46 protein-coding genes (2 of these 46 cut by a window edge) are annotated in these 56843 nt (G+C 66.8%); 25 read left to right on the top strand and 21 right to left on the bottom strand.

The window, feature by feature from the left end; all coding sequences use genetic code 11:
- From ACSQ3O_RS06015 to ACSQ3O_RS06030, 4 genes are all read left to right on the top strand, one after another.
- Nucleotides 1-658, top strand: partial view of a BMP family ABC transporter substrate-binding protein gene (locus ACSQ3O_RS06015; RefSeq protein WP_436138200.1) — the 3' portion only. 443 nt of this gene lie to the left of the window's left edge; 658 of the gene's 1101 nt are visible here — the last part of the coding sequence; its start codon lies off the left edge, out of view; the stop codon is at nt 656-658.
- Between the two features lie 114 nt (nt 659-772).
- Complete coding sequence (gene guaD / locus ACSQ3O_RS06020; protein ID WP_436138201.1) at nt 773-2071, top strand: guanine deaminase; 1299 nt, start codon at nt 773-775, stop codon at nt 2069-2071.
- An 85-nt stretch (nt 2072-2156) separates the two neighbouring features.
- Nucleotides 2157-2729 (top strand): dCTP deaminase, encoded by a 573-nt coding sequence (gene dcd, locus ACSQ3O_RS06025; protein ID WP_124515740.1) that lies wholly within the window; start codon nt 2157-2159, stop codon nt 2727-2729.
- Between the two features lie 149 nt (nt 2730-2878).
- Nucleotides 2879-3175, top strand: coding sequence for a hypothetical protein (locus tag ACSQ3O_RS06030; RefSeq protein ID WP_436138202.1), 297 nt, complete (start codon nt 2879-2881; stop codon nt 3173-3175).
- Nucleotides 3176-3222: 47 nt separating this feature from the next.
- Here ACSQ3O_RS06030 and ACSQ3O_RS06035 read toward each other — a convergent pair whose 3' ends face one another.
- The 3 genes from ACSQ3O_RS06035 to pcp form a co-directional block, all read right to left on the bottom strand.
- Entirely contained in the window at nt 3223-4923 is a 1701-nt protein-coding gene (locus ACSQ3O_RS06035; protein ID WP_137746606.1) for a sensor domain-containing diguanylate cyclase, read from the bottom strand.
- Nucleotides 4924-4933: 10 nt separating this feature from the next.
- A complete protein-coding gene (locus ACSQ3O_RS06040) occupies nt 4934-5893 on the bottom strand; it encodes a delta(1)-pyrroline-2-carboxylate reductase family protein (RefSeq protein ID WP_436138203.1) in 960 nt (319 codons plus the stop codon).
- Nucleotides 5894-5990: 97 nt separating this feature from the next.
- Nucleotides 5991-6665: a pyroglutamyl-peptidase I gene (pcp, locus tag ACSQ3O_RS06045; protein WP_436138204.1), complete on the bottom strand. Its 675-nt coding sequence runs from the start codon at nt 6663-6665 to the stop codon at nt 5991-5993.
- A 118-nt stretch (nt 6666-6783) separates the two neighbouring features.
- Here pcp and ypfJ point away from each other — a divergent pair, with 118 nt between their 5' ends.
- From ypfJ to ACSQ3O_RS06060, 3 genes are all read left to right on the top strand, one after another.
- The gene (gene ypfJ, locus ACSQ3O_RS06050; protein ID WP_436138205.1) at nt 6784-7671 is read left to right on the top strand and encodes a KPN_02809 family neutral zinc metallopeptidase; all 888 of its coding nucleotides are present in this window, start codon (nt 6784-6786) and stop codon (nt 7669-7671) included.
- 38 nt (nt 7672-7709) lie between these two features.
- On the top strand, nt 7710-9872 hold the full coding sequence (locus ACSQ3O_RS06055) for a SulP family inorganic anion transporter (protein ID WP_436138206.1): 2163 nt from the start codon (nt 7710-7712) through the stop codon (nt 9870-9872).
- Between the two features lie 404 nt (nt 9873-10276).
- On the top strand, nt 10277-11788 hold the full coding sequence (locus tag ACSQ3O_RS06060) for a DEAD/DEAH box helicase (protein ID WP_436138207.1): 1512 nt from the start codon (nt 10277-10279) through the stop codon (nt 11786-11788).
- 118 nt (nt 11789-11906) lie between these two features.
- On the opposite strand, the gene ACSQ3O_RS06065 is transcribed toward ACSQ3O_RS06060, so the two are convergent.
- The 8 genes from ACSQ3O_RS06065 to ACSQ3O_RS06100 form a co-directional block, all read right to left on the bottom strand.
- The gene (locus tag ACSQ3O_RS06065) at nt 11907-12587 is read right to left on the bottom strand and encodes a nitrous oxide reductase accessory protein NosL (RefSeq protein ID WP_436138208.1); all 681 of its coding nucleotides are present in this window, start codon (nt 12585-12587) and stop codon (nt 11907-11909) included.
- Nucleotides 12588-12594: 7 nt separating this feature from the next.
- Nucleotides 12595-13155 (bottom strand): nitrous oxide reductase accessory protein NosL, encoded by a 561-nt coding sequence (locus ACSQ3O_RS06070; protein ID WP_436138209.1) that lies wholly within the window; start codon nt 13153-13155, stop codon nt 12595-12597.
- Nucleotides 13152-13967, bottom strand: coding sequence for an ABC transporter permease (locus ACSQ3O_RS06075; protein WP_436138210.1), 816 nt, complete (start codon nt 13965-13967; stop codon nt 13152-13154). Before ACSQ3O_RS06075 ends, ACSQ3O_RS06070 begins: the two co-directional genes overlap by 4 nt.
- 2 nt (nt 13968-13969) lie before the next feature.
- A complete protein-coding gene (locus ACSQ3O_RS06080) occupies nt 13970-14914 on the bottom strand; it encodes an ABC transporter ATP-binding protein (RefSeq protein WP_436138211.1) in 945 nt (314 codons plus the stop codon).
- Entirely contained in the window at nt 14889-16187 is a 1299-nt protein-coding gene (locus tag ACSQ3O_RS06085; RefSeq protein ID WP_436138212.1) for a nitrous oxide reductase family maturation protein NosD, read from the bottom strand. Before ACSQ3O_RS06085 ends, ACSQ3O_RS06080 begins: the two co-directional genes overlap by 26 nt.
- Nucleotides 16187-18790, bottom strand: coding sequence for a 4Fe-4S binding protein (locus ACSQ3O_RS06090; protein ID WP_436138213.1), 2604 nt, complete (start codon nt 18788-18790; stop codon nt 16187-16189). The genes ACSQ3O_RS06085 and ACSQ3O_RS06090 overlap by 1 nt, the downstream gene beginning before the upstream one ends.
- A gap of 220 nt (nt 18791-19010) precedes the next feature.
- Nucleotides 19011-20936, bottom strand: a complete 1926-nt coding sequence (gene nosZ, locus ACSQ3O_RS06095) for a TAT-dependent nitrous-oxide reductase (RefSeq protein WP_436138214.1) — start codon at nt 20934-20936, stop codon at nt 19011-19013.
- Nucleotides 20937-20960: 24 nt separating this feature from the next.
- Complete coding sequence (locus tag ACSQ3O_RS06100; protein WP_298449827.1) at nt 20961-21323, bottom strand: DUF2946 family protein; 363 nt, start codon at nt 21321-21323, stop codon at nt 20961-20963.
- A gap of 184 nt (nt 21324-21507) precedes the next feature.
- Between ACSQ3O_RS06100 and ACSQ3O_RS06105 the strand changes: the two genes are divergently transcribed.
- The gene (locus tag ACSQ3O_RS06105; RefSeq protein WP_298449825.1) at nt 21508-21930 is read left to right on the top strand and encodes a c-type cytochrome; all 423 of its coding nucleotides are present in this window, start codon (nt 21508-21510) and stop codon (nt 21928-21930) included.
- An 11-nt stretch (nt 21931-21941) separates the two neighbouring features.
- Nucleotides 21942-22991, top strand: a complete 1050-nt coding sequence (locus tag ACSQ3O_RS06110; protein ID WP_436138215.1) for an FAD:protein FMN transferase — start codon at nt 21942-21944, stop codon at nt 22989-22991.
- 11 nt (nt 22992-23002) lie between these two features.
- On the opposite strand, the gene ACSQ3O_RS06115 is transcribed toward ACSQ3O_RS06110, so the two are convergent.
- A complete protein-coding gene (locus ACSQ3O_RS06115; RefSeq protein ID WP_436138216.1) occupies nt 23003-23845 on the bottom strand; it encodes a symmetrical bis(5'-nucleosyl)-tetraphosphatase in 843 nt (280 codons plus the stop codon).
- A gap of 357 nt (nt 23846-24202) precedes the next feature.
- On the opposite strand from ACSQ3O_RS06115, the gene ACSQ3O_RS06120 reads away from it, so the two are divergent.
- On the top strand, nt 24203-24505 hold the full coding sequence (locus ACSQ3O_RS06120; protein WP_137746592.1) for an H-NS histone family protein: 303 nt from the start codon (nt 24203-24205) through the stop codon (nt 24503-24505).
- A 160-nt stretch (nt 24506-24665) separates the two neighbouring features.
- On the opposite strand, the gene ACSQ3O_RS06125 is transcribed toward ACSQ3O_RS06120, so the two are convergent.
- Nucleotides 24666-25541 (bottom strand): helix-turn-helix domain-containing protein, encoded by an 876-nt coding sequence (locus tag ACSQ3O_RS06125; RefSeq protein WP_436138217.1) that lies wholly within the window; start codon nt 25539-25541, stop codon nt 24666-24668.
- 123 nt (nt 25542-25664) lie between these two features.
- On the opposite strand from ACSQ3O_RS06125, the gene ACSQ3O_RS06130 reads away from it, so the two are divergent.
- The 8 genes from ACSQ3O_RS06130 (at nt 25665) to ACSQ3O_RS06165 (ending at nt 41912) form a co-directional block, all read left to right on the top strand.
- Nucleotides 25665-26072: a hypothetical protein gene (locus ACSQ3O_RS06130; RefSeq protein WP_436138218.1), complete on the top strand. Its 408-nt coding sequence runs from the start codon at nt 25665-25667 to the stop codon at nt 26070-26072.
- A gap of 194 nt (nt 26073-26266) precedes the next feature.
- Nucleotides 26267-29209, top strand: a complete 2943-nt coding sequence (locus ACSQ3O_RS06135; RefSeq protein ID WP_436138219.1) for an aconitate hydratase — start codon at nt 26267-26269, stop codon at nt 29207-29209.
- A gap of 299 nt (nt 29210-29508) precedes the next feature.
- Nucleotides 29509-32838 carry a sensor domain-containing protein gene (locus ACSQ3O_RS06140; protein ID WP_436138220.1) on the top strand — a complete coding sequence of 1110 codons (3330 nt, stop codon included), beginning with the start codon at nt 29509-29511 and terminating at the stop codon, nt 32836-32838.
- Entirely contained in the window at nt 32835-35348 is a 2514-nt protein-coding gene (locus ACSQ3O_RS06145; RefSeq protein WP_137745356.1) for an EAL domain-containing protein, read from the top strand. The genes ACSQ3O_RS06140 and ACSQ3O_RS06145 overlap by 4 nt, the downstream gene beginning before the upstream one ends.
- Before the next feature lie 120 nt (nt 35349-35468).
- Nucleotides 35469-36680, top strand: a complete 1212-nt coding sequence (locus tag ACSQ3O_RS06150) for an FAD-dependent monooxygenase (RefSeq protein ID WP_436138221.1) — start codon at nt 35469-35471, stop codon at nt 36678-36680.
- A gap of 348 nt (nt 36681-37028) precedes the next feature.
- Nucleotides 37029-38951: a PrkA family serine protein kinase gene (locus ACSQ3O_RS06155; RefSeq protein WP_436138222.1), complete on the top strand. Its 1923-nt coding sequence runs from the start codon at nt 37029-37031 to the stop codon at nt 38949-38951.
- 61 nt (nt 38952-39012) lie between these two features.
- On the top strand, nt 39013-40278 hold the full coding sequence (locus ACSQ3O_RS06160; protein ID WP_436138223.1) for a YeaH/YhbH family protein: 1266 nt from the start codon (nt 39013-39015) through the stop codon (nt 40276-40278).
- Nucleotides 40275-41912, top strand: a complete 1638-nt coding sequence (locus ACSQ3O_RS06165; RefSeq protein WP_436138224.1) for a SpoVR family protein — start codon at nt 40275-40277, stop codon at nt 41910-41912. Before ACSQ3O_RS06160 ends, ACSQ3O_RS06165 begins: the two co-directional genes overlap by 4 nt.
- Nucleotides 41913-41999: 87 nt before the next feature.
- On the opposite strand, the gene ACSQ3O_RS06170 is transcribed toward ACSQ3O_RS06165, so the two are convergent.
- Nucleotides 42000-42374, bottom strand: a complete 375-nt coding sequence (locus ACSQ3O_RS06170) for a MerR family transcriptional regulator (RefSeq protein WP_137745351.1) — start codon at nt 42372-42374, stop codon at nt 42000-42002.
- Nucleotides 42375-42467: 93 nt separating this feature from the next.
- Here ACSQ3O_RS06170 and ACSQ3O_RS06175 point away from each other — a divergent pair, with 93 nt between their 5' ends.
- Nucleotides 42468-42938: a hypothetical protein gene (locus tag ACSQ3O_RS06175; RefSeq protein WP_137745350.1), complete on the top strand. Its 471-nt coding sequence runs from the start codon at nt 42468-42470 to the stop codon at nt 42936-42938.
- Here the strand turns inward: ACSQ3O_RS06175 and ACSQ3O_RS06180 are convergent.
- Together ACSQ3O_RS06180 and ACSQ3O_RS06185 are read right to left on the bottom strand one after the other, a co-directional pair.
- Complete coding sequence (locus ACSQ3O_RS06180; protein ID WP_436138225.1) at nt 42903-44630, bottom strand: AraC family transcriptional regulator ligand-binding domain-containing protein; 1728 nt, start codon at nt 44628-44630, stop codon at nt 42903-42905. The two genes, ACSQ3O_RS06175 and ACSQ3O_RS06180, sit on opposite strands and share 36 nt — an antisense overlap.
- Nucleotides 44631-45111: 481 nt before the next feature.
- Nucleotides 45112-45279 (bottom strand): hypothetical protein, encoded by a 168-nt coding sequence (locus ACSQ3O_RS06185; RefSeq protein WP_436138226.1) that lies wholly within the window; start codon nt 45277-45279, stop codon nt 45112-45114.
- Between the two features lie 23 nt (nt 45280-45302).
- Here ACSQ3O_RS06185 and ACSQ3O_RS06190 point away from each other — a divergent pair, with 23 nt between their 5' ends.
- Entirely contained in the window at nt 45303-47879 is a 2577-nt protein-coding gene (locus tag ACSQ3O_RS06190; protein ID WP_436138227.1) for an ImpA family metalloprotease, read from the top strand.
- A gap of 40 nt (nt 47880-47919) precedes the next feature.
- Nucleotides 47920-48726: a hypothetical protein gene (locus tag ACSQ3O_RS06195; RefSeq protein ID WP_436138228.1), complete on the top strand. Its 807-nt coding sequence runs from the start codon at nt 47920-47922 to the stop codon at nt 48724-48726.
- Nucleotides 48727-48758: 32 nt separating this feature from the next.
- Here the strand turns inward: ACSQ3O_RS06195 and ACSQ3O_RS06200 are convergent, their stop codons facing one another.
- Nucleotides 48759-49973, bottom strand: a complete 1215-nt coding sequence (locus tag ACSQ3O_RS06200) for an AraC family transcriptional regulator ligand-binding domain-containing protein (RefSeq protein ID WP_436138229.1) — start codon at nt 49971-49973, stop codon at nt 48759-48761.
- A gap of 170 nt (nt 49974-50143) precedes the next feature.
- Nucleotides 50144-51328: an MFS transporter gene (locus ACSQ3O_RS06205; protein WP_436141083.1), complete on the bottom strand. Its 1185-nt coding sequence runs from the start codon at nt 51326-51328 to the stop codon at nt 50144-50146.
- Nucleotides 51329-52037: 709 nt separating this feature from the next.
- Between ACSQ3O_RS06205 and ACSQ3O_RS06210 the strand changes: the two genes are divergently transcribed.
- Both ACSQ3O_RS06210 and ACSQ3O_RS06215 read left to right on the top strand, forming a co-directional pair.
- Entirely contained in the window at nt 52038-52400 is a 363-nt protein-coding gene (locus ACSQ3O_RS06210) for an MliC family protein (RefSeq protein WP_137745346.1), read from the top strand.
- Nucleotides 52401-52617: 217 nt separating this feature from the next.
- Nucleotides 52618-52797 (top strand): hypothetical protein, encoded by a 180-nt coding sequence (locus ACSQ3O_RS06215; RefSeq protein WP_436138230.1) that lies wholly within the window; start codon nt 52618-52620, stop codon nt 52795-52797.
- Nucleotides 52798-52882: 85 nt separating this feature from the next.
- On the opposite strand, the gene ACSQ3O_RS06220 is transcribed toward ACSQ3O_RS06215, so the two are convergent.
- Nucleotides 52883-53629 (bottom strand): Smr/MutS family protein, encoded by a 747-nt coding sequence (locus ACSQ3O_RS06220; RefSeq protein ID WP_436141084.1) that lies wholly within the window; start codon nt 53627-53629, stop codon nt 52883-52885.
- A gap of 194 nt (nt 53630-53823) precedes the next feature.
- Nucleotides 53824-54537, bottom strand: a complete 714-nt coding sequence (gene radC / locus ACSQ3O_RS06225) for a RadC family protein (protein ID WP_436138231.1) — start codon at nt 54535-54537, stop codon at nt 53824-53826.
- Nucleotides 54538-54626: 89 nt separating this feature from the next.
- On the opposite strand from radC, the gene ACSQ3O_RS06230 reads away from it, so the two are divergent.
- Together ACSQ3O_RS06230 and ispH are read left to right on the top strand one after the other, a co-directional pair.
- Nucleotides 54627-55091, top strand: coding sequence for an FKBP-type peptidyl-prolyl cis-trans isomerase (locus tag ACSQ3O_RS06230; protein ID WP_436138232.1), 465 nt, complete (start codon nt 54627-54629; stop codon nt 55089-55091).
- Entirely contained in the window at nt 55091-56086 is a 996-nt protein-coding gene (gene ispH / locus ACSQ3O_RS06235) for a 4-hydroxy-3-methylbut-2-enyl diphosphate reductase (RefSeq protein WP_137749140.1), read from the top strand. The genes ACSQ3O_RS06230 and ispH overlap by 1 nt, the downstream gene beginning before the upstream one ends.
- Nucleotides 56087-56209: 123 nt before the next feature.
- Here ispH and ACSQ3O_RS06240 read toward each other — a convergent pair whose 3' ends face one another.
- Nucleotides 56210-56843: the 3' portion of a CBS domain-containing protein gene (locus ACSQ3O_RS06240; RefSeq protein WP_436138233.1), read on the bottom strand. Its footprint extends 80 nt past the window's final position; 634 of the gene's 714 nt are visible here — the last part of the coding sequence; the start codon falls outside the window, past its right edge; the stop codon is at nt 56210-56212.

Raw genomic sequence — 56843 nt, forward strand, 5'->3', positions numbered from 1 at the left:
GGCGGGCCGCATGAGCAAGACCGGCGTGGCCGGTTTTGTGGCGGGCTTCCCCATCCCCGAGGTGCTGCAGGGCATCAATGCCTTCACGCTGGGCATGCGCTCGGTCAACCCCCAGGCCATGGTCAAGGTGGTGTGGCTCAACGTGTGGTTCGACCCGCCCAAGGAGCGTGATGCGGCCATGGCATTGTTCAACCAGGACGTAGACGTGATCGCGTTCCACACCGGCTCCACCGCCGTCATGGCGGCCGCACAGGAGCGCGGCAAGATGGCCGTGGCCTACCACTCCGACATGCGCAAGACCGGGCCGGACGCCCAGATCGTGGCCGTGACGCACCAGTGGGGCGCCTACTACACCGAGCGCGTGCGGGCCGTGCAGAACGGCCGCTGGAAAAGCGCCAACGTCTGGGGCGGCGTGCGCGAGGGCATGATCCGCGTCGGCGATTTCGGCACCAAGGTGCCCGCCGCGGTGCAGCAGGAGGTGCTCAAGGCGCAGAAAGCCGTTGGGGCGGGCAAGCTCCAGCCCTTCCGCGCAGGCAAGGCGCCAGTGCGCGACAACGAAGGGCAGGAGCGCATTGCCCCCGGCCAGGCGCTGACGGATGCACAAATCCTGCAGATGAACTGGCTGGTCGAGGGCGTGGTGGGCAAGCTGGCCCGCTGAACGCCGGCGGGCGGTGGCCCTGCCTTCCGCCCCTGCCGAGCCTTCCCCCTGTCCCATAGCCACTATGGGGCGTGCCGTATACAAGCGGCGCCCCCTGCCGCTAAGCTTGCCCCCATGCCTGTATACCGATCTGCCCTTTTGCGCTTTGCCGACGACGGCACAGCCCTGTATGACCAAGATGGCCTGCTGGCCGTGGGACCCGACGCCGAGGGCCGCCAGCGGGTGCTGGCGGCAGGGGCGTGGCAGTCGCTGGCGCCGCAGTTTGCAGGCGAGCCCGTGGTGCACCTGCCGGGGCGCATCCTGGCGCCGGGGTTTGTGGACCTGCACATCCACTTTCCACAGACCGATGTGATCGGCTCCCCAGCCGACGGCCTGCTGCCCTGGCTGGAGAACTACACCTTCCCCCACGAGTCGCGCTTTGTGGACCCGGGCTACAGCGCGCAGGTGGCCGAATTTTTTGTGGCCGAGCTGCTGCGCAACGGCGTGACGACGGCGCTGGCGTTTGCCACCTCGCACCCGGCATCCGTGGATGCCTTGTTTGCCGAGGCGCAGCGCCAGCAGATGCGACTGATCACCGGCAAGGTGCTGCAGGACCGCCACTCGCCCGATGGCGTGCGCGACGACACCGTACAAAGCCTGATCGACACCGAGGCACTGATCCGGCGCTGGCATGGCGTGGACCGCCTGGGTTATGCTATCACCCCGCGTTTTGCGCCCACCAGCACGCCCGAGCAGCTGCGCGGCGCCGGCGAACTGGCCGCGCGTTACCCGGACGTGTGGATCCAGTCGCATGTGGCCGAAAACCTGGATGAAATCCGCTGGGCGTGCGAGTTGTTCCCGGCCTCGCGCAGCTACCTGGCCGTGTACGACGACTTTGGCCTGATGCGCGAGCGCGCGGTGTACGCCCACTGCATCCACTTTGACGACGACGACCGCGCATTGATGCGCGACACGGGCGCCACGGCGGCGGTCAGCCCCACCAGCAACCTGTTTTTGGGCAGCGGATTTTTTGACTACGCCGGGGCCGACCGCGTGGGCTTTGGCTATGGCCTGGCGAGTGATGTGGGCGGCGGCACCAGCTTCAGCCCCTTCAAAACCATGATGGCCGCCTATTACGTGGGCCGTGAGGGCCAGACCAAGCAGGGCCTGAGCCTGTCGCCCCAGCAGCTGTGGTGGCAGCACACGGCGGGCGCTGCCCGGGCGCTGGGCCTGGAGGGGGTGGTGGGTAATCTGCAGCCCGGCTGCGAGGCGGACTTTGTGGTGCTCAACCCGGCAGCCACGCCACTGCTGGCGCGCAAGACACAGCAGGCACGCAACCTGGAAGAGCTGCTCTTTGCGCTGATCGTGCTCGGCGACGACCGGGTGGTGGAGCAAACCGTGATTTCTCAAGCAAAATACGGCTCCCGCGCCTGATCATCAAGCGCTGTCAGCTACACATTTAATAGCGCCCGGCAGTTTTCATGAAAAGCAGCCAGGCGATTGCGCAGGGAGTTCTGCTATGAGCATCAAGAGCGACAAATGGATCCGCCGCATGGCGGCCGAGCACGGCATGATCGAGCCCTTCGAGCCCGGCCAGGTGCGCGAGGCCGAGGGCCGCAGGATCATCAGCTACGGCACCAGCAGCTACGGCTATGACATCCGCTGCGCGCCCGAATTCAAGGTATTCACCAACATCCACAGCACGGTGGTGGACCCGAAGAACTTCGACGAAAAGAGTTTTGTCGATTTCGAGGGCGACAGCTGCATCATCCCGCCCAACAGCTTCGCGCTGGCCCGCACGGTCGAATACTTCCGCATTCCGCGCAACGTGCTCACCGTCTGCCTGGGCAAAAGCACCTATGCCCGCTGCGGCATCATCGTCAACGTGACCCCGTTCGAGCCCGAGTGGGAGGGCTATGTGACGCTCGAGTTCAGCAACACCACGCCGCTGCCCGCACGCATCTACGCAGGCGAGGGCTGCGCCCAGGTGCTGTTCTTCGAGAGCGACAAGGACGATGTCTGCGAGGTCAGCTACCGCGACCGGGGCGGCAAGTACCAGGGCCAGGTGGGCGTGACGCTGCCCAAGGCCTGATCCGACTCGGGTGGAGGCGGGGGCGCAACAGGTTTTCTGGGGTTTCGTCCTACGTGGCCTCAGCTCTTTGGCCGAATGGCAGGCTGCAGCGGTTTTTTTAGCATGACCCCATGCCGCCGCGTGGACTGGCGGCCTGATGGAGTCTTGCCATGCTGAGCTTTGCTGCACTTTCTGTGCCCGCTGCACCCGCCAAGGCCTTGGGCCCGGGGCTGGCTGCCGGGGGCTCTGCCAGTGGTTCGCTGGCCACCTACTGGCCTTGCGAGTTGCTCAATGCGTTTGCGCTGAAGATGGCTGCCAGTGGCCACTGCGTGAACATGTCTATGATGCTGGGCCACCGCCCCTACGCGCTGGAGCAGCTGGCGCTGGCGCGCTCAGAGGCAGACGGGGATCTTCACCACCTGGCAGCCCAGCTGCAGGCCTACTTCGACGCCCCCCAGCCGGGATAGCAGAAAGCAGACGCTGCGCACCGCTGCCCACCGGCAGAAGGCAAGCCTCAGTCCTCCACACAGACCCGGTTACGGCCCTGGCCCTTGGCCTCGTAGAGCGCGATGTCGCCGCGCCGCAGGATGGCGTCGCCGGTGTCATCGGCGCCCCGCATACTGGCCACGCCTGCACTCACGGTGATGGTGCCGACCACCGGGTCCTGCTGCTGTGCCATGGCGGTGACCAGGGTCTGCGCAATCGCACGAGCGCCTTCCAGGTCGGTGTCGGGCAGCAGCGCCACAAACTCCTCGCCACCGAGCCGCGCGATCACGTCCGAGCCACGCAGCCGTGTTTCGAGCGTGCGCGCCAGCCGACGCAGGACCTCGTCCCCGGCCTCGTGGCCATAGGTGTCGTTCACGCGCTTGAAATGGTCCACATCCACCGCAATCAGGCTCAGGGGCCGGGTGCTGCGCCGGGCGAGCGCCAGCGCAAACGCCATCTGCGTTTCAAAGCCGCGCCGGTTCAGCAGCCCGGTGAGGGCGTCGGTGCGGGCCTGCAGATCGAGGGCTCGATTGGCGGCCTCCAGCTCCAGGGTGCGCAGGCGCACCTTTTCTTCCATGGCCTCGCGGGCGGCCAGCAACCGGTGGGTCATGCGGCCCAGCGCCTGGGAGAGCTGGCGTACCTCGCGGTTGCTGTCCATGGCTGGGATGTTGCTGCCGGGGTGGCCCGCCTCCACGGCGCTGGCGGCGTCGGCCAGCGCGTACAGGGCATCGCTCAGGCGGCGTGCGGCCATCCAGGCCAGGGCCGATGCCATGAGCGCTGCTGTCAGGCCGATGGCGAGGGCCATGCGCACGGTACGGTCGGCCTCGGCAAACGCCAGCTCGACCGGCTGGCGCGCCACGATGCGCCAGCCCAGGTCGCTGGCGGCATTGCGGGGTTGCAGCTGCGTGGCGGCCGTGAGGTAGCGATTGCCATCGAGCCAGGGCACCACCGCCGTCTGCAGGCTTCCGCCATCGCGGTTGTTGTTGATGTGAATACCCTCGGGCAGGCGCTGGCCAGCGGCTTGCAGCATGGTGCCGTGCCGCCGGGGCGCCAGGATCATCTGGCCCTGGCGGTCGAAGATGAAGAGCTCCACCGCGTCTTCAGCCGAAGTGGACGGCGTGAGGCCTTCCAGCACCTCGCGCGACCATTCCCAGCTGCCGTGGATGCCCAGCACGCCCACGGTGGTCGGGCCGATGCGGATGGGGGCTGCGAAATCGACAAACCGGTGCGGCTCGCCCGAGGCCGTGGGGGGCAGCAAGCTCTCCAGCAGCTGGGCGGGGTGCACGTCGCCCACATGCACCTCTTGCAGGCCGCGCTGGAACCAGGGGCGCTGGGCCACACTGTGGCCCAGCAGCAGGCCGCCCGTGGCGTTGCGCACCACCCCTTGCGCATCGGCCACACCAATCCAGAGGTTGCTGGGCTGCATCGCCTGGCTGCGGGCCAGCATGTGCTGGGCCTCGGGCGAATCCAGCCCTGCGGACCAGACCATGGCGGCACTGGCCAGCACCTCGGCCTCCAGGCTGCGCTGCATCAGGCCGGTGGCCAGCAGCTTGCCTGCGTTGTCGGCCACGGCCTGCAGCGAATCCCCTGCGTCGCGCTGGATGCGGTGTTTGAGCAGCTCGCCAAAACCCAGTGACAGCAGCACGGCCAGCGCGATGACCAAGGTGCCGAACACCAGCGCAATCTGCATGCGCAGGCTGTGGTCGGAAAAGCGCACGAGCAGTGCCATGGGAGACCTGTCAGGTGGCAGGGCGCTGCGCAGCGCCCTGGCGCAGGGCCAGCCGTGCGGCGGCCAGGTCCCAGCCAGCCCAGCCACAGCTCTTGAACAGCACGGGCCCGGCGGGTGTGCGGGGCGCCCACGGGCCGCACACCACGTCCCGCAGCACGGGCAGGGCGGCCACGTCCAGCCCGGCTTGCAGCAAATCGCCCGCCTCGTGGCTGGCGTCGGCCGTGTCCACCACGATGCTGCCATGCTGCGCCACGTGCAGGCACAGCGCGGGCGCCAGCTCGGCCATGGTGGGGGTGAAGGCGCCCACTGCGGTGATGAATGCATCGGGCCGGGGCGTGGCATGCAGTACCAGGTTGCTGGCTGTGGTGCAGGCGGCCACCAGGGGGCAGTGCGCCAGGGCCGCATCGGCATCGGCCACCACCCGCACCTGGGCGCCCAGTGCACGCACCTGCGTGGCCAGGGTTTCGGCGCTGGCGGCGCTGCGCGAGGTGATCCAGACCTCCTTCACGCCCAGCCCGAGCACAAAGGCTTCGGCGTGGGCCAGGCCCTGCACCCCCGCGCCCACGATGAGCAAGGGGCCTTGCGGCGCCGGTGCCAGGTGCCGCGCTGCCAGCAGCGAGACAGCAGCCGTGCGCCGGGCCGTGACTGTGGGGCCGTCCAGCACCAGCTGGCGCGCACCGGTGGCGATGTCGAACACCACCACATCGCCCTGGATCGAGGGGCGCCCCGTGCCTGCGTTGGCGGGGGTGAAGGTGATGAGCTTGGTCATGGCCACGCTGCGGTCGGTGGCGGGCATAAGGAACAGGCTGCCGCCCTGGGCCAGGGGCAGCACGCTGCGCGGAGGGACTGAGACGGTGCTGTCGTGCAGCAACTCGGCGATTTCGTCGGCCAGGGCTGACCAAGGCAGCCGCTGCGCGGTGGCGGCGGCATCCAGCGTGCCTGTGGCCAGGGTGGAGGGGGCAAAAGACATGGCCTGACTGTACACAGCGGCCAGCGTTTTGGGACTGCCGGGTGGAGGCAACCCCCTGTTTTTCAGGGCATCTTCGGTGTGCTGCCCACAGGCGGTCTCAGTGTGTGGCTCCGGCCTGCAGCGTGATGTCTTGCGGGGCCAGCGCGGCCGCCCACAGCGCGGTGTGGATGCCGCGCACCATGTCGCGCAGCGGCAGGTGGGGCGCCCCCTGCCCGGTGAGCCAGGGCACATGCACAAAGCCGCCCCGCGCCCCGGCGGGGCCTGCGCCCTGCGCCAGCAGGTGCAACAGGCCATACAGCACATGGTTGCAGACAAAGGTACCCGCCGTCTGCGATACCTCGCAGGGCAAGCCCGCGCGCTGCACGGCGCGCAGCATGGCCTTGATCGGCAGGCTGGCAAAGTAGGCGGCGGGCCCGTCGGCGGCCACGGGGGTGTCGATGGGCTGGGCGCCAGTGTTGTCGGGGATGCGGGCGTCGTTGATGTTGATGCCGATGCGCTCCAGCGACAGCGCACTGCGCCCGCCCGCCAGGCCCAGGCATACCGTCAGCGCGGGCTGGTGTGTGTGCACCAGCGCTGCCAGCCGCTGCAGCGACTGACCGAACACCGTGGGCAGCTGCGCCGCCACCACCCGGTGGCCGCCTATGTGCTGGCCCTGCAGCGCCTGGGCAATCAGCCAACTGGGGTTGAGTGGATCGCCGCCGAAGGGGTCGAAGCCGGTGAGCAGGATCACCTTGTCGGGCGGGGGTGTGAGGTGGCGGGTGTCGTTGATCATGGGAACGGTGCGGCGGGCCTGTGGCAGGCATGCATCGTAGTTCGCCCTGGCTGCACCTGCACGGCGCGTAATATCCAGCATTGGCCTTCCAACCGCAGGAGGGCGCAGGAGATCTGGCATGAAATGGGAAGGCAATCGCGAATCCGACAACGTGGAAGACCGCCGTGGCGATGATGGCGGCGGCGGGGGCGGTTCGCCGGTATTCGGCGGGCGCAGCATTGGCATCGGCACCATCGTGATCGCCCTGCTGGGGGGCTGGGTGCTGGGTATCAATCCGTTGACGATTCTGGGGCTGCTCAGTGGTGGCGGGGCGCCCGCGCAGGTGCAGCAGCACCCGGGCCCTGCACGCCGCCCGCCAGCGGACGACACCATGGCCCGCTTTGTGGGCACGGTGCTGGCCGACACCGAGGATGTGTGGGGCCAGGTGTTCAGCCAGGGGGGCGGCCGCTACCAGGAGCCACGCCTGGTGCTGTTCCGGGGCGCCACGCCCACGGCCTGCGGCACCGGCCAGGCGGCCATGGGCCCGTTCTACTGCCCGGCCGACCAGAAGGTCTACATCGACCTGGGCTTTTATGAAACCCTCAAGAACCGCCTGGGCGCCCCGGGCGACTTTGCCCAGGCCTATGTGATCGCCCACGAGGTGGGCCACCATGTGCAGAACCAGCTGGGCATCAGCGGCAAGGTGGACCAGATGCGTGGCCGGGTGAGCAAGGCCGAATACAACGCCCTGTCGGTGCGGCTGGAGCTGCAGGCCGACTGTTTTGCCGGCGTGTGGGCGCACCATGCGCAGAACGCCCGCCAGATCCTGGAGCAGGGCGATGTGGAAGAGGCCATGAATGCAGCTGCCAAGATCGGCGACGACGCGCTGCAGCGTTCCAGCGGCGGTGCGGTGGTGCCCGAGAGCTTCACCCACGGCACCAGTGCCCAGCGCCAGCGCTGGTTCCACAACGGCCTGCAGAACGGCAGCGTGAAGGCCTGCGACACCTTTGCTGCGCGCAGCCTGTAGGCCGCCGCAGCCCGCACGGGTTTTGAAGACCACGGCCCATGTCCTCCGCAGCGCCCCTGGCGGCGCCATCCCACCGGGCGCCTGACCCCGCAACGCAGCCCTCGGGCGCGGCGGCGGCCTGGTCTGCGGCGGCGGTCACCGTGCCCCATGCCGTGGGCCTGGGGTTGCTGGCGTTTGCGCCCCTGGCGGGCGACTATTCATTGGCGGCGCTGGCCCTGTGGTCGGCCGCGCTGCCGGGCCTGCTGCTCACGCTGCTGGCGCCCCGTGCGGGTGTGGTGTATGCGCCCACCACGGTGGTGGCGCTGCTGTTTGCGGCCGTGCTGGCCACGGCCCACGGCGCGGCGCCCGCGCTGGGGCTGAATGCGCGGCAGGTGCTGGCCGTGAGCGGGGCCACAGTGGCGCTGGCGTTTGTCTTTCAGTGGCTGCTGGGCGTGCTGCGGCTGGCGTCGGTGGCGCGGTTCTTGCCGATTTCGGTCACCCACGGGTTTGCTGCGGGCGTGGGCCTGTCGATGGTGCTGGGCCAGGTGCGCAACGGCTTTGGCGCTGGGGCGGCTGCAGCCTGGGATGCCCAGCTTGGCTGGCATGCGCTGGCGGCCGGGGCCGTGGCGGGGCTGGCTTGGTGGCTGCGAGGCCGCTGGCCGCGCATGCCTGGCCTGCTGACGGCAGTGGCCGTGGTGGCGCTGGCTGTGGCGGCGGCAGGGTGGTGGAGCGGCGGGCCCGGGGCCGTGCTGGTGCCTGCCGTGCAGCCGAGTGTGTTTGCCTGGCCGCCGCTGCCCGACTGGAGTGGCATCCCCTGGATGGCCCTGGCGCAGCAGCAGGGCGCGGCCCTGGTGGTGCTGGCCCTCTTGATGGCGCTGGTCAACAGCCTCGAAATTCTGGTCTTCAACCAGGAACTGGAGTTGGACCACGGCCTGCGTGGCGACGCCAACCTGGCCCTGCGCCGCGAAAGCCTGCTGGGCGCGCTGTGTGGACTGGCGGGCATGATCCCGGCGTCCACCAGCGCGTCGCGCTCGCGCATCGTGCTGGCGCAGGCGGGCGCATCGCGCGATGCGCCGCGCTGGCACGCCGCCATCATGCTGGGCGTGGCCCTCACGGGGCCGTGGTGGCTGCACTGGGTGCCCATGGCCTGTCTGGCGGGTGGGCTGGTGTTGGCCGGGCTGATGCAGGTGCCGGGGCTGATGTGGTCGCTGGGTTATGCGCGCCGCTCGCGCGTGACCTGGGCACAGAGCTGGCTGGTGGCCCTGGTGTTTGCCGTGATGGGCGGCGTGGGCGCGCTGGTGGCGGGCCTCGTGGTGGCCACCTTTGTGCTGCTGCACGACTCGGCCGCCACGGTGCTGCGCCATGTGCGGCTGGATGGCGAGCTGCGCTCGCGGCGCCTGCGCCGCGCGGGCTCGGACACCTGGCTCGCGCCCCGCATGAACCAGGTGGCGGTGTTCGAGCTGCAGGGCGTGATGTCGTTTGGCGTGGCGGCCCACCTGGCCGAGCAGGTGCGCATGCTGCTGCAGCCGCGCCACCGTTGGGTGATTCTGGACGCGGGCCGCGTGCCCGCCTGGGACAGCACGGCGCTGGCCCAGCTGCGCGCGCTGGTGCGCGACCTGGGCCAGCAGGGCATTGCGGCCGCCGTGGCAGCGCTCGACCCCCTGGCCGCCGACCACGCAGGCGAACATGTGCGCGCCTTTGCCGACCTGGACCGCGCGCTGGAATGGGCCGAGGCCGGCATCCTTGCGCAGCGCCCCATCGAGCAGCGTCCTGCGCGCCCCGAGCGTGACCTGCTGGGCGAAATCGGCGAAGGTGTGCCCCGTGCCGCCGCCGACGCGCTCATGGCCCTGCTGGAGCCGCTGGACGTGCCCGCCCACGGCGTCGTCTTCCGCGCGGGCGACACCGACCACGACCTGCTGGTGGTCAAGTCGGGCCACATCACCTTGGTGACCCTGTGGCCGCCCGACAAGGGCCTGCGCCTGGCCACCGTGGGGCCGGGCATGGCGTTTGGCGAGATGGCATTCCTCAACGGTGCGGCCCGCAGCGCCTGTGCCGGGGCCGAGCGTGGGCCTGCGCACCTGGTGCGGCTGTCGCGCGCACATTTCGACGCCTGGGCCCGGCAATACCCCGAGGCTGCGCTCACGGTGATGAATAACCTCGCACAGATCGGGGCGAGGCGGCTGGCGGTCACCACGCGCCAGCTGCGGGCCGTGTTGGAGTGAATTTCACAAGCAAAAATTGGCCTCTGCGCGCAATGGTCGTGCTTTTTAAGCTATCAAAATAGTAGTAAATGGGCGCCTCGCGCCACCCGCTGGCCTGTGCTGCGCGCTACTCCGTAGCGCAAAAAATCGCTTTTTGGGCCACCGGTGCGACAATAGAGGGCTGCGAGCCTGTTCATGACCTCGCGCGGCCCCCGGTGCCGCGGGAGATCGTGAGCAGGTTCTAGCGCAACGCCCCAACAGTCCCCGGCGCACGGCACATTGCCCGCTGGGGCCCTCTCTGCGGCGTTGCACTCCTCGCCGGGCCACCAGCCCGGCTGCGGTTTGCGCCTTGCAGCCAGCCCCCTCCCAAGGGCGTGCCACATTGCTCAGACATAAATTCAGCGTCGCCTACAAACACGCTTTTAATGACTAGTTCCTTTTCCAATCTATCGCTGGCCGAGCCGCTGGCACGTGCCGTGGCCGAAATGGGCTACGAGTCCATGACGCCCATCCAGGAGCAGGCCATTCCGGTCGTGCTCACCGGCCAGGACGTGATGGGTGCCGCCCAGACCGGCACCGGCAAGACCGCCGCCTTCTCGCTGCCCCTGCTGCAGCGCCTGCTCAAGCACGAAAACAGCTCCACCTCGCCCGCCCGCCACCCCGTGCGCGCCCTGGTGCTGCTGCCCACGCGCGAGCTGGCCGACCAGGTCGCGCAGCAGATCGCGCTGTACGCCAAGCACACCAAGCTGCGCAGCACCGTGGTGTTTGGCGGCATGGACATGAAGCCCCAGACCATCGAGCTGAAAAAAGGCGTCGAGGTGCTGGTGGCCACGCCAGGCCGCCTGCTGGACCACATCGAGGCCAAGAACGCGGTGCTCAACCAGGTCGAGTACGTGGTGCTCGACGAGGCCGACCGCATGCTGGACATCGGCTTTCTGCCCGACCTGCAGCGCATCCTGAGCTACCTGCCCAAGCAGCGCACCACGCTGCTGTTCAGTGCCACCTTCTCGCCCGAGATCAAGCGCCTGGCCAGCAGCTATCTGCAAAACCCCATCACCATCGAGGTGGCCCGCCCGAATGAAACGGCCTCCACCGTGGAGCAGCGCTTCTACAGCGCGGGTGACGACGACAAGCGCCGCGCCATCCACCAGGTGCTCAAGACGCGCGGCATCAAGCAGGCCTTCATCTTCGTGAACAGCAAACTCGGCTGCGCGCGCCTGGCACGGAGCCTGGAGCGCGAGGGCCTCAAGACGGCTGCCCTGCATGGCGACAAGAGCCAGGACGAGCGCCTCAAGGCGCTGGAAGCCTTCAAGAAGGGCGAAGTGGACCTGCTGGTGTGTACCGATGTGGCCGCGCGCGGCCTGGACATCAAGGACGTGCCCGCCGTGTTCAACTTCGACGTGCCCTTCAACGCCGAAGACTATGTGCACCGCATTGGCCGCACGGGCCGTGCGGGCGCGTCCGGCCTGGCGGTCACGCTGGTGTCGGGCAGCGATGCGCGCCTGGTGGCCGACATCGAGAAGCTGATCAAGAAGAAGATCGACCTCGAAGCCGTCGAATACGAAGAAGACCAGCCCCGGGGCCGCATCAACGACGGCCGCCGTGCCTGGCGCGAAGCGGGCGAGACCGGCGACGGCCGCGATGCCCTGGGCAGCGCGGGCCCGCGCCGTGAACGGGATCGCGACTACCGGGGAGGACGTGAGTCCCGCGAATCCCGCGAGCCACGCGACCAGCACCGGGGCTTCCGCCCCGCAGCAGTCTCGCGTGACCCGTTCTTCGAGAAACCTTACGAGGCCAGCCCAGCCTCGGACGCCGCCCCCGCCTGGGAGGCCGCGACCAAGGCCGCGCCGCGCAGCAGCATCTCGGCCAACATCAAGCCCAAGCGCAAGGTGGCTGCACTGTTCAAAGCCGTCCAGCCCGAAACCTCGGCGCAGTGAGCGCTGGTTTGAAGGTTTTTTGGCCTCTACCGCGCGGCCAGTAAGCACTGATAGCTATATTTTTGATAGCTAGAGCGCAGCGGGCCCCTGCCATGGGGCCTGCACCATGTGGCCCGCTTCATGGGGCCTCCCTGTGTGGGTGGTGGTCGGCCCGCAGGTGGGGCGCCAGTCCGCGCAGCAGGGGCGCGTCGATGGCGCTGAATGCGCGCAGGCTGCCGCCCTGCACCTGCACAAACCGCTGCGCTGCCGCAGCCCCCGCAAACGCTGGCAGATTGCCTGCCCGCATGGGCCCCAGGGCCGACGAACCTGTCACATACACCGCCTGGCGTGCGTCCACCCAGGCGCCGGTGTCGGCATCGCTCACATAGCGGGCCACGATGGCCTCGGGCACGCGGCCCCGCGTGTAGTGCGCCACATTGCCCAGGTACAGCATCAGGCTCAGCGGCGAGTCGAAAAAATACGCATCCCCATCCGCAAAGATCACTTGGGCCGCCCAGGCGCGTGCGCGCGCCGGGTACATGCCACACACGGGGCAGCGGGCGTCCTGGGGCACTTCGCGCGCAGCCGCCAGCGGCTGGCCGGATGCCGGGTTGTATGGCGTGGGCGGCGCGACGATGCACACGTCGTCGCCCGGCCCGAAAGGAGCGGTGGACGATGTGTTGCCGCTGCCCCGCCGCCATGGCCACGCCGCCCCACCGGCCGCGATCGCGCCTGTGCCCAGCACCAGCAGGGCTGCCAGCGCAGCCCGCCGGGTGGGCAGGCGGGTGTGGCCGGGGGCTGGGTGGGGCAGCAGGCGCATGGCTGGCTCACATGCGGGTGTCGTGCAGCGCGCCGCCGCTCAGGTCCACCATGGCGGGCCGGATCTCGGCAAACCGCAGCACCTTGCCGCCGTATTCGGCCGCGAACTTCAGCGCATCGGCCTCTTGCGAAAAGCTGCCGATGGTGGGGCCCATGGAGCCGTGGCGCTTGCCACCCACCACGTAGAGGGCGGTCTTGCCGTCGATCCAGTGGCCTTGCGGGGCGTTCCAGTCGGCCTTGCCCATGTCCTGCACGTACACGGCCTGCGCAGCGCGCACCTGCTCGCCCGCGAGCAGCGTGCTGAACAGCTCCACGGTGTCGCAGAAGAACGAAGGCTTGCTCTGCCCTGCAAAGTGCACCTGGGCCTTGGGGCCGGGGTAGTCGGCCAGCAGCATGCCGTCCAGCTCGCAGCTGGTGGTGCGGTCGATTTCCACTGGGGCGAGGGATTGCGCACCGGTGTCTGCCTGGCTGCAGCCAGCGATGCCGGTGAGCGCGCCCAGCGATGCGAGCGCCGCCCAGCCCAGCAGTTGGCGCCGCGTGGCGCAGGTGCATTGGTATTGGTGTGTCATGGTTTGAATCTCCAGCCCGCCAGCGCCAGCGGCACCACGATCCAGCCGCCCATCACCGCGCCCATGAGCCATGGCTTGGCCAGGGCTGGGGGCACGATGCTGGTCAGGCCGTACAGGGTGCGCACGTCTTCCAGTGAGAACACGTTGAGGATGCGGAACACGTCCGCGGGGTTGAGCAGCAGCAGGTAGGCTATGGCCTCGCCGCCGTGGCTGCCGCCCGTGGCCACCAGGGCGCCGAGCAGCAGCAGGTCGAACACCAGCACGAAGAAGAACCACGCGGCAATCGCCAGCCCCGAGGCACGCGTGCGCTCGCGCACCACCACCGACAGCAGCAGGGCCAGGCTCAGGAACGCCAGGCCCAGCAGCACGGCGCTGGCCATGAAACCGCCGTAGTGAAACAGCCCGCCCCAGCCGAACTGGCGGTACAGCAACACGGCCACCAGCGCGAAACCCGCGAGCGTGGACACCGTGAGCGCCCCCGCCAGCCCCAGGTACTTGCCCAGCAGCAGCTCCAGCCGCGTGAGTGGCAGCGACAGCAGCAGGTCGAGCGAGCCGCGCTCGCGTTCGCCCACGATGGCATCGAAGCCCAGCAGCAGGGCGATCAGCGGGATCAGGTAGATCACCAGGCTGACCAGGCTCGCGATGGTGAATTCGATGGAGCGCAGGCCCACCGTGCCCTGCTGCGCACCGCCGAAGTAGGTGATAGCCAGAGAGAACACGGTGAACACGAGGGCCACCGCCAGCACCCAGCGGTTGCGCATGCGGTCGCGGAATTCCTTGGCGGCGATGGTGAGGATCTGGGTCAGTTCCATGGTCAGGCCTTGCGCAGGTCGAAGTACAGGTCTTCGAGGGAGGGTTCGTGGATCTGCACGTCCAGGAGCCGTGTGCCGAGTGGCGCCAGGGCCGCGAGCGCGGCGACCTTCAGCTCGCGGGGGCAGGTCAGGCACAGCCCCTCGGGCGTCGGCAGCGCGGTGATATCGGGCAGCAAGGCCACTGCCTGCTGCGCGGCCGGAACGTCGGTGGGGGCGAGCACGAGGTCGATGGCCAGCGGCATGTGGGCCCGCTCGCGCAGCGCCTGCACGCTGCCCAGGGCCTGCAGCCGGCCGGACGCGAGGATGGCCAGGCGGTCCACGCGCTCCTGCAGCTCGGCCAGGATGTGGGAGGTGATGACGATGGTCACGCCCCGGGCCTGCAGGCCCCGCAGCGTGGCGTAGAAGTCGCGGATGGCCTGCGGGTCCAGGCCGTTGGTGGGCTCGTCCAGCAGCAGCACCTGGGGGCTGCCCAGCAGCGCCTGCGCGAAGCCCAGGCGCTGGCGCATGCCTTTGGAGTATTCGCGCACCGGGCGGTTGCCGGCCGAGGCCAGGCCCACCTGGTCGAGCAGCGCATCGCATTGGGCCGGCGGCGCGGCCTTGAGGCGGGCGAAGAAGCGCAGCGTCTCCAGCCCGCTCAGGTTGTCGTAAAGCACCACGTTCTCGGGCAGGTAGCCCAGGTGGCGCCGCGCGGTGCGGAAGTCGCGGCCCGACACGCTGGTGCCGCCCACGCAGATCTCGCCGGAGGTGGCGGGCGTGAGGCCCAGGATCATCTTGAACAGCGTGCTCTTGCCCGCGCCGTTGTGGCCGATGAGGCCCAGGATTTCGCCGCGCTCGATGCGCAGGTCGATGCCGTCCACGGCGTGGTGCGTGCCGTAGTGCTTGTGGGCGTCCAGCACCTCGATGGCGGGGCCGGCGCGCGGGTCAATGGGAGGAGGGTTGCGGGTCACGCTGAAGATTCCGTTCGGGTGTGTTGGGCTGCACAGGCGATTGCGCAAGCGGCTGCATGCGGGGCCTCGGGTCCACCACGGTGGGCACGCGCAACACGGGAAACTGCTGGCCCACCAGGCGCAGGGCCTGTACGGCGGGGCTGGCCAGCAGCAGCTTGATGGCGGGGTGGCGCCAGGTGAGGCGGTCCACCATGTCGTTGGCCTCGTAGGGCACGTCGCCCACGCCGTTGCCGTCGCGGTCCCAGCCCAGGTAGTTGCTCCAGTAGTTGCCCAGCGGGCCGCCCCAACGCTCGTCGCGGGCGCCCACGTAGCGCACCTGCTCGCGGTTGCCGATGAAGTCGTTGCCGTCCACCACGTTGCGGGTGGAGCCGGCCGAAAGGTGCACGCCCACGGTGTTGCGCACCACCCGGTTGCCGCGCAGCGTGGCGTACTCCACGTCGTAGATGAAGAAGCCGCGCTGGTTGTCTGCCACCAGGTTGTTCTCGATGACCGAGTCCTGCAGCGTGCGCAGCATGATGCCGTGGTCGCTGTTGCCCCATGCCCGGTTGTTGCGCACCACCTGGTCGCGCACTTCCATCAGCGCGAGGCCCCCCCGGTTGTTGTAGGTGTCGTTGTCCTCCCACAGGTTGTAGTGGGAGTTCATGTAGTGCGTGCCGTAGCGGCTGTGGTGCAGCTTGTTGCCGCGAAAGATGGCGTGGTGCGAGACGTCCACATACAGCGCGTCGCGCACGAAGCTGATGTGGTTGCCCTCGATGCGGGCGCCCTGGGTGTTGTACAGCTGCACGCCGTTTCCGCGCTGCGAGGAGTTCACGTCGCGCAGACCGGTGATGGTGTTGTGCAGCACCTGCACGCCGTCGGCCTTCTCGATCCACAGGCCGAACAGGTTGTAGGTGAGGTCGCTTTTACGCACCACCGCGCGGTGCGCGCCGGGCTGGATGTAGATGCCCGCGTTCTGGTCCTTGAGGCTGGTGCCGGAGTCGCGCACGATCAGGCCCTCGATCACCACGTCGGGCGCGGCCACGCGGATGGTGTCGCCCTGCTGGCCGCCGCTCACCGTGGGGCGGCCGATGCCGCGCAGGGTCAGCGCCTTGCCGATGCGCAGCGTGTTCACGCGGTAGAAGCCGCGTTGCACCTCCACCGTGTCGCCCGGCGCGGCGGCGTTGACGGCGGCCTGCAGGTCCTGCCCGGGGGTGACCTGCACCGTGGCGGCGCTGGCGGGCAGGGCCAGCATCAGCGCCAGCGCTGCGACGGCAAGAGCAAGGGGTGGTTTCATCACGCCAGCCCCACCACGGCCTTGATGGCGAGGAACAGCGCCGCGCCGATGAGCAGGTTCTTGAAGCCCACATAGCTCAGCATGTCCATCACGCCCGCCACGCGGTAGCGGCCATGCCACCAGGGTCCGTCCTTCACGTAGCGCTTGCCCGACAGGCGGATCAGCACCTCGTACACGCTCCAGCCGAACCACCAGCCGATGATGGCGCCCGAGGACAGCGTGCCCAGGGCCGCCATCACCCAGGCCACGCTGGCGGCCACACCCAGCGAGAACCCGGCGATGTGCAGCGCGCGCCGCGATGCCCAGCCTTCGCGGCTCCAGGGCCACAGGTGGTCCACCAGTTCTGCCCAGATCCAGCGCAGGCCATGGACATCGGCCTTGTGCGCAGGCTGTGCCTGTGCGGTGGGCATGCGCGGGTCCGGGCCCTGCGCGGCCTTGGCCGAAATCTGATCGCCCACGGTGGCGGGGTGGATGGGGATGAAGTAGCCGTTGGCGCCGATGGGCGTGACTTCCAGGCCATCCTTCTCGCGGCGCTTGCGCTCCTTGGCCAGCGGCGGGCAGCCCTTGGTGTCGGTGTAAAGCACCATGCAATCGAGGCAGTGCAGGCACTCGCGGTGGTCGATGCGGCCGTTGGCGTCGATGGCCTGGGCGCCGCAGCCCACGGCGCAGGCCTTGCAGCTGTTGCAGTCCTGCTTGCGCTTGAGGCCGAACCAGCGGAACGTGCTGGGCATGGCCAGCGACGCGCCCAGCGGGCAGATGTACTTGCAATAGGGCCGCTCGATGAAGATCGACACGCCCAGAATGGCCGCCACGAACAGGCCGTAGGGCCAGGCGCGGTTGAGCACGCCCACCAGGAAGGTGGTCTTGAACGGCTCCACCTCGGCCAGCTTTTCGGCCAGGCCCATGGAGAACATCGACACTGCGAGCAGCCCGAAGAACACGGCGTACTTGGCCCACTTGAGCCGGTCGTGCCACTTTTGCGGCAGCTGGGTCTGAAAGCGCTTGAGGCCCAGGACGCGAGCGACCTTGTAGATGCCCTCCTGGAGCGAGCCGAACGGGCACATCCAGCCGCAGAACAGCCCGCGCCCGAACAGGAACACCGTGGCGATGATGAAGATCCAGAACAGGAAGATGAACGGGTCGGACAGGAACAGCGACCAGGTCCACTGGAACAGCAGCGCGTGGCACCAGGTCAGCACCTGCGTGATGGAGGGCTGCGCCATCTGGCCGAAGCCGATCCAGCCGATGCTGATGGCCCAGAAGCTGTACTTGAAGGCGTTCACCGGCCATTTGTTCTTGTGGGTGGAGCGGCGCGTGAGCCTTTCGCGCAGCGCATAGACCACCGTGACACCCACCAGCAGCAGCGCGAACAGCGCGATGGGCAGCGCCTGCGATGTCCAGATGCGCACCCAGGGCGCATCGGGCTCCTTGACCTCGGGGCGGCCGCCGTCGAGCAGCGCGGCGGGCAGCCAGTATTTGGATTCGAACACCGCAAAGCTGCGGTGGCCGGTGGCGCGGTCCACACGGTTGCCCAGGAAGGCGAACTTCCAGGGGTACGCGGCCGAGAAGGCCTGCGAGCGGATGATGAAGATGGCCGATTCGTTGTAGCCGGGCGCGCCAGCAGCCTCCAGCCCGTAGAGGTTGAGCGCATCCAGGTCGCGGAAGGTGAAGGAGTCCGCCCCCTGCTTGACCTGCACCCGGTCAAAGATGCCGCCGCGCACGAAGCCCGAGCCCTTGAACGACTCCTGCCCGGCTGTCTTGATGACAAACAGCGCGTTCTCGCCGTCCTTCAGGCGCGAGCGCAGGTTCTCGAAGCCGTTTTTGCCCAGCAGGCTCTGGCCCACATCGGGGTGGTTCAGGTCGCCGAACCACAGTTCGATGAAGGGCTCGGGGCCCCGAGGCAGGCCCACCTGCTCGGACTTGACGAGCAGCTGCTGCACGGCGCCCATCTGCACCAGCTGGGCCCAGCTGTAGGCCTGGCTGGTGTGGGCAAAACGCGCGGCCTCGCGCACCGTCGGCGCGATGATGCCGGTCTGCCGTGCCACGGCCGAGCCCGAGGCCATGACCACCTGGTTCTGCGCGACCACGGTGACAGTGGCGCCGGAGATGGCATCGACGCCGATCACGTTCTCATCGGGGCGCGAGGGGCCGACCTCGATGGTGTCCGTGACCGACTTGCCCAGGTACTGGTTGTTGAAGTTCGTCAGCGCCGACTCCGGAATGCCCAAGAGCAGGATGGGCTCGGAATGTTTGAGCACCTTGATGCCCACGAAGCGGCCCTGCGCATCCATGCCGATGAGCGTGACCACCGGCTTGCCCGAGTACGCGGGCGTGTCGGTGATGTCGGTGGACAGCATCACATAGCCCAGCAGCTTGCCGCCATCGCCATAGGCCTCGACATACGGCGGCTGACCCTTGCGCTCGGAGAACCGTACGGCGCCCGGGAATGCATCGGCGCACGGCAGCAGCGCGCACAGGTCGCTTGCCGTGGCCAGGTTGGCGGGCAGCTCGGCCTCGTACGCGCCCGCCTGGGCGCGGGGCGCGAGCAGCACCAGCAGCAGGGCCATGCAGCAGGCAGCGATCCGTGGAGCGAGGGACATCATGGGACTATTGTTTTGATAGCTGCTAGCGCATGCTGGATGCGCGGCAGGGGCTCATTTGATTCAAAGAAGGGGCGCAATCTGCGCAACTGGCGCGCCCCAAAAGACCAGGGCAGCCAAGCAAGGGCCGCCCCGCAGCGAGGGCTGCGTCCCCCTTCCCGAATGGCGCAGCCATTCGAGAGAAGGGGTGAAGGCGCGCAGCGCCTCAGGGGGATGCTCCGAATCAAGCCTCCACAATCATCCGCGTGCGCATTTCCAGGTGGAGTGCATGGCAGAAGTGCGTGCAGTAGCACCAGAACACGCCGGGCTTGTCGGCCACGAAGCTCACCGACTTGGTCTCCAGCGGGTTCACGATGAAGTTCACGTTGTAGTTCGGGATGGCGAAGCCGTGCGTCAGGTCCTCGATCTTGTCCAGATTGGTCAGGATCAGCGTGACCTCGTCGCCCTTCTTGAGCTTGAACTCGCGCAGGCTGAAGGCTGGGGCTTGCGAGGTCATCTTCACCGTGACCTTCTTGCCGTTTCGGAACACGCCGGATTCCTTCGGGTCCTTCACGGCCAGCGGGAATTCGTCGAGCGTGTAGACCTGCTTGGGCTTGACCAGGTCGCGCTTGAAGATGATGAAGTCATGGGGCTCGCCGCGCACGGGGTGGTCGGCCAGCAGCACCATCTTCTCGCCCGAGATGTCGATGAGCTGCTCGTTCTCGGGGTGCAGCGGGCCCACGGGCAGGAAGCGGTCCTTGGAGAACTTGCAACCCACGGCCAGGAACTTGCCGTCGGCGGCCTTGGTCTCGGACTGCGAGGCGTTCAAGTGGCCAGGCTGGTATTGCACGTCCAGGCGGTCCACCACGTACTTGGCGGTCTTGTCGCCCGCGTGGAACTTGATGGCGGCCTCCACGTTCCACTTCACGACCTGGCTGTCCAGGAACAGGGTGGTGTAGGCGTTGCCACGGCCGTCAAACGCAGTGTGCAGTGGGCCCAGGCCCAGTTCCACTTCGGCCACGATGGCGGAGTCCAGCTTTTCAAGCTTGCCCTCGAAGTAGTCGAGCACCTTGGCCAGTTCGATCACGGTGCCAGTGGGCGAGAGCTTGCCCGCGCAGATGAAGTACTTGCCATCGGGGCTGGCGTTGACGCCGTGGGGGTTCTTGGGCACCGACACGTAGGCCGTCAGGGCGGTCTTTGGGTCCTTGTTGGCTTCGTGCGTGCCGTCCACCACGGGCACCTTGCTGGTGCCGATGGTCTTGAACTTGCCAGCCTTCACTGCGGCTTCGATGCGGGCCACGTTGAAGAACAGGCAGGCGTCGCGTTCGGCGGACATCATGTCTTCGTACTTCGCGCCCATCTCGGTGTTGTACTGGTTGGTGGCGGCCAGCTTGCCGTCGTAGGACGTGGCCACCAGGTCGCAGTTGCCGTCGATCAGCACCTGCCAGCGCACTTCCATGGTTTCTGCATCGACGCAGCTGAACATGGAGCGGTATTTGCTGGCGTCTTCGGTGCCCGTGTTGGGCATGGGGATGGCGAACTCACCGCCGCAGAACACGCGCGTGGTGTAGTTGATGGCCGGGTCCACCGGATCGGCCTTGTCCGGGAAGATGCCGTGAAAGCCTTGCACGTTGGGCAGCTTGGTGATCTTGTCGCACACGAAGTAGTCGAGGCGGATGCGGGCGACGCGGCTGTTGATCTTGTCGTTGATCCAGGCGTAGCGGCCGTCGTAGTTGCCGTCCTTGTACGAGGCGTGGGTGTGGTGGGTGTCTGCCACCGTGTATTCGAGGTGACCGTCGGCCTTGGTGCCCATCACGGCCTTGGACTCATTGGTGATGCCCCAGCCCACCAGGGCGTCGGGTACGAAGCAAGGGATGCGGGTGATTTCGCGGCCGGAGGGCAGGCCCAGCACGCGCATGTCGCCCGTGTGGCCGCCGCTCCAGAGGCCGTAGTAGGTGTCCAGCTCGCCGGGCTTGAGGTGCACGCTGGCGCCTGCGCTGGCATGGCCGCCCGCAGGGGCTGCGGGGGCTGGAGCTGCGGGCGTAGCAGCGCCGGGCTTTTCGGTGCAGGCGGCGACGCCTGCGGTCAATCCCACCAGCGCAGCGGTGTTGATGAAACTGCGTCGGCCCATGCCGGCGGTGGGGTGGGAGGTTTCTTTTCTGTCGTTCATGGTTGGTTCCTCTAGGGGATGGGCTCAGTTGAAAAGCGGGGGCGCACGCGCAGGGGGGCTTCGCGCCGCGCCACGCTGTGCGAAAAGGGGTGTGTGAAAGCGGGGCTCGTATGCCGGTGCTTGCGCCGTGGGCTGTGCTGCGTCTGGGGATGAGGGCGGTGTGTCGGCCGCCAGGCACAGGGGGCAGTCCAGGGTGGATGCATGCGGCGCTGCGAGGCCATCGGGGGCCTGAACGACCAGGCGTTTGCCACCGGTGCCTGCACCCGAGCAGACCAGCTCCATGCGGGGAGGCGACACCAGCGGGGCGGCCATCGCCACCCCCAGTGCCAACACAAACCACGCCAATACCCACAGGCGCAGGGTTTGCAGGGTGTGATGGCTTTGCATGGTCCGAATAATAGATTCACGTAATATGAATCTAATTGATCTGGATCATCCTTTGGCACTGCGCCCTTGTGCTCCAAAGCGCCCTCAGCGCCTACAGTTCTTCCACCTCTCCAGAGGAGGCTCTGCACCATCTGCCAGGCCCTTCTGGATGGCTGTTTCAACCCCCAAGAACAGGATGTATGCGATGCAAAAGAACACCGTGATGGTCGCCGCGGCGATCGTGGCCGCGCTGCTGGCGGGCTGTGGCGACAAGAAGCCGGAGCCCGCTGCGGCTGCGGCACCTGCCGCTGTCAGTGCACCAGCCCCTGCGCCCGCACCAGCGGCTGCACCGGCCCCCGCAGCAGCGGCAGAGAACGAGTTGGGCAAGAGCGTGTTTGGCAAGACCTGCGCCATGTGCCATGCCGCTGGTGTGGCCGGCGCCCCCAAGCCGGGTGACAAGGCCGACTGGGGCCCGCGCATTGCCCAGGGCAAGGACACCTTGTACAAGCACGCCATCGAGGGCTTTACCGGTGCCAAGGGCATGATGCCCGCCAAGGGCGGTGCCGCCAACCTGAGCGATGCCGACGTGAAGGCGGCTGTGGACTACATGGCCGACAAGTCGCTCTGAGCGGAGGCGCCATGCTGCAAGCTTCTTTGCGCCCCCGTGGCCTGTCACGCCGCCGCGTGGCCATGGCGTTGCCCTTGCTGGGCAGCGCACTTTGGCACACAGGGGCGGCAGCGGTGGCCGGGCGGGCAGGGTCCTGCCGCACCACGCGGGTCCTGATGGGCACGCAGGTGGACATGGTGGCCGAGGGCCCTGACGGCCCGCTGCTGCGCCACGCCATGGACCGCGCCTATGCAGAGATGCAGCGGCTGGAGGCCTTGATGAGCCGCTACCAGCCACAGAGCGTGGTCCGCCGCATCCAGCTGGTGGCAGGCATCACGCCCGTGGCCGTGCCGCCCGAAGTCATGGCCGTGCTGCAGAGTGCGCAGCGTGTGTGGGCCCAGAGCGGGGGCGCTTTTGATGTAACCGTGGGCGCCTTCACATCGTGGAACTTCGGTCCGGGCGCGAAGGTGGTGCCGGAGGCCGCCGAGCTGGCGCGGCAGCGGCCGCTGGTGGGCGCGCAGGGCCTGGTGCTCGATAACCAGGCGGGCACCGCCTTTCTGGTTCGCCAGGGCATGGCGCTGGACCTGGGCGGGATTGCCAAGCTCCCGATCCTCGAAGCAGGCATGAAGGTGCTGCGCTCGGAGGGGGTCGAGAACGCCATGCTCAATGGCGGTGGCGATGTGCTGACCCAGGGGCTGTGGCAAGGCAGGCCCTGGCGTGTGGGCCTGCGTGACCCGCGCTCCCCCGAGCGTTTGCTGGGTGTGGTGGCTGTGGCGGGCAGCGGCGTGGTGGCGTCATCGGGCGACTATGAGCGTTTCTTCTTCCATGCAGGCCAGCGCCAGCACCATGTGCTCAACCCGCGCACGGGCCGCCCCACGTCGGGGGTGCATGGCGTGAGCCTGGTGGCGCGCGATGTGGCCGCCGTCAACGGCCTGGGCGCGGCGCTGATGGTGCAGGGCGCGCAGGCGGGCCGGGCGCTGGTGCAGCGTGCACCAGGGTTGGCGGTGCTGGTGGCAGGGCAGGACGGCAGTGTCTGGCAGTCTCCCGCCATGGAGGCGCTGCTGGAGCCGGTGGCGTCCTGACGCTTGGGGGCTCAGCCTGGCCCCTGGGCCTGTTCGCAGTGCACCTGCAGCAGTTCGCGGTCGGCCAGCGTGGCGCCAAAACGCACGGCGCTCAGGCAGCCGCCCCATACGCAGCCGGTGTCCAGCCCCAGCAGATCGCTGCGGTTCAGCCAGCCCAGTGTGGACCAGTGCCCAAAGGCCATCACGGTGCCCGCCGTGCGGCGCCCTGGCACATCGAACCAGGGCATGAGCCCGGGCGGCGCGGCGCTGGCGCTTTCGGTGCTTTCAAAATCCATCACCCCGTCGGCCGAGCAAAAGCGCAGCCGGGTGAGGGCATTCACGATCACGCGCAGCCGGTCTGTGCCGGTGAGGTGGTCGCTCCAGCGGTCGGGTGTGTTTCCATACATGGCCTGCAAGAAGGCGGGCAGCTCGGGGCTGCGCAAGACGGCCTGCACCTCGTCGGCATAGGCCAGCGTGTCGGTTGCCGACCAGGTGGGCAACACACCGGCATGCACCATCAGCAGGGTCTGCCCGGCGTGCGTGTGAGCGCGGGCCAGGGGCTGCTGGCGTACCCAGGCAAGCAGGGCCTCGCGGTCCGGCGCGTCCAGCACCGCGCCCAGCGTGTCGCGCCGCGAAGGCTTGCGGGCCCCTGCGGCGGCGGCCAGCAGGTGCAGGTCGTGGTTGCCCAACAGGCAGCGGATGGCGTCGCCATGGCGCATGCAGCGGCGCAGCAAGGCGGCCGATTCAGGGCCCCGGTTGACCAGGTCGCCCAGCAGGTAAACGGTGTCGCGGCTGGCAGAAAAGCCGATGGTGTCCAGCAGGCGGCCCAAGGCGCTGTCGCAGCCCTGGACATCGCCGATGCAATAAATGGCCATGGTGTGTGGTGGGAGGGAAGGAGCGTGGATTTTCTGCCAAGGCCGCAGGGGATTACACCGGGGCGGCGGTGCAGAGTTAAACCAGCTATTCTTGCACTCCAGCCACCCTTGCCTGGCCGCCGCGGGCCAGTGGTTTGCGCGGGGAGATATTGACTCACGAATGGCGACAGAAGTACCTCTTGGGCCTTGAAAATTGCGCAGATAGGCCCAATGCGGAGCCTTGGTATTGGCCCTGAATGAATATAGGCCTGTGTTATTTGTGGTTTTCTCGGAGAAAATTTGCCGGCCGGGCTTCCGCGACCGGGATTATTCCTATAATCGAGTCGTCACCAACCTCACACCTTTTATCCAGACACCATGACCAGCTACAAAGAACTTTTGAAGCAGCGTGAAGCCCTTGAGCAACAAATCAGCGAAGCACGGCGCCGCGAGTTGTCGGATGCTGTGTCCCAGGTTCGTGCACTGGTCGCTGAATATGGTTTGACCGCTCAGGACGTGTTCCCTGCTGGCAAGGCCGCAGGCAAGACCGGCCGCAGTTCGACAGCTGGCTCCAAGGTGGCCCCCAAGTACCGTGACCCCGCTACCGGCCAGACCTGGACCGGCCGTGGCAAGGCACCCCGCTGGATTCAAAACGAGAACCGCGAGAAGTTCGCCATTTGATGGGGGACCGCCGCCACAACCGAAAAGCCCGCTGAAGCGGGCTTTTTTATTGGCTGCGCGAAGAATGGGGCGTAAAGGATTAAAGGACTAACGGGGCTTCGGTAGGCCCCTTTGCCATCTGCCGTGGTGGGCTGGTGTGAGCCCGGCGGGTTTGTGGGGCTCAACCTTGGGTATTTTGCTGCTGCGCCAGTTCACGCAATGCCTGGGCGGTGAATTCATCGGCTGGAAAGAACGACTCCACGGCCAACTCCTGCAATGTCACATCGACCGGTGTGCCGAATATCGTGGTGGTGCTGATAAGCGACAGCATGCCGTGCACACTCTCGAAACAAAACGGCATGACCACGCCCAGCATTTCACCGGCCAAAACCAGCGGCGTGGTTTCTTCGGGGGCGGGGTATTCCAGCAGCTCGGCCTGCAAAGCGATCAGGGTGGGGTCGGCCGTGGCCTGGATTTGCTGGCGCAGGCGCTCGAACAAATGCGCGCGCCATTGCGCCAGGTTGGCAATGCGGGGCGCCAGGCCCTGGGGGTGCAGGCTCAGGCGGAACACATTGATGGGCGGTGCCAGCAGTTCGGGACTGACGTGCGCAGACAGCAGGGCCAGTGCTGCGCGGTTGGTGGCCACCACGTTCCAGCAGCGGTCGAGCGCAATGGCAGGGCAGGGCTCGTGGCCCTTGAGCACCAGCTCCACCGCCTGGCGGGCGGCGGCCAGTGCGGGGTCATCCAGCGCGCGTTCGCGGTACATGGGCGCATAGCCCGCCGCCACCAGCAGCGCGTTGCGCTCGCGCAGCGGGATGGCCAGGCGCTCGCACAGGCGCAGCACCATGTCGCGGCTGGGGTTGGTGCGGCCGGTTTCCATGAAGCTCACATGGCGGGTGGAGATGTCGGCCTCGTCCGCCAGCTCCAGCTGGCTCAGGTGGCGCTGCTGGCGCCAGGTGCGCAGGTGGTCTCCGAACGACGCGGGCCCGGCCGGTGCCGGGCGGTGGGGCAGGGCGGGGCGCGGATTGCGGTGCGAGGGGGCGGATGCGGAGGTCATGGGCCACATCCTAGGTTCAAACAGTCCACTGGCCATTACCTGCCATGTCATCGACGGTGTGCGCGATGCCGGGAACGATGCTGGCCTGTTCTTCGTTTTCTTCAACCCGCCTAGGAGCCTTTCATGTTCAATCTGATGCCTTCCCCCCGATTCCTGCGTGCCGTGGTCTGGTTCGATGCCTCCACGGGGGTCTTGCTGGGTGCCCTGCACCTGCTGCTCACGGCGCCGCTGGCCGAATGGCTCGGCCTGCCTGCGGGGCTGTTGCAGGTGACCGGCGTGATGCTGCTAGGGTACGCCGCACTGGCGATAGCGATTGCCCGGTCCGAGCCCATGCCCCGGGGCTGGTTGTGGGTGCTGATTGCGGGCAACCTGGCCTGGGCGGCGGCCAGCCTGGTGCTGCTGCTGGGTTCCACGCTCACGCCCACCCTGCTGGGCCAGGCGTATCTGCTGGTGCATGTGGTGTCGGTGGCGTTGCTGGCCGAGCTGCAGTGGTGGGGCGTGCGCCGCCTGCGTGTGTGGGCCGTCGCATGATGCTGTTCTTGCTATACAAAACATAGCTAACTTTGCTTTCCTATCAGGCGCAAGCGGCTATTTTTGTTTGATAGATACCGCCCGCCCAGGGGCGGGGGCCAGCCGCTCAGCCCCGTGGGGCGGTAAGGCCCCACGATTGCACCGCCATACAGGACTGCCAGAATAGGTCGTGTTGCCTTTCACAGGAGTCCGCCATGGCCGTCTCGCGCAAGTCGTCGCCCCAGCCCACCCGCCACGCGTTTGCCAACACCCTCAAGAGCTTCAAGACAGCGTCTGGCAAGGAGGGACAGTTCTACTCCCTGCCCGCGCTGGCCAGGAAGTTTCCCGAAATCAAGCGCTTGCCCGTCTCGATCCGCATCGTGCTCGAATCGGTGCTGCGCAACTGCGATGGCCGCAAGGTGACGCCTGAGCATGTGGCGCAACTGGCCCGCTGGGTGCCGAACGCCGAGCGCAAGGACGAGATTCCCTTCGTTGTCTCTCGCGTAGTCCTGCAGGACTTCACCGGCGTGCCGCTGCTGGCCGACCTGGCCGCCATGCGCAGCGTGGCCGCCAAGCTGGGCAAGAACCCCAAGAAGATCGAACCCCTGGTGCCGGTGGACCTGGTGGTGGACCACTCCATCATGATCGACCACTACGGCAAGAAGAATTCGCTCGACCTGAACATGAAGCTTGAATTCCAGCGCAACCGCGAGCGCTACGAGTTCATGAAGTGGGGCATGCAGGCCTTTGACACCTTTGGCGTGGTGCCACCGGGCTTTGGCATCGTGCACCAGGTCAACCTCGAATACCTGGCGCGTGGCGTGCACAAGCGCAAAGATGGCGTCTACTACCCCGACACCCTGGTGGGCACCGACAGCCACACCACCATGATCAATGGCATCGGCGTGGTGGGCTGGGGCGTGGGCGGCATCGAGGCCGAGGCCGCCATGCTGGGTCAGCCCGTGTACTTCCTCACCCCCGATGTGGTGGGCTTCGAGATGACCGGGCGGCTGCGCGAGGGTGTGACGGCCACCGACCTCGTGCTCACGGTGACCGAGCTGCTGCGCAAACACAAGGTGGTGGGCAAGTTTGTGGAGTTCTTTGGCGAAGGCACGCGCACCCTGGCGCTGCCCGACCGCGCCACCATCGGCAACATGGCGCCCGAGTACGGCGCGACCATGGGCTTCTTCCCGGTCGATGAAAAGACCATCGACTACTTCCAGGGCACGGGCCGCACCAAGGCGGAGATCGAAGCCTTCGAGGCCTACTTCAAGGCCCAGGGCCTGTTCGGCGTGCCGCTGGCGGGCGAGGTGGACTACTCGCAGGTCGTGACGCTCGACCTGGGCAGCGTCACCCCCAGCCTGGCGGGCCCCAAGCGCCCGCAGGACCGCATCGAGCTGGGCCAAGTCAGCCGCCAGTTTGCCGACCTGTTCAGCAAGCCCAATGCGCAAAACGGCTTCAACCGCCCGGCCGAGCTGTTGCACACGCGCTTCCACATCCACCGCGCTGCAGAAGTGGTGGCCGATGTGGCACCCGACGGCAAGCCCACGCCCGCCGGTGCGCCGCGCTCGGTGGTGGAGATGGAGGCCAACAAACCCGCCCGGGCCACGGCCCATGCCGAAGCCCGCAGCGCCACGCTGCCCGCCAAGGGGGCAGACCCCACCGTGGGCAATGGTGACGTGCTCATTGCCGCCATCACCAGCTGCACCAACACCAGCAACCCCAGCGTGCTGCTGGCGGCGGGCCTCCTGGCCAAGAAGGCGGTGGAGGCGGGGCTCAAGGTGCAGCCGCACATCAAGACCTCGCTGGCCCCCGGCTCACGCATCGTGACCGAGTACCTCACCGAAACCGGCCTGCTGCCCTACCTGGAAAAGCTGGGTTTTTCGATTGCGGGCTATGGCTGCACCACCTGCATCGGCAATGCGGGCGACCTCACGCCCGAGCTGAATGAGGCCATCACTGGCAACGACCTGGTGTGCGCGGCCGTGCTCTCGGGCAACCGCAACTTCGAGGCGCGCATCCACCCCAACCTCAAGGCCAATTTTCTGGCCAGCCCGCCGCTGGTGGTGGCCTACGCGATTGCGGGCACGGTGCTCAAGGACCTGATGACCGAGCCGGTGGGTAAAGGCAAGGGGGGCAAAGACATCTACCTGGGCGATATCTGGCCCACCAGCGACGAGGTGCATGCGCTGCTCAAGTACGCCATGAAGGGCAAGGCCTTCCGCGAGAACTACGCCAAGGTGGCCGCCGACCCCGGCAAGCTGTGGGAGAAGATCAAGGGTGTGAGTGGCACGGCCTACACCTGGCCCGCCAGCACCTATATTGCCGAGCCACCGTTTTTTGCTAATTTTGCTCTCGAAAAAGGAGCTGAAAAGGCAAGTGGGACGGGCGGAGAAGGCCAAAAAAATGCCCAACTTCCGTCGGTGCTGGGCGCGCGCGTCATGGCGCTGTTCGGCGACTCCATCACCACCGACCATATCTCGCCCGCAGGCTCCATCAAGGAGAGTTCGCCCGCAGGCCAGTGGCTACTGCAGCATGGCGTGCAAAAGGCCGACTTCAACAGCTACGGCGCGCGGCGCGGCAACCACGACGTGATGGTGCGCGGCACCTTTGCCAACGTGCGCATCAAGAACCTGATGATTCCGCCCACAGCCGACGGCTCGCGCGAAGAGGGCGGGGTCACGGTGTTTCAGAACGAGGGCGCGTTGCAGGGCGAGAAGATGTTCATCTTCGACGCTGCTATGCAGTACATGGCCCAGGGCACGCCCACCGTGATTTTTGCGGGTGAGGAGTACGGCACCGGCTCCAGCCGCGACTGGGCGGCCAAGGGCACGCAGCTCTTGGGCATCAAGGCCGTGGTGGCGCGCAGCTTCGAGCGCATCCACCGTTCCAACCTGGTGGGCATGGGGGTGCTGCCGCTGCAGTTCAAGGCGGGCGACTCGTGGGAGACACTGGGCCTGGTGGGCAACGAAGTCATCGACGTGGTGCCCGACGCCGCGCTCACCCCCCAGAGCGACGCCCGGCTGGTCATCCGCCGTGCCGATGGCAGCCTGCGGGAGGTGGTGGTCACGCTGCGCATCGACACCCCCATCGAGGTGGACTACTACCGCGCCGGGGGCATCCTGCCATTTGTGCTGCGGCAGCTGCTGGGCACCTGACAGGGGCGTTGCAACTACGGGGCCTCGGCCCCGTTTTTATTGGGCGGCGTCCTAAGAGCGGCTAACAAAAAAACTCCTCTGGCGTCGTTGCCGCATCTTGTCTTACTGCTGGTACTGCCTGCGACGCGGCGCTTAGCCAGAACCCAGAACCGCTTCGCTGAGTTTTGTGAGCCGCTATAAGGTTCGCAGGGGGCGCAACCGGTGGAGCGGTCTGGTTATTTCCTTACGCATAGATACACTTGAGCCGTCCCCCCGAAAACACGCACCGCCCCTCTGCCGCCCGTCCATCCTTCACGCCCATGCCCCCCCCCAACCGCCCCTTGACCACGCGCGCGTACCTGTCGGACGCGCCCGCTGTCACGGTGGTGCTGGTGGTGGTCGTGCTGGCCCTGGTGATATTGCCGCTGGTGCAGTTGCTGGGGGACGGCGCGGGGGCTCAGCATGGGCTGGAGCCGCTGCTGGAGATGGCGGCTGTGCTGCTGGGGCTGCTGGTGGTATCGGTGTCGCTGCACGCGCTCGAAGCGCACGAACAGGCGCGGGCCAATGTGCTGGTGGTGGGCGTGGGGGTGGCGGCAGCCTGCAACTTTCTGCATGGCGTGCTGGTGCATTCCGGCCCGGTGCACATGCCCGTGGGCAGTGCCTACATCTCCCTGTGGCTCAGCAGCTGGGCTCGCATTGCCGAGGTGGCCACCCTGGGGCTCACGGCCACGCGGCTGGCAGCGCCGGGGCCCCCCCGGGCCTGGCTGGCGGTTTCGGGCGGCGTCACGCTGGTGGTGGTGGGATCGGCCATGGGTCCCCTGCCGGGCTGGTTTGCGCAGGCTGCTGGTGGCGTGCTGCGGCAGGTGCTGGCGGCCGTGCTGGCATTGGCGCTGGTGGTGATTGCCGTGGTGCTGTACCGCCGCGCCAGCCGCGATGCGGACAGCCAGCCGCGCGATCGCCTGTTTGCCTGGGCGGCCATGGCATTTGTGTGCGGCGAACTCACGGTGGGGGCCCTGGGCGGGCACTCGCCCATCGGGGGGCCGCTGGCCCATGGCTTGCGGGTGATGGCCTACGCGCTGCTGTACCAGGCGGTGTTCGACGCCGGCATCCGCCAGCCCTTTGCCCGCATCCAGACGGCCGAGAGCCGCTTGCGCGAGAGCGAAAGCCGCCTGTCGCTGCTGGGGCGCAACCTGCCCCACAGCGTGTTGTTCCAGGTGGTGCGCGAACTCGACGGCCGCGTGCACTTTGTGCACATGGGAGACGCCATCGAACGGCTCAATGGGGTGCGCGTGCAAGAGGTGCTGGCCGACCCCGGCGTGCTGTACCGCCAGATCCTGGAGGAGGACATCGGCCGCCTGCGCGAGGCAGAGCGGCATTCCTTTTTGTCCATGACCAGCCTGGAGGCGGTTTTTCGTTTGCGCCGCACCGATGGGCAGGTGCGCTGGATGCACCTGAATTCCTCGCCTCGGCGGCTGGATGATGGCCGCGTGTTGTGGGACGGGGTGCAGACCGACATCACGGCGCACCACCTGGCCGAAGAGGCTGCGCGCGCCAAGGATGCGCTCATGGCCAACATGCTGCGCCTGGTTCCGGGCGGGGTGGCCCGGCTCGACCGCGACCTGCGCGTGCTGTATGTCAACGAGCAGCAGGCGCGCTGGCTCTACAAGACCCCGCAGGACCTGCAGGGACGACTGCTGCAGGACGTGATCCCGGCCGAGGTGTTTGTGCGCATGCAGCCCCACCTCGACAAGGCTTTTGCGGGCGAGACCGTGGTGTTTGAAAACCGCATCGAAGGCCCCGACGGCATGCAGTACCGCCACACCACCCTCGCGCCCGAGGCCGTTACCGAGCAAGGTGCATCGGCCGTGGTGGTTTTCGCCTACGACCTCACGGCGCTCAAACGCATCGAGCAGGAACTGGCGCACCAGAAGGCGCACCTGGCGCGTGTGGTCAACGCCATGCCGGACATGGTGTTCCTCAAGGATGCCGAGGGCGTGTACCTGTCGGTCAACCCCGTGTTCGAGCGTTTTTCGGGTCGGCCCGAGCGCGATGTGGTGGGCCGCAACGACTACGACCTGACCAACCCGGCCGAGGCCGAGCGCTTTCGCAAGTACGACCAGCGCGCCATGCAGGCCTGGCAGCCACTGGTGTACGAAGAAACGCTCACCTTTGCCGAAGACGGCTACCAGGGCCAGTTCGAGACCATCAAGACACCCATCCGCGACCTGCACGGCCGCGTGACCGGCGTGCTGGGCGTGTGCCGCGACATCACCGACCGCAAACGTGCCGAACAAGAAATCGAGCGCCTGGCCTTCTACGACGCCCTCACGGGCCTGCCCAACCGCCGCCTGCTGCTCGATCGCCTGCAACGCTCCATCGCTGCCTGCCAGCGCACCCGCAATCTCGGCGCCCTGCTGTTCATCGACCTGGACAACTTCAAGGACTTGAACGACACCCTGGGCCACGACATGGGCGACCAGCTTTTGTCGCAAGTGGCCGCCCGCCTGGTGGGCAGCGTGCGCGAAGCCGACACCGTGGCCCGCTTTGGCGGCGACGAATTCGTCGTCATGCTCGAAGCCCTGGCCCCCGACCTGCAAAACGCCGCCACCCAGGCAGAAACCGTCGCAGAAAAACTCCTGGCCAGCCTGAACCAGCCCTTCGAGCTGGACGGCGCCCAGCACTACAGCACCCCCAGCATCGGCATCACCCTCTTTGGCGACGAACGCCTGGGCGTGGACGAACTGCTCAAACGCGCCGACCTGGCCATGTACCAGGCCAAAGCCGCAGGCCGCAACACCCAACGCTTCTTCGACCCCGACATGCAGGCGGCCGTCAACGCCCGCTCCAACCTCGAAGCCGACCTGCGCCAGGGTCTGGCCCGGGGCGAATTGCTCGTGCACTACCAGCCCGTGGTAGACCACCACGCCCGCCTCATGGGTGCAGAAGCCCTGGTGCGCTGGCGCCACCCCCAGCGCGGCATGATCAGCCCCGGCGACTTCATCCCCCTGGCAGAACAGACCGGCCTCATCCTCCCCCTGGGCCAATACGTACTCCGAACCGCCTGCGAACAACTGCAGCGCTGGAGCCAGCACGACAATACCGCCCACCTGTCCATCTCGGTGAACGTCAGCGCGCGCCAGTTCCGGCAACCCGGCTTCGTGGCCGAAGTACTGCAAACCCTCAAGGCCCACAACGCCGACCCCCGCAAACTCAAACTCGAACTCACCGAAAGCCTGCTCTTGGGAGACATCGAAGACACCATCGCCCGCATGGTGCAGCTCAAAAGCGAAGGCGTGGGCTTTGCGCTCGATGACTTCGGCACCGGCTACTCCAGCCTGAGCTACCTCAAGCGTTTGCCACTGGACCAGGTGAAGATCGACCAGAGCTTCGTGCGGGACGTGCTGGCGGACCCGAACGACGCGGCGATTGTGCGGACCATCCTGGCGCTGGCCAAGAGCCTGGACCTGGAGGTGGTGGCGGAGGGGGTGGAGACGACGGGGCAGCTGGGCTTTCTGAGGCTGCACGGGTGTGAGGGGTTCCAGGGGTATTTGTTTGGGCGGCCGACACCCATGGACATTTTTTTGCGTGAACAGCAGCTGGGCTTCATGTCGCAACCCTTGGTGGCGGTGCCGGAAGGGCCCAAGCCATGACGAATGTGGGGGTCCTGTGGGTGGACATCGACACGCAGCACGCGGCGGCGGCGCGGCGGCTGATGGCCGAGCGCTACCCCGACTGGCGTGTAGTGAACAGCCCCACCCCCGAGACCGCCATGGCGCCGCTGGCTTCGCAGGCCTGGGACGCCGTGGTGATGTGCCTGCGCCCCTCGGACCAGGAGCTGCCCGGGCTGCTGGAGCTGTGCGCGGGCCGCCCGGTGCTGATGTGCATCGACGCCACCCAGGAGGCGCTGGCTGCGCGGGCTTTCCGCTGCGGGCTGGGCGACTATGTGCTGCGCGAACCCGACGATGTGTCGCACCTGAGCGAGCTGCTCAACCGCCTGGTGGCGCTGATGCAGAACGCCCGGGGCCAGGGCCAGCCCGTGCGCATGGTGGATGCCCGCATCTGGCAAGAGGCGCTGACCATGCTGCAGGAGCAGCGCACCGCCCTGCAGGCCACCCTGGCCAGCATGAGCCAGGGCATCTTCAAGACGGGGCCCGATGGCCGCATCACCGTCTACAACCAGCGGGTGCTGGAGCTGCTGAACCTGCCCGAATCGCTGATGGCCACACGCCCCACGCTGGCCGACCTGACCCGGGTACAGGCCGAACGCGGCGACTTTGGCCAGGGTTACAGCCTGGTGGACCGGCGCGGGCACGACTATGTGGCCCAGGGTGCCGTGGCGACCGCACCGGCGCTGTACTGGCGCACCACGCGCGACGGCCGCACGTTCGAGGTGCGCACCACCACGCTGGCCGATGGCAGCCTGGTGCGCACCTTCGCCGATGTGAGCGACTACGTGCGGGTAGAAAACGAGCTGCGCGAGAGCGAGGCACGCTTCCGGTCGCTGAGCGACCTGTCGTCCGACTGGTACTGGGAACACGACGCCGAAGGCCGCTTTGTGCAGCTGGCGGGTGACCTGAGCGTGAACGGCATCCCGTTGTCGAGCGTGATGGGCCGCACGCGCTGGGAGATTGGTGCCCTCAACATGACCGAGGCCGACTGGGCCGCGCACCGTGCCGTGCTGGCGGCGCACCAGCCGTTTCGTGACCTGGAGCTGCAGCGCCAGCGGTTGGACGGCAGCATGCACTGGATATCGGTCAGTGGCGTGCCGGTGTTCGATGCCAACGGTGCCCTGCGCGGCTACCGGGGCGTGGGCCGCGACATCACCGAGCGCAAGCAGGTCGAGAGCCAGATCGAGCGCCTGGCGTTCTATGACTCCCTGACAGGCCTGCCCAACCGCCGCCTGCTGGTGGACCGGCTGCAGCACGCCACGCTGGCCGTGGCGCGTTCGGACAGCCAGGGCGCCTTGCTGTTCATCGATCTGGACAACTTTAAGGACCTGAATGACACCCTGGGCCACGACACTGGCGACCAATTGCTGCTGCAGGTGGCGCAGCGCCTGAAGGCCTGCGTGCGCGAGTCCGACACGGTGGCCCGTTTTGGCGGGGACGAGTTTGTGGTGCTGGTGGAAGGCCTCAGCCCCGATGCCGACCATGCCAGTGCCGAGGCTGCGCTGGTGGCCAGCCACATTGCCACCACGCTGGGCAAGCCCTATGTGTTGGGAGAAGCCAGCCACCACAGCTCGCCCAGCATCGGCATTGCACTGTTTGGCCAGCAGACCCTGAGCGTGGACGAACTGCTCAAGCACGCCGATCTGGCCATGTACCAGGCCAAGGCCGCAGGCCGCAACACCCAGCGTTTTTTCGACCCCGACATGCAGGCCGCCGTGAGCAACCGCTCGGCCCTGGAGGCCGACCTGCGCCGGGGCCTGCAGGAAAAGGAGCTGGTGCTGTACTACCAGCCTGTGGTGGACGGCAAGGGCCGCCTGCAGGGCGCCGAAGCCCTGGTGCGCTGGCGGCACCCGCGCCGGGGCATGGTGTCGCCCGCCGAATTCATCCCGCTGGCCGAACAGACCGGGCTCATCCTGCCGCTGGGCCAGTGGGTGATGGAGGCTGCCTGCGCCCAGCTGGTGGCCTGGTCGCGCAGCTCGCTCACGCGCCAGTTCTTCCTGTCGGTGAACGTGAGCGTGCGGCAGTTCCGCCAGCCTGATTTTGTCGAGCAGGTGCTGGGGGCGCTGGATGCCACAGGCGCCAACCCCGAGCGCCTCAAGCTCGAACTGACCGAGAGCCTGCTGATGGCCGATGTCGAAGACATCATTGCGCGCATGGAGCACCTGCGCCGCTATGGCGTGGGGTTCTCGCTCGACGACTTTGGCACCGGCTACTCGTCGCTGAGCTACCTCAAGCGCCTGCCGCTCGACCAGCTCAAGATCGACCAGAGTTTTGTGCGCGACCTGCAGACCGACCCCAACGACGCCGCCATCGTGCGCACCATCCTGGCCCTGGCCGACAGCCTGGACCTGGCGGTGGTGGCCGAGGGAGTGGAGACCACGGGCCAGCTCGAATTTCTGCAGCGCTACGGCTGCAAGGCCTTCCAGGGCTACCTGTTTGGCCGCCCCATGCCACCCGAGGTGCTGGAGCGGGCGTTGCGGCCTGCGTTATGACAAAAGCCGCCCCCCTCTTGGGCGTGACAATCAGTGCATGACATTTGACCTCCACGCTTCCCACTTCGTGTGGTCGCTGCCCCCCGAGGGGGCAGTTTTTCATCTTGGGGCGGCCCGGCGATGAAAAAGCAGGTGTTGGTCGCCGGTGGCGGCATCGGCGGCTTGGCTGCTGCGTTGGGCGCCTCGCGCGCGGGCTGGGATGTGCGGCTGTACGAGCGTGCCGCCGCATTCAGCGAAGTGGGCGCGGGCGTGCAGATCGGGCCCAACGTGGTGCGGCGCCTGCAGGCCTGGGGTCTGCAACAGGCGCTGCAGGCGGTGGCCGCCTTCCCCAGTCGCTTGCAGGTGCGCAATGCCGTGAGTGGCCGCGAGCTGGCGGTGCTGCCGCTGGGCCCCACGGCGGTGGAGCGCTACGGCGCGGCCTACGCCACCATCCACCGCGCCGACCTGCATGGCCTGCTGCTGGAGGGGGTCAGCCAGGGCACCAGCGCGCAACTGAATCTGGACCACGCCATCGACCGCTTCACCGACAACGGCGAAGTGGTCACCGTGCGCACCAGCCGGGGCAAGGAGGTGGAGGGCGACGCGCTGATCGGCGCCGACGGCCTGTGGAGCCGCACGCGCACCCAGCTTTTGGGCGCCATGCCACCGCGCGTGACGGGCCACCTCGCCTACCGCGCGCTGGTGCCGCAGCAGGCGCTGCCCGAGGCGCTGCGCACCACCCAGGTCACTGCCTGGCTGGGGCCACGCCTGCATGCGGTGCAATACCCCGTGCGCCGGGGCGAGCTGCAGAACATCGTCGTCATCGTGCAGGGCCCCGCGCCGCAGGACCTGGAGAACTGGGACCATGCTGCCAACGCCGCAGGCCTGGACCATGCGCTGCAAGGCACCTGCACCGCATTGCAGGACATGGTGCGCGGTGTGAGCGATCACGCCCCCGCAGGCTGGCGCCTGTGGCCGCTGTGTGACCGCCCGCCCGTGGGCAGTGCCGACGAGATGGCGCGTGGCCTGGTGGGCCTGCTGGGTGATGCCGCCCATCCCATGCGCCCCTACCTGGCGCAGGGTGCGGGCATGGCCATCGAGGATGCGGCCGAGCTGCAGCGCGCGCTGGCCATGCACGACCTGGAGGTGCCGCTGCGCCTCACCCGCTACGCACTCAACCGCTGGCAGCGCAACGCCCGCGTGCAGGCGCGCTCCATCCGCAATGGGCGCATTTTTCATGCCACAGGGCCCATGCGCTGGGGGCGCGATCTGTCGCTGCGCCTGCTGGGCGAGCGCGTGCTGGATGTGCCCTGGCTGTACCGGGGGGATGGCTCCAGCGCCAGCTCTTTGTGATCGGTGTGGGGCGCGATATGGGGAGTATGGGGCGTATGGGGCCGTGATCTGGGCCCTGTCGTCACGACCCGATTGGGGGCGCGTTGGGGCCATTGCACGCCCTCTGCAGGTTGTCAGGATATTCCCTATCCGGGGCAACCCGCGCAGGCACGGCGCGGGGTGAACTTTGTGCATTGTGCAGCGCTCTACCGCTGTATGTGCAAAGCACCGAAAAGGCAACAGATGTGACCACGAATTTGCTGTTCAAGCACAGGCCGTGGTGCTACAAAGAGCCAAGCCGGTAGCGATTCCCACTGCAACACCGTGGTACTTCCCGAGCCCGCCGGGGGTGCCGCCACAGGAGGTCGTATGGATGCCATCAGCAATTTCGCCGCGCGCTATGCCCGTAGCCGTGAAGAGGAAATGTCGATTGACGAGTACCTCACCGAGTGCAAGCGCGATCCCATGGCCTTCGCCACCGCTGCCCAGCGTATGCTGGCTGCCATTGGCGAGCCCGAGACGGTGGACACGCGCAACGACCCGCGCCTCTCGCGCCTGTTTGCCAACAAGGTCATCAAACGCTATCCCGCCTTTGCCGAGTTCTATGGCATGGAAGACGCCATCGAGCAGGTGGTGAGTTTCTTCCGCCACGCGGCGCAGGGGCTGGAAGAGCGCAAGCAGATTCTCTACCTGCTGGGCCCCGTGGGCGGGGGCAAAAGCTCCATCGCAGAGCGCCTGAAATACCTCATGCAGAAGGTGCCGTTCTATGCCCTCAAGGGCTCGCCGGTCAATGAATCGCCGCTCGGCCTGTTCGATGCGATTGAAGACGGCCCGGTGCTCGAAGAGCAGTTCGGCATTCCCCGGCGCTACCTGCAGCGCGTGCTTTCGCCCTGGGCCGTGAAGCGGCTCGAAGAGTTTGGCGGTGACATCCGCCAGTTCCGGGTGGTCAAGCGCTACCCCAGCATCATGAAGCAGGTCGGCATTGCCAAGACTGAGCCGGGTGATGAGAACAACCAGGACATCTCCAGCCTGGTGGGCAAGGTGGACATCCGCAAGCTCGAAACCTATGCCCAGGACGACACCGATGCCTACAGCTACAGCGGCGGCCTGTGTCTGGCCAACCAGGGGCTGCTGGAGTTTGTGGAAATGTTCAAGGCGCCCATCAAGGTGCTGCACCCGCTGCTCACCGCCACGCAGGAGGGCAACTACAAGGGCACCGAGGGGTTTGGCGCCATCCCGTTCGACGGTGTGGTACTGGCCCACAGCAACGAAAGCGAGTGGAAGGCGTTTCGCAACAACAAGAACAACGAGGCGTTTCTGGACCGCATCTACATCGTCAAGGTGCCGTACTGCCTGCGGGTGAGCGAAGAAACCCGCATCTACGAAAAGCTCATCCGCGAATCCTCGCTGGGCAACGCCGTGTGCGCGCCGGGCACGCTCAAGATGATGTCGCAGTTCGCCGTGCTTACGCGCCTGAAGGAGCCCGAGAACTCCAGCATCTTCAGCAAGATGCAGGTGTATGACGGCGAGAGCCTGAAGGACACCGACCCGCGCGCCAAGAGCTACCAGGAGTACCGTGACTACGCCGGTGTGGACGAGGGCATGACGGGTATCTCCACCCGGTTTGCGTTCAAAATTCTGTCGAAGGTGTTCAACTTCGACAGCGCCGAAGTGGCGGCCAACCCGGTGCACCTGATGTATGTGCTGGAGCAGCAGATCGAGCGCGAGCAGTTCCCTGCCGAACTGGAGACCAAGTACACCGGCTACATCAAGGAGTTCCTGTCGCCGCGCTATGCCGAGTTCATCGGCAAGGAAATTCAGACCGCCTACCTGGAGAGCTACAGCGAGTACGGCCAGAACATCTTCGACCGCTACGTCACCTACGCCGACTACTGGATCCAGGACAACGAGTACCGCGACACCGACACCGGCGAGGTGTTCGACCGCGGTGCGCTCAATGCCGAACTGGAAAAGATCGAGAAGCCTGCAGGCATCGCCAACCCCAAGGACTTCCGCAACGAGATCGTCAACTTCGTGCTGCGGGCGCGTGCCAACAACCAAGGCAAGAACCCCAGCTGGACCAGCTACGAAAAGCTGCGCCTGGTGATCGAGAAGAAGATGTTCTCCAACACCGAAGAGCTGCTGCCGGTGATCAGCTTCAACGCCAAGGCCAGTGCCGAAGAGGCGCGCAAGCACGAGGACTTTGTCACCCGCATGGTGAACAAGGGCTACACGCCCAAGCAGGTGCGCCTGCTGTGCGAGTGGTACCTGCGCGTGCGCAAAAGCAGCTAGTTGATCGATGGGTTGGCCAGCGTGCCGTTATGGGGCGCTGGTCCATGAAGGGGGCAAGTGGATGGCACTGCAAATCATCGACCGCAGGCTCGCAGGCAAGAACAAGTCCGTCGGCAACCGCGAGCGTTTTGTCCGCCGCTTCAAGGAGCAGATTGCGGACAGCGTGCGCCGTGCCGTCTCGCAGCGGGGCATCCGCGACATCGAGCAGGCCGAGAACATCACCATTCCCAAGAAGGACATCGGCGAGCCGGTGTTCCACCACGGCCAGGGCGGCGTCCGCGACACGGTGCACCCCGGCAATGCGGAGCATGTGCGCGGCGACCGCATCGAGCGGCCCAAGGGGGGCAGCGGGCGCGGCTCGCAGGCCAGCGATGGGGGGGAGGGCGAGGACGACTTCACCTTCACGCTGACCAAGGAAGAGTTCATGCAGCTCTTTTTTGAAGACCTGGCGCTGCCGCACCTGCTGCGCACCCACATTGGCGAGAACCCGCTGTGGAAGTCGCGCCGCGCGGGCTACAGCCAGGACGGCATACCCAACAACCTCGCCGTGCTGCGCACCATGCGCGGCGCTTTGGGGCGGCGCATTGCGCTGGGCAAGTCCGCACACCGCGAACTGCTGGCGCTGCAGGAGGAGCTGGATGCCCTGCTGGCGCAGGACGACGGCACCAGCGAGGCGGTGGCCGCGTTGCAGCGCCGCATCGATGCGCTGCAGGTGCGTATCGGCCGCATTCCTTATCTCGACCCCATCGATCTGCGCTTTCGCGCGCGCACCCAGGTGCCGGTGCCCAACAGCCAGGCGGTGATGTTCTGCCTGATGGATGTCTCGGGCTCCATGGACGAGGCGCGCAAGGACCTGGCCAAGCGCTTTTTCATCCTGCTGTACCTGTTCCTCACGCGGCACTACGAGAAGATCGACATCGTCTTCATCCGCCACCACACCCAGGCCGCCGAGGTGAGCGAGGAGCAGTTCTTCCACTCCACCGAAAGCGGGGGCACGGTGGTCAGCAGTGCGCTGGTGCTGCTCGACCAGATCATCCGCGCGCGGTATCCCAGTGGCGACTGGAACATCTACGTGGCCCAGGCCAGCGATGGCGACAACTTCACCAACGACAGCGGCAATTGCCGCAACCTGCTGGTGGACCGCATCCTGCCGCTGGTGCGCTACTTTGCCTATGTGCAGGTGGCCGAGGAAGAACAGAACCTGTGGGATGAATACAGCCAGCTGCTGCCGGTGTTCTCGCACTTCGCCATGCGCAAGGTGTCGCAGCCGGGCGAGATTTATCCCGTGTTCCGCGACCTCTTCAAGAAGGAAGGGGTGCAGGTATGAGCAACATGACCCAGTACCCCGTGCTGGAGCGCCGCATCCACGACAACCCTTGGAAGGCGGCCGCCGTGGGCGAGCGCCGCCACCATGCCGTGCCCGAGCAGCCCCTGCCCGCCGGGGCGCGGCCCGCCGAGCCGCTGCCCGACCCGAGCGACTGGACCTTTGACCTCATCGAGCGCTACCACGCGGCCATCGCCGCCACAGCCGAGCGTTTTGGCCTGGACACCTACCCCAACCAGCTGGAGATCATCACCGCCGAGCAGATGATGGACGCCTACTCCAGCGTGGGCATGCCGGTGAACTACCGGCACTGGAGCTACGGCAAGGAGTTTCTGGCCACCGAGCGGCGCTACCGGCGCGGGCACATGGGCCTGGCGTATGAGATCGTCATCAACTCCAACCCCTGCATCAGCTACTTGATGGAGGAGAACACCACCGCCATGCAGGCCCTGGTGATTGCCCATGCGGCCTATGGCCACAACAGCTTCTTCAAGGGCAACTACCTGTTTCGCATGTGGACCGATGCGTCCAGCATCATCGACTACCTGGTGTATGCCAAGGACTACGTGGCGCAGTGCGAGGAGCGCTACGGTTTTGACGAGGTGGAGCGCATCCTTGACTCCTGCCATGCGCTGGCCAACTTCGGGGTGGACCGCTACCGCCGCCCCTCCAAGAAAAACCTGGCGCGTGAGCGCCAGGAGCGTGCGCAGCGCGAGGCTTACGCCCAGCAGCAGGTCAACGAACTCTGGCGCACCCTGCCCACGCGGCCTGGCAAGGACGACGCCGTGCCCGAGCACAACCGCTTTCCGCAGGAGCCGCAGGAAAACATCCTGTACTTCATCGAAAAGAACGCGCCCCTGCTGGAGCCCTGGCAGCGCGAGATCGTGCGCATCGTGCGCAAGATCGCGCAGTATTTCTACCCCCAGCGCCAGACCCAGGTGATGAACGAAGGCTGGGCCACGTTCTGGCACTACACGTTGCTCAACACGCTGTATGACGAAGGCCACCTGAGCGATGGCGTGATGATCGAATGGCTGGGCTCGCACACCAATGTGGTCTACCAGCCGCCCGTGGGGCATCGCGCCTACAGCGGCATCAACCCCTATGCGCTGGGCTTTGCGATGTACCGCGACATCCAGCGCATCTGCCAGAACCCCACGGCCGAAGACCGGCACTGGTTCCCCGACATCGCAGGCACGCCCTGGCTGCCTGCGCTCGACCAGGCCATGCGCAACTTCAAGGACGAAAGCTTCATCGGCCAGTACCTCAGCCCGCACCTGATGCGAGAGATGCGCCTGTTTGCGCTGCACGACGACGCCAGCCAGGGCGACCTGGTGGTCAGCGAGATCCATGACGAGAACGGCTACCGCAAGCTGCGCCAGATCCTGTCGCAGCAGTACGACCTGGGCACGCGCGAGCCCAACATCCAGGTCTGGAACGTGAACCTGCGCGGCGACCGCAGCCTGACCCTGCGCCACACCCAGTACCAAAGCCGCCCGCTGGCCGATGACACCCAGGAGGTGCTCAAGCATGTGGCGCGCCTGTGGGGTTTTGGCGTGCAGATCGAGGGAGTGGACGCCTATGGCAACCACCCGGTGCTGCTGCACGTGGTGCCCGCGTCCGCGTCAGCTGCGTAGCGGGTGTGGGGTGAGTTTGCTATCTATTTGATAGCTTAAAGGGCATGGTGAACGCGCGGTAAGGCCTATTTTTTCTTCAAATTCTGTCTAGGCCAGGCTCGAGGAGGGCCCCCGGGTGTGCAGCGGGCAGTCGGTGGCCACGCGCTCTGCCAGTGTCTGGCGCAGCGCCTGCAGCGCGGCAATGCGCGCGTCGATCTCGCCGAGCTTGCTGGCCAGCACCTGGTTCAGCAGCGGGCCCGGTTCGGGGGCATCCCAGATGCTGGGCAGGCGGTCGCCAATCTCGGCCAGCGTAAAGCCCAGTTGCTGCGCCGTGCGGATGTACTGCACCAGCGTCACCACCTCGGGCGGGTAGTCGCGGTAGCCGTTGGCCAGGCGCCGCGCGCGGATCAGGCCCTGCTGTTCATAAAACCGCAGCGCCTCGCGGCTCAGGCCCGAGGCCGTGGCCAGTTCTCCGATCAACATGATCCTGCTCCCCCCACAAAGTGCTTGACCCTGAAGCGTACTTCAAGGTGGAAGCTCGGGACCTCATTGATTCATTCACAGAGGTTTCTTGTCATGCACATCCCCGCCTTCGCTTCCGACCGTTACCTGCGCATCGTGCGCGCCAGCGGCTGGTACGACCTGCTCGTCACCTGGCCGTTTGCCTTGCCCTGGACCTTTGCCTGGCTTTATGCCCAGCTGAACCTGCTGGCCCAGACGCTCGGACTGCCGGGCACGCTGCACCCGCTCGACAGCACCCACATGCTGCTGGCTAACTTGCTCGGATCGGTGGTGGTGGTGTGGTCGGTGGCGCGCATCGTGGCGCCTTCGCTGCTGCTCGGGCGGCTGGATGGTGTGGCGCGCTTTTTGTTTGCCGCGTGGCAGATCTACGCCGTGGCGCACGGGGCCAGTGCCATCGTGCTGGGCTTCACCGCTTTCGAGCTGGTGTTTGGTGTGCTGCAGTGGTGGCGCGTGCAAGGTGCGGGCTCGGCCGCCACCTGCCCTCCTGCATCAGAGGCGCTTCGTGCGCGAGCACAGGGGGCTTGAATTTGCACGCCTTGGTTCGTACAAGGCGGCGAGTCGCTGGGCTTCGGCAGTCACCGGCTGGCTGGCTGCGCGTTGGGTGTGGACCGCGCTGCGCGGCAGGCCCCAGGCCGAGAGCAGCAGGGCGCCTGCGGTGTGCCGGTCCAGCCCGAAGCGCTTGCGTTCCTGCTCCAGTACCTGGGCACGGGACCAGTTTTGCGCCTCGCGCAGCAGGCGGCCGTAGGGTGCGCCCACCATCCGGTGCATCAGCAGTGCGCCCAGCTCGTACCAGGCCACGTCCTGCCGCGTGCGCTGCTGCGCGTCGGCGCTCAATGCCGCGAACCAGTCCAGCCCTGGCAGACTTTCCAGCGCAGTGTAGCAGGCACGCCACAGAGGCGCCAGGGCTGCTACGGGCTGCCCTGGCCCGGCCTGCAGGTGCAGCCCCCCGATCAATTGGTCGAAACGTTCGGGACGGAGCTGCGTGGTCAGGCCACGGGCGTCGTCCAGCAGCCGACCACCATATTCGGCCCTGTTGGCCAGGCCCAGCAGATAGGCTTGTACCAGCGGCCCTGCGGGTTGCTGCAGCGCATTGAGGCAGGTCTCGTCCATGGCGCTGTGCGAGGGGGATGGCAGCATGCGCAGGAGCGCCACGGGATCGCTCCAGTCCTCGGCGATGGCCTGGGCCGCCAGCAGCAGACGGTCGCGGCGAGCCAGTGCGGGCGTGGTGTCAAACCACGTCGCAAATGCGCGTTCCAGCGAGAACCGGCTGGCATAGCCGAGACTGCGCACCACGGCCTCCACCGGGGCGCCTTCCAGAACCAGCAGCTGGAACGCCAGGCGGCGGCGGTGCGCGTTGTAGATGTCCGAAAAACGCATGCCCTCCACCCGCAACTGGCGGCGCAGTGCACTGCCGCTCAGGCCCAGCCGCAAAGCTGTGCTCTCAATGCCCATAGCGCCCTGGCCAGTGTGCGAAAAAAAGCAGCCGATCAGTTTCAGGCTGAGGGGGATGGGGGCGTCACTGTTGCGCAACAGGGCCACGAATCCAGCGCGCATCGCGTGCTTGATTCGGGGGTTTCCGCCTGGCAGTGTTTGATCAAGCAGGTGCGCCGGGTAGCGCAGGGTGCTGTAGGGTGCTCCCATCTGCACCGGGGCGCCGAACAAGGCGTGCAGCGGCTCCCGGCATGGAGAGGGCGGCGCGATGGAGCTGGCTGATAGCGGCGTTGCGCGCTCTGCCAGGCTGAGGTCCAGAATGCGCTTGATCCAGGCCAAAGCCCCTTCTGCTAGCAACCGCGATGCCAGCCGTGTGGGAGCGTGGTAGGGCTGCAAACGCATCTCGAAACTGTCAGAGTCCGCATTGACGAAAAAGCCGAAGTAACCAAACGGCAGCATGAGCGGCTGGTTGGTTACCAGGTCGGCCAGCATCTCGCGCAGTTGAGAGCTGCTGCGCAGAAAGTACACCTGCCCGTAGCCCACGCTGGCGTCAAACTGAAGGGCCAGCCAGGCGCATATATGGGGTTCACCCGCGGCATGCAGCCGTTCGATGAGATCACAAAACGACGCATGGGCGAGTTGGCTGCGGTCGCTTGGATCGGCCCGCCGCAGGCCGGTCTCGCGCTCCAGTGCGCGCAGCAACTCGGGCCGGTTTGACAGGCGCTGGTACAGGGGCAGCAGCCAGCGCATTTCAAGCGCAAGGCCAGCGAGATACGTCGAAGTCAAACCAAACTCTTTGTGTCCATCGGCCGACGAATATATCTGGTGGAGGGTGCCAGACGGGGCCCGTGGCGTGGGTGAGCACCCGATGTGGCTAGCTTGAGCGCTATTGTCATTTGCGCCTTGGCAGAGCGCCGGTAACCTCCGCTTCCCCTCGATGGGGGGTGCTGCGCCCCAAGGCGCAAAGGTCCCGCATGGGCGCTGCTCCCCAGGCAAAACGCAGAAGAGACCCAGTCTCCGCATGCCCGTACTTCTTCCAACAGGATTTCTCAACATATGCAGGCATACAAGCTTGTCCCACTGCTTTTGACCGTGGCTCTGACCGCCTGTGGTGGCGGGAAAGATGACCACCCCCAAGGCACTGACTCAGGCGTTGAATCGCCCCCTGGCACCAGCCCCGCACCGGGTCAGGGCAGCAATTCCGAGCCAGAGAACCCGTCAACGCCAACGCCAACGCCAACGCCAACGCCAACGCCTGTCCCCGGACCTACCCCCACACCGTCGCCCGATCCAACACCAACACCAACACCAACACCAGCACCAGCACCAGCACCAGCACCAGCACCAGCACCAGCACCGGCACCGGCACCGGCACCGGCACCGGCACCAGCACCGGCACCAGCACCCATACCCACCGACAGAATCGCTCAAGCACTCCAGTCCGGCGACCCCCGCCCGTTGCAGCCTGCCGACACGCTCACTCTGCTAGAGCGTGCAACCCGCCTTGCCGTGCAGTTGCAAAGCCGACAGACGGGCATAGTGGCCAACATCTACCGGGGTGGCGAGACGCTGGATCTGTCGCTCGATCACACCACCTCCAGCACCACCGTCACACCCATCGCCACCACGCCGTCGGCGTCGGTCATGGTGGCGCCATTCATCCTCAGCGACAACAACAGTGGCATGGCGGCCGTGTCGGAGGTACAGGCAGGCCGTGGCCTGGCGTATGGTGCCAACGTGCTGGACTGGATGGCCAATGGCACCCGCGAGGCCCAGCATGCGCCACTGTTTAGGCGCGCCTTCACCTGGCTGATGCGAGGGGATGCCAATGCCGCCTTGCCCGCCGGCATCTCCTTCAGCACGGCGGGCTACGCTGGCGCCACGGTGCAGAAATACATCGCTACAACGGGCAAGCAGGGCCGGGAAGTCGTCTGCGATATCGCCAATGCCGCCAATACCTGCTGGCAGCAGGCCGACTTGCTGGTTTTTGGTGCTGGCGTGAAGGCCGACCCCAGCCTGACGGCGCTGGTCGGCAAGTACCTCGCCGCTGGCAAGGCCGTGATCTATATGCACAACAACTGGACGGAGTCGGCCGGCGGCCGCCAGGTCCTGTTGGCCATGGGCATGACGCTCGGGGGCTATCCGGGCAACTACTTTGCCGGGGCTGCAGGTGTCAGTGTGGGCCAGGCCCGCACGGCAGAGCAAAGCCTGGGCAAGAGCGACCAGATCGGCAGCCTGCCCAATGTCCTGCGCATGCTTGCGAACGACAACCTGGTCCACAGCTTCAGCACGGACCAGACCCCTACCGAGCCCATCAACAAGATCCACAACGACCTGGCCGGATTTGATGGGCGCGGGGATGCTGTGTTCGGCAGTGCCGATACCGAGCTGTACCGGCTGCTGGTGCTGTGGGCGGATCTGTGGCGGCCAAACATCGAGTACGGCAAAGGCCTGAGCAAAACCGGTAGTTCTGCAGCCTTCCTGCGGGCCTATGCCTCTGATTCGTGGACGCATTACAGCCGTAGTGCCACCACCGTTTCGCCCAAGGGGCAGGGGGGCTACATGCCTGTTGCGGCGCAGAGCCTGCCTGTGGTGGCCGATGAGGTGGTGAACGTCACCATCGCGCAAGCCAGCGGGAAAACAGCCATAGGCCGTGCAGCGCTGCCTGGCAAACCCCTCACGATCGAGATCGTGGAGGCGGCCGATGGCAGCAGCTACGGCATTCAGACCAGCCATATCCGCACAGCCGGTAGCCCTTTTGACGCCACGTACGCACATCCGCGTCGGCCACAGTCTTTTGCCGTACCACTGCCCCGCAGCAAGGTGACGACTTTTGTGACCCCCTTCGGCGGTCCACTGTTCCTGAACTACAGCGGGACCACAGGTGGCAGCACGGTCAAATTGCGTATCAAGGGCGGCGCCAAATACGCACACTTTGATTTCAGCGGCGCCCCGCCGAGCGATGTGGAGATCGCCGAGGCGGTTGCTGCTGTGGCGCGTCAGGATTTCGGTTGGATGACGGCCAAATTCGTAGGGGGAGAAATCCAGCAGACCATTGGCTACGCCAAATCGGTCATTGGTTCCAAGAGTCCCCGGACTTATGTGATGGATGAACTCAAAGGAATCCTCTTCGATACCAACCATATCGCCAACGGCTACAGCAACTTGCCGCTGATGCCCAACGTGAAGACCATCTGCGATAGCCTGGGCTGGACCTGCGACGGCCCTTTGCACCGAGCCCCGGGCGTGCAGCATTTTGTGGGCTGGATAGCGACCTGCGGTTTCCTTTGCTCGGGCAATCCTTCTGATGGCTTCGCAGGCATTGGATTGGGCTGGGGCTGGGCGCATGAGCTGGGCCACAACACCGTGCAGCGGGTGATGCACCTGGACTTTGGCAGCAACCGTGGCTGCGTTGTTGAATGCGACAACAACAATCTGGCCGTGGCCCAGACTTTCAGGACCTATGCGCTGTTGGGGCAGGACGAGAATGGCAACCGCACCGGTCATCCCGCGCTGTATCAGCACATACTGGCCAACCGTGCCACGAACCTGGAGGGTGAGGCGCAGCGCAGTGATATGGAAGCGCGCCTCTGGGGTGGTGGCGCAGAGGCCAAGATGGCTTTCTGGATGCAACTGTCCTTCCTGTACACCAGGGAGCGCCTAAGCATGGTCCAGCCGACGGCGGCCACAGCGCTGGAATACCACAATATGCTGACCAAAGGCGATCGCCTCGTGGCCAAGGCTTGGGATGCAACCGACCCAGGCAAGTACGGCATGGGTCGTTTCAGTGACAACAAGATCAGCAACCAGGATCTGCTGTTTGTGCTCAGCTCGAAAATCATCGCCAAAGACTTGCGCAAGATTTTTGCGATGTATGGCATGCCTGTGAGCCAGAAGGCACTGGATTCGGTCGCAGACCTGAAGCTGCCCGTCGCCGACCGGAGCTTCTATGCCATCGCTGCTGGCAAAAGCAATCGTTTTTCGACCGGCCAATGGGTCAATTTGGAAGGCCAGGCACCGGCCTATCCGTTCTGATCTGGGCCGCGCGGGGCCGCCTCTGTCCGCAGGAGGCTGCATGATCCCGGGTCTTGATGGGCTGACTATCGCGATGTCGATTGCCACAGTGCCGTGTCTGGTGGCCGGCGTGCTGGGGCGCCGGTGGTGGCTGGTACAGTCTGCAGCACGCAGCCTGCGCGTGCCCGCGCGGTGGCCGCTGCAGGCGCGTGTTGTGGTCAATGCCGAGGAACGCAGAGTCTGGCGCTGGCTGCACCAGGTGTTTGATGACCACCAGATCCTGCTGAAGACGCCGGTGACCTGTTTCACGCGGGCGCCGTCGCGGGAGGGTGGTTTGCGCTGGCACCCGCTGCTGCGGGGCATGTACTGCACCTTCACCGTGTGCACTGCCGACGGCCATGTGCTGGGCTGTATCGATGTGCTCCAGGATGATCAGGGCTTGCCACGCAGCCAACGCCAGTTCCGGCGCGCGCTGCTGTCACGCTGCTCCATTGCCTACAGCGTCGTGGTGGCTGATCGCCTGCCGACGGCGGAGGAGATCCGCCTGGAGCTGCTGGGGGATGAAAGTCCCACCCTGGGCCCATCCTCCGAGCGCCACGCTGGCATCAGCGCGGCGCGCTGGAAGCTGCAGGCCGCGATCAACAGCAGGCGCCACATGCTGCGTGGCGACCCAGGGCCACTGGCTGTCGATGGTGCGAACGAGATCTTCTATGCCTCTGAGGAGGGGCGGCCTGAGAATGCCTTTTACGCGGGGGCGTGGCAGCAGTACGACTCTTTCATCGCACCCCTGCACGGGCAGCGCAAGTTATCAGGCGGAGCCGAAGGCGCGCGGGATGACACGCCGCCTGATGCTGCCAAGGCGGTGTGAAGGCAGCAGCGGGAGTGCGGCAGGACTGTGCGTCAGAGGGCCTCTGATGCCATGCCCATGCCCATGCGCATCTGGCGGATGCTTGCCGCCGGCGCACCGGCTGCGCACAGCAGCAGTGCGGCCAGGCGCGGCCCGTGCATGTTGGCCTGAGGCCGAGGCTCCACGGTGGCTGCGGCGGCCAGCCAGGCTTCCATATCGTCGCAGGGCAGGGTGGTGTCGATGGACTCCAGCGCGGCCCTGCGCTGTGCCATGTCGGGCCAGGCCGCCACCAGCTCGCCACGCAGTTGCGCCGGGCGGCAGCCAAACCAGCCGAGGAATGCGCGCTCCAGCGTGGTCCGGTCTGCATAGCCCAGGCGCCGGGCGATCACGTCGATGCCTTCTTCGTCATAGGCCAGGCAGCGCAGCGCGCGGGCACGCCGGTCGGCTTGCAGCAGTGCCGAGAAGGAACTGCCCTCGCCGGACAGGCGCCGCCGCAGGGAGCTGGTGCCGCAATTGAATGCACGGGCCGCACTCGCCTGGCTCGCCCGGCTGGGGTCGGTCAGGGCCCCCAGCCACTGGCGCAGCCGTTCTGTGGCGCTGACCCCATGCCGAACGGGAGGCACCAGGTAGTCGAGCGAGGTGCGCAGGGCCGCGAGAAGGGCAGGGTTGCTGCCGGGCAAGGGCAGGCCCAGCATTTCGGCCGGGTAGCAGACTGCGAATTCGTCCATGCCAAAGCGCGGCATCACGCCAAACAGAGCTTCCAATTGCTCTGCCTGTGGGGTCGCTGGCGTCATGAGTTCAATGGCCTGTGGTCGCAGGGGGCGGGCCACGCAGTGCGACAGCAGGCAGATCAGCCAGGCCACGCCGGCCTCGTAGCGCAGTTGTCGGCCCAGCCGCTGGGTTTGATAGTGCGGGCGCATGACAAGACGCAGTTGCTGGCCATCCTTGTGCATGCCGAACTCGCCGTCTGGCAGCAGGCGGCTGCGCAGGCGCACGATCTCGTGCAACGCGGCTTCCAGAGTGGTGCAGCTGCGCAGGTAGTAGGCAATGCCATGGCCGGTGCTCAAGTCCGATTGCAGCGCAAGCCAGGCGCCGACATGGGGCTCACCTTCTGCATGCAGCATTTCAAGCAGCTCCAGCAGCGCAGATGTCGCCATCAGGTCCTTGCCTTGCCCGGTCACGCTGCGCAGGCCCCACTGGGCCTGCAGCTTCGCCAGCAGCGCAGGTCGGTCGGCAAGCCGCGCATACAGCGGTTGAAGGTGGGCCATTTCAAGCCCATTGAAAGTTTGCATTGCGTAGGAGGGGGGCGCACCGGTCTGCGCCTGCGCAACCAGCGCCCATGGTGGGGCTGGTTGCTATTTTTATGATAGCTATATGCGCACTGTGCAAAGGCGCAGGGGCTATTTTAGTGCCCCGTTTCTGCTCTACACCACGCGGCTCAGTGCGCGGGGGCCGGTGCGGGCAGGCACCTGAAGGCGATGGCGCCCGCCGCCAGCATGCCCGCGATGGTCAGCATCACCGCCACATACGGGTCCGCGCCCCGTGCGGCGGCCAGCGAGGCGGCCAGGCCCGTCACCCATTGCATCAGTGCCACGCCCAGAAACAGGGCCATGGTGAACACCGCCATGGCCCGCCCGGTCATGGCCGCCGGGTAGGACGAGCGCACATCGGCGTACTGCAGCACCATGTAGCCCGACAGCAAACCCACGGCAATCGAGCCGCTCACGTCCAGCCACTCGGCGTGCAACAAGCCGATGGCCGCAAACAGCCCGGCCAGCAGCAGCGTGAAGCCCACCAGCCAGCGCCTGCGCCGCCCGGGCCCGGGGTCGATGCGCCCGAAATACGCCGGTGTGAACAGCGACACCAGCGACGAAAGCATGGCCACATTGCCACTGGCCACCAGGCTGTAGCCATGCCGCTCGATGAGCAGCGGCCCCAGCCACAGCCCGCGCAAGGTGAGGAAGGAGGCATAGGTCATCAGCGCCAGCAGCATGATGCCGGCCGTGTGGGGCAGCAAGAACAGCGCGCCAAAGCCGCGCACGGCGGCACCGACCGATTCGCGTGGCAGCGTGCTGTGTGCAGGCTGCGCGGGCTCGTGCACCTTCCAGAAGATCAGCAGCCAGGCCAGTGCAGCCAGCCCGGCCAGCACGCCAAACCCCATGCGCCAGGACGACTGCTGCACCAGCCAGGCCAGCGGTGTGCCTGTGAACAGCATGCCCAGCCCGCCCACGCCCATCGCCACGCCCGACACCATCGCAAACCGGCTGGCCGGAAAGTAGCGTGCGATGAACACTGTGCACACCAGAAAGGCGGGCGCGCAGCCCACGCCAATCAGCACCTGGCCCAGCAACACCCCGCCGTAGCTCGGTGCCAGCGCCGACAGCAGCGCACCCGCAATGGTGAGCGGGAAGGCCACCAGCAGCGTGCGCCGCACGCCATACAGGTCGATGCCGATGCCCATGAAGAGCTGCATGGAGCCGAACGCAAACGCAAAGGCCCCGGCAAACACCCCCAGCGCCTGCGCCGACAGCCCGAACTCCGCCCGCAACCCGGTGGCCATGATGGCCGTGATGGTGCGAAACGCCTGGCTCAGCGCAAAGCCCGACACCAGTGCCAGCAGCATGGCCCAGGCGGCGCGGGAAGAGAGCAGGGGGGCGGGTTGCGATGGCGGCAGGGGCGTGGACACGGGTGCGGGTCTCCAGAAAGAAGTCGGCAGCTGGTGGCTCGGGGTGGCGCCACCGGCCGCAGGGCCCCGCGAGGTTACCTGCAGCGCGTGAAGGCTGCTGTCGCGAATGGACGGGATGGACAGGTGGTGCACAGGCCCGGGATGGCCTGGGGGCGTTGGCCGCGGGCGCTTTGAACCGGCTCTTAGGGTATGTCCCAGTCTGGCGCGCCATACCCCACCAAGGGCGTCGGTTGCTGGGGATTTTGGGCTGCTGGTGCTTGTAATCAGATGTTTTTGGACGGTATTGGGCGTTCCGGTGCGCCCAATAAAGCCCGGCCCTGGGGTTCTCTGGCCCGTCATCAGGGCGCCACAGGGCGCAGACAGACTTTAGAGGCAGCTCTCGATGTGGGGATCACCCCAATGACGGGCCCTGGGGGCCTGGGGCACTCTTGTGGTCATGCGCTGCACCGGGTGTGGGTCATGGCTCTGGAATCTCAGGTTTCGGTCTCTCGCAAGTGGGAAGGTGCAGGTGTGGTGAGTGGCAAGGTTTGTGCTTAGGTGGCAGCCAGGGGCTTGTGAACAGGCCCCCGTGGCCGGGGGCCACCAGCCGTTGGATGGAAGTTGTCGGATGCGCCGCCAGGGTGCGCCGCGATGTCAGGAGTGACCGATGAAGACGATGGTTTTGCTGGGTTCGGGTGCGTTGGCCACCCTGTTGTTGTCGGGCTGCGCAAGCCAGCCCCCTGCGATGCAGGCCTTCAGTGCCCCAGCGGACGGCAGCAGCATGCAATACGCCTGCGGCAACGGTGAAAAGGTCGAAATGCAGTTCTACCCCGACCAGGGCCGCAGCGTGATGCGCCGCAGTGGCTGGACGGTGGAGCTGCCCCGGCAAGTGGCAGAAACCGGCTACGCCTACAGCAATGGCCCCACCACGGTGCTGGGCAAGGGCAACGAGTTGACCATCCAGATTGGCCATCTGGCACCGATCTGGTGCCGCAGCAACCGCTCCATGATGGTGGCTGGGGTCAAGTAACAGACCTTTCTTTTTTGCCTTCCGGCTGCTGGCCGGTTCGATGGATTTTTTCTGAAGGCCTGCGCAGTGCGACTGCGCAGGCCCTTTGCCGTTTCAGGAGGCTCCCGGCGTGCAGGCCTCATGGGCTGTTGGAGCAGCGGGGCGTTGCTCCAGGGTCAGGGGCGTAACCAGGTGGTTGCCCTGCGCATCCAGCACGCTGACGGCCACTTGGCTGGAGGTGAACACGACCACCGGCGCGCTGGCCCAGCGCTCCATGGTGGTGTCCACCGCCATCCTGAACGGCGACACCCCTGGGCTGTACAACCGCTTTGACATTGCCAACGAGCGCAGCCTGCAGGTGGGCAACCTGGCCTACCAGCTCTCGGGCGGGCAGGTGTTTGACAAGGTCGGAGACTGAAACGCATCCGAGTGCGAATCAAGCAGAGATCCATAAAAACGATAGCTGCCAGCGTTTCCCTGGCAAAGGAGCAAGTTGCTATTTTTTATGAATGCCTGTGCAACACAGGCTGCAACAGCACCACCAGCGCGCCTGCGCCACCATCCATCGGCCGCGCCTGTACGAAGGCCAGCACCTCGTTCTTCTGCACCAGCCAGCGCTGCACGCGGCTTTTGAGCACGGGGCTCTTGCCGGGCGAGCCCAGTCCCTTGCCGTGCACCACGCGCACGCAGCGCAGGCCGGTTTTGTGGGCGTGGCGGATGAAGTCGCCCAGCGCCTCGCGCGCCTCATCCACGCGCAGGCCGTGCAGGTCCAGCTGGCGCTGGATGCTCCAGTGGCCCGCGCGCAGGCGGCGCGTGATCTCCACGCCGATGCCGGGGCGGCGAAAGCTGAGCTGGTCGTCGGTGTCCAGCAAGGTGCTCACGTCGAAGTCGTCGCTGATTGATTCCATCAGCACCCGCTCTTCGTCCAGCCAGTGCTGCACCGGCAGCGGCGGCGGCTGGTGGCGGCGCACGCGTGCCAGGTTGGGGTTGCGCAGCGGGGTGACGGGGCCCACGCTGCGGCTGAAGAGGTGGCGCTCGGCTTCGGCCCGGGCGGCCGCTTCGCGCCGGGCCTTGTCTTCGGCCTCGCGGCGCTCCTGCTCCTCGCGCAGGCGGCGGGCCACGGTGGCCAGGTCCTGCAGCTGGGTGATGCGTTCGCCTGCACGGCGCGGTGCCGGGGGGGCGCGGCGCCTGGGTGGTGCGGGGCTCTCTGCGGCTGTGGGCGCAGCGGGGGCGTGGCGCAGTGGGCGCATGGCCGCCTTGGCTGCTGCTTTTTTGTCGGCCAGGCCTGCGCGCCGGGTAGACCGGGACGCGGTGGGGGCCGCAGGTGCAGGGGCGATTCCGGTGGGTTCCACGGGGGCTGGTTTACCGGGTGCAGCGCGCGCAGCACGCGCCAGCGCGGCTTGCAGGGCCGTGGGCGGGTGGGCTGGTGCGGGGGCTGGGGCGGTCACACAAGGCCCTTTTCGGCCATCGACAGCGCCTGGCCCGGCGCCACGATGACGTGGTCGAGCACGCGCACATCCACCAGCGCCAGCGTGGTCTTCAGGGTCTGGGTCAGCGCCTCATCCGCACGGCTGGGTTGTACGCTGCCGCTTGGGTGGTTGTGGGCCAGCACGACGGCGGCGGCCTGGTGGTGCAGGGCGCGCAGCACCACCTCGCGCGGGTACACGCTGGTCTGGGTGAGCGTGCCGCGAAACAGCTCCTCCAGCGCCAGCAGGCGGTTTTGCGCATCGAGGAACAGCACGGCAAACACCTCGTGCCCCTTGGCGGCCAGGTGGAGCTGCAGGTAGTGTTTGACGGTATCAGGCGAGTCGAACACCTCGCGCTCGCGCAGCTGCTGGGCCAGGGCTCGGCGGGCCAGCTCCAGCACCGCCACCAGCTCGGCGCGCTTGGCAGGGCCCAGGCCCTTGATGCGCTCCAGGTCGGCCGCGCTGGTGTGCAGCAGCCCGGCAATGCCGCCAAAGCCACCGGTGATGGCGCCCGTTGCCGGGTCGAGGCCGGGCGGGTCGAGCAGTTCCTGCGCCATTTGCAGCACGCCTTTGCCCACGATGCCCGTGCGCAGCAGGATGGCCAGCAGCTCGGCATCGGCCAGGGCGGCGGGGCCGCGCGCCAGCAGTTTTTCGCGGGGCTGGGCGTCGGCGGGCAGGTCTTTGAGGGGCATGGCGCAGGGTTTTTGGCGCCCGTCGGGGGCCAACGGGCGTAGGGCTTTGCCCGGTTTTCTACAATGCGGGCCAGTTTATCGGGACTTTCATGACCACTACAGCTGCCGCCCTTCCTACCGTCCAGCCGGGTTCTTTCCTCACCTTGCACTACCGCCTGGCGGGCCCGGCGGGGGATGTGATCAACACCTTTGCCGACAAGCCGGCCACCCTGTCGCTGGGCACGGGCGAGCTGTCGCCCGCCATGGAGCAGCGCCTGCTGGGCCTGGCCGAGGGCACGCGCACCACGTTCGAGCTGCCTGCGGGCGAGGCCTTTGGCGAGCGCAACCCTGACATGCAGCAATGGGTGGCCCGCAAGCTGATGAACGAGCTGGGCGACCCCGACGAAAAGTACAACGTGGGCGATGTGGTGCAGTTCCCCACCCCCGACGGCCAGGGCAGCTACGCCGGGGCCGTGATGCAGGTGCGTGAAGACGGCGCGGTGCTGTTCGACTTCAACCACCCGCTGGCGGGCCAGCCTGTGACCTTTGAAGTGCAGCTGATCGGGATCCTGTGATGCAGGCGCCGCAAGAAATCCTGCTGGCCGAGCCGCGCGGCTTTTGCGCCGGTGTGGACCGCGCCATCGAGATCGTGGAGCGCGCCATCCAGAAGTTTGGCGCCCCCATCTACGTGCGCCACGAAATCGTGCACAACACCTACGTGGTGAACGACCTCAAGGCCAAGGGCGCGATCTTCATCGAAGAGCTGTCGGATGTGCCCCCGGGCGCCACGCTGGTCTTCAGCGCCCATGGTGTGAGCAAGGCGGTGCAGCAAGAGGCCGAGGCGCGGGGCTTCAGCATTTTTGACGCCACCTGCCCGCTGGTGACCAAGGTGCATGTGGAGGTCGCCAAGCTCGCCAAAGAGGGCTACGAATTCATCATGATCGGCCACAAGGGTCACCCTGAGGTCGAGGGCACCATGGGCCAGCTCGACCACGGCATTCACCTGGTGGAAGACGTGGAAGACGTGGCCCGCGTGCAGCCCGCGCAGACCGAGAAGCTGGCTGTGGTCACGCAGACCACGCTGAGTGTGGACGACGCCGCTGAAATCTCGGCCGCCGTGCGTGCGCGGTTCCCGAGCGTGCGCGAGCCCAAGCAGCAGGACATCTGCTACGCCACGCAGAACCGGCAGGATGCCGTCAAGGTACTGAGCCCGCAGGTGGACGTGGTGATCGTGGTGGGCAGCCCCACCAGCTCCAACAGCAACCGCCTGCGCGAGCTGGCGGCCAAGCTGGGCACCACGGCCTACATGGTGGACAGTGCCGACGAACTGCAGGGCGAATGGTTCAAGGGCCGCGCGCGTGTGGGGCTCACAGCCGGTGCTTCGGCGCCTGAAATCCTGGTGCAGCAGGTCATCGACCGCATCAAGGCGCTGGGCGCGGTGTCGGTGCGCAGCATGGCGGGCATCGAGGAGACCATCAAGTTCCCGCTGCCCAAGGGGCTCAAGATCGACGCTGCCACGGGGCTGGAGATTCGGGAGCGCACGCCAGAGACGGGGCCGTCTGCCCACTGACGGTCGGGCGGTTCATTTGAGAAAAGGGCGCTTGCAGGCGTCCTTTGTTCTTTTACTCCTGAATTGATAACTGCTATCGCTTGACTATCGCGCGGTAGCGGCCATTTTTATTCAGATTTTTCACTACAGCGGCACGGCGGGTCCGCTCCACAGGTCCAGCGGCGGGTCGGCCGCCACGGCGCGCAGGATGTCGGTGCGCGAGATGAAGCCCGACAGCACGCCTGCCTCGTCCGTCACCGGCAGCCCCGGCAGGCCCGTGTCCAGCAGCACGGCGGCCACGCGGCGCAGCTCGGTGTCCGCCGCGACGGTGGGCACCGGGCTCACCATCACCTCGGCCACCGGGCGGCGCGCCAGGTCAATGGCTTGTTTGACGGCGCCGGGCTCGGGCAGCAGGTCCAGCGGCGCCATGTCGGCGCGCACCAGCAGGCCGATCACGCGGCCCAGCACATCCACCACCGGGGCCTGGGCCACCTTGTGCTCGGCCAGCGTTTGCCAGGCATCGTTCACGCGGGCATCCGGCTGCACGCTGAGTGCGCCCCGGGTCATCACGTCACTGACCCGGGTCAGCGGCTGGCGGGCATGCTGGGGGCCTTGTTCGGTCTGTGCATAGGCGCTCACGGCGTCCTGCAGGCGCAGGTTGACCACGGCGGGCGTGGTGGCTTCTGCCGTGGCCGCGTGGGGCGGGGCGGGGAAGACGGGCACGGGATCCCCCGGCAGGTCCAGCGCCCGGGTGCGCAGCGCCTGGGGCCGCTGCACG

Source organism: Acidovorax sp. LjRoot74 (genome assembly GCF_964254355.1).
Classification (GTDB): Bacteria; Pseudomonadota; Gammaproteobacteria; order Burkholderiales; family Burkholderiaceae_C; genus Acidovorax.

Excerpts from the sequence above, each read along its gene's own strand:
- ypfJ (WP_436138205.1), top strand. The coding sequence starts at position 6,784 with ATGAAATGGGAAGGCAATCGCGAATCCGACAACGTGGAAGACCGCCGT.
- ACSQ3O_RS06030 (WP_436138202.1), top strand. The coding sequence starts at position 2,879 with ATGCTGAGCTTTGCTGCACTTTCTGTGCCCGCTGCACCCGCCAAGGCC.
- ACSQ3O_RS06195 (WP_436138228.1), top strand. The coding sequence starts at position 47,920 with ATGATCCCGGGTCTTGATGGGCTGACTATCGCGATGTCGATTGCCACA.
- ACSQ3O_RS06130 (WP_436138218.1), top strand. The coding sequence starts at position 25,665 with ATGTTCAATCTGATGCCTTCCCCCCGATTCCTGCGTGCCGTGGTCTGG.
- ACSQ3O_RS06040 (WP_436138203.1), bottom strand. The coding sequence starts at position 5,893 with ATGTCTTTTGCCCCCTCCACCCTGGCCACAGGCACGCTGGATGCCGCC.
- ACSQ3O_RS06145 (WP_137745356.1), top strand. The coding sequence starts at position 32,835 with ATGACGAATGTGGGGGTCCTGTGGGTGGACATCGACACGCAGCACGCG.
- ACSQ3O_RS06170 (WP_137745351.1), bottom strand. The coding sequence starts at position 42,374 with ATGTTGATCGGAGAACTGGCCACGGCCTCGGGCCTGAGCCGCGAGGCG.
- ispH (WP_137749140.1), top strand. The coding sequence starts at position 55,091 with ATGCAGGCGCCGCAAGAAATCCTGCTGGCCGAGCCGCGCGGCTTTTGC.
- ACSQ3O_RS06155 (WP_436138222.1), top strand. The coding sequence starts at position 37,029 with ATGGATGCCATCAGCAATTTCGCCGCGCGCTATGCCCGTAGCCGTGAA.
- nosZ (WP_436138214.1), bottom strand. The coding sequence starts at position 20,936 with ATGAACGACAGAAAAGAAACCTCCCACCCCACCGCCGGCATGGGCCGA.
- ACSQ3O_RS06165 (WP_436138224.1), top strand. The coding sequence starts at position 40,275 with ATGAGCAACATGACCCAGTACCCCGTGCTGGAGCGCCGCATCCACGAC.
- ACSQ3O_RS06210 (WP_137745346.1), top strand. The coding sequence starts at position 52,038 with ATGAAGACGATGGTTTTGCTGGGTTCGGGTGCGTTGGCCACCCTGTTG.
- ACSQ3O_RS06090 (WP_436138213.1), bottom strand. The coding sequence starts at position 18,790 with ATGATGTCCCTCGCTCCACGGATCGCTGCCTGCTGCATGGCCCTGCTG.
- ACSQ3O_RS06060 (WP_436138207.1), top strand. The coding sequence starts at position 10,277 with ATGACTAGTTCCTTTTCCAATCTATCGCTGGCCGAGCCGCTGGCACGT.
- ACSQ3O_RS06100 (WP_298449827.1), bottom strand. The coding sequence starts at position 21,323 with ATGCAAAGCCATCACACCCTGCAAACCCTGCGCCTGTGGGTATTGGCG.
- ACSQ3O_RS06150 (WP_436138221.1), top strand. The coding sequence starts at position 35,469 with ATGAAAAAGCAGGTGTTGGTCGCCGGTGGCGGCATCGGCGGCTTGGCT.
- ACSQ3O_RS06205 (WP_436141083.1), bottom strand. The coding sequence starts at position 51,328 with ATGCTGCTGGCACTGGTGTCGGGCTTTGCGCTGAGCCAGGCGTTTCGC.
- ACSQ3O_RS06070 (WP_436138209.1), bottom strand. The coding sequence starts at position 13,155 with ATGACACACCAATACCAATGCACCTGCGCCACGCGGCGCCAACTGCTG.
- ACSQ3O_RS06035 (WP_137746606.1), bottom strand. The coding sequence starts at position 4,923 with ATGGCACTGCTCGTGCGCTTTTCCGACCACAGCCTGCGCATGCAGATT.
- ACSQ3O_RS06075 (WP_436138210.1), bottom strand. The coding sequence starts at position 13,967 with ATGGAACTGACCCAGATCCTCACCATCGCCGCCAAGGAATTCCGCGAC.
- guaD (WP_436138201.1), top strand. The coding sequence starts at position 773 with ATGCCTGTATACCGATCTGCCCTTTTGCGCTTTGCCGACGACGGCACA.
- radC (WP_436138231.1), bottom strand. The coding sequence starts at position 54,537 with ATGCCCCTCAAAGACCTGCCCGCCGACGCCCAGCCCCGCGAAAAACTG.
- ACSQ3O_RS06200 (WP_436138229.1), bottom strand. The coding sequence starts at position 49,973 with ATGGCCCACCTTCAACCGCTGTATGCGCGGCTTGCCGACCGACCTGCG.
- ACSQ3O_RS06110 (WP_436138215.1), top strand. The coding sequence starts at position 21,942 with ATGCTGCAAGCTTCTTTGCGCCCCCGTGGCCTGTCACGCCGCCGCGTG.
- ACSQ3O_RS06160 (WP_436138223.1), top strand. The coding sequence starts at position 39,013 with ATGGCACTGCAAATCATCGACCGCAGGCTCGCAGGCAAGAACAAGTCC.
- ACSQ3O_RS06220 (WP_436141084.1), bottom strand. The coding sequence starts at position 53,629 with ATGCGCCCACTGCGCCACGCCCCCGCTGCGCCCACAGCCGCAGAGAGC.
- ACSQ3O_RS06085 (WP_436138212.1), bottom strand. The coding sequence starts at position 16,187 with ATGAAACCACCCCTTGCTCTTGCCGTCGCAGCGCTGGCGCTGATGCTG.
- ACSQ3O_RS06065 (WP_436138208.1), bottom strand. The coding sequence starts at position 12,587 with ATGCGCCTGCTGCCCCACCCAGCCCCCGGCCACACCCGCCTGCCCACC.
- ACSQ3O_RS06230 (WP_436138232.1), top strand. The coding sequence starts at position 54,627 with ATGACCACTACAGCTGCCGCCCTTCCTACCGTCCAGCCGGGTTCTTTC.
- ACSQ3O_RS06105 (WP_298449825.1), top strand. The coding sequence starts at position 21,508 with ATGCAAAAGAACACCGTGATGGTCGCCGCGGCGATCGTGGCCGCGCTG.
- ACSQ3O_RS06120 (WP_137746592.1), top strand. The coding sequence starts at position 24,203 with ATGACCAGCTACAAAGAACTTTTGAAGCAGCGTGAAGCCCTTGAGCAA.
- pcp (WP_436138204.1), bottom strand. The coding sequence starts at position 6,665 with ATGATCAACGACACCCGCCACCTCACACCCCCGCCCGACAAGGTGATC.
- dcd (WP_124515740.1), top strand. The coding sequence starts at position 2,157 with ATGAGCATCAAGAGCGACAAATGGATCCGCCGCATGGCGGCCGAGCAC.
- ACSQ3O_RS06055 (WP_436138206.1), top strand. The coding sequence starts at position 7,710 with ATGTCCTCCGCAGCGCCCCTGGCGGCGCCATCCCACCGGGCGCCTGAC.
- ACSQ3O_RS06115 (WP_436138216.1), bottom strand. The coding sequence starts at position 23,845 with ATGGCCATTTATTGCATCGGCGATGTCCAGGGCTGCGACAGCGCCTTG.
- ACSQ3O_RS06135 (WP_436138219.1), top strand. The coding sequence starts at position 26,267 with ATGGCCGTCTCGCGCAAGTCGTCGCCCCAGCCCACCCGCCACGCGTTT.
- ACSQ3O_RS06175 (WP_137745350.1), top strand. The coding sequence starts at position 42,468 with ATGCACATCCCCGCCTTCGCTTCCGACCGTTACCTGCGCATCGTGCGC.
- ACSQ3O_RS06125 (WP_436138217.1), bottom strand. The coding sequence starts at position 25,541 with ATGACCTCCGCATCCGCCCCCTCGCACCGCAATCCGCGCCCCGCCCTG.
- ACSQ3O_RS06140 (WP_436138220.1), top strand. The coding sequence starts at position 29,509 with ATGCCCCCCCCCAACCGCCCCTTGACCACGCGCGCGTACCTGTCGGAC.